This window comes from Azospirillum largimobile, assembly GCF_977007025.2.
The window spans coordinates 742,770-799,258 of sequence record NZ_CDRMUA020000003.1 but is presented as its reverse complement, the minus strand read 5'-3'; the positions used below and the strand labels follow the sequence as shown (position 1 = coordinate 799,258).

The 56,489-nt window shown below is 69.5% G+C and carries 51 protein-coding genes and 1 riboswitch (2 of these 52 cut by a window edge); of the genes, 26 read left to right on the top strand and 25 right to left on the bottom strand.

All coding sequences use genetic code 11. The annotated features are described in order from the left end of the window. On the bottom strand, window positions 1-640 hold the 5' portion of the coding sequence (locus ACWPKK_RS21180) for a hypothetical protein (protein ID WP_452007973.1). It extends 494 nt beyond the left edge of the window; only the first 640 of its 1,134 coding nucleotides appear in the window; the start codon lies at window positions 638-640; its stop codon lies beyond the left edge, outside the window. A gap of 176 nt (window positions 641-816) precedes the next feature. On the opposite strand from ACWPKK_RS21180, the gene ACWPKK_RS21175 reads away from it, so the two are divergent. Continuing rightward, on the top strand, window positions 817-1,803 hold the full coding sequence (locus ACWPKK_RS21175) for an aldo/keto reductase (protein ID WP_452007970.1): 987 nt from the start codon (window positions 817-819) through the stop codon (window positions 1,801-1,803). Window positions 1,804-1,838: 35 nt separating this feature from the next. Here the strand turns inward: ACWPKK_RS21175 and ACWPKK_RS21170 are convergent, their stop codons facing one another. Then, entirely contained in the window at window positions 1,839-2,813 is a 975-nt protein-coding gene (locus tag ACWPKK_RS21170; protein ID WP_452007968.1) for an MBL fold metallo-hydrolase, read from the bottom strand. A gap of 183 nt (window positions 2,814-2,996) precedes the next feature. Between ACWPKK_RS21170 and ACWPKK_RS21165 the strand changes: the two genes are divergently transcribed. The 7 genes from ACWPKK_RS21165 (at window position 2,997) to ACWPKK_RS21135 (ending at window position 9,341) form a co-directional block, all read left to right on the top strand. Continuing rightward, the gene (locus tag ACWPKK_RS21165; RefSeq protein ID WP_452007965.1) at window positions 2,997-4,214 is read left to right on the top strand and encodes an ATP-dependent DNA helicase; all 1,218 of its coding nucleotides are present in this window, start codon (window positions 2,997-2,999) and stop codon (window positions 4,212-4,214) included. A 116-nt stretch (window positions 4,215-4,330) separates the two neighbouring features. Further along, on the top strand, window positions 4,331-5,419 hold the full coding sequence (locus tag ACWPKK_RS21160) for a YeiH family protein (protein WP_452007962.1): 1,089 nt from the start codon (window positions 4,331-4,333) through the stop codon (window positions 5,417-5,419). 197 nt (window positions 5,420-5,616) lie between these two features. Continuing rightward, window positions 5,617-5,985, top strand: coding sequence for an HPF/RaiA family ribosome-associated protein (locus ACWPKK_RS21155; RefSeq protein ID WP_310115673.1), 369 nt, complete (start codon window positions 5,617-5,619; stop codon window positions 5,983-5,985). 256 nt (window positions 5,986-6,241) lie between these two features. Beyond that, window positions 6,242-6,850, top strand: coding sequence for a helix-turn-helix domain-containing protein (locus ACWPKK_RS21150; RefSeq protein WP_452007960.1), 609 nt, complete (start codon window positions 6,242-6,244; stop codon window positions 6,848-6,850). A gap of 17 nt (window positions 6,851-6,867) precedes the next feature. Next, window positions 6,868-7,854 (top strand): alpha/beta hydrolase, encoded by a 987-nt coding sequence (locus tag ACWPKK_RS21145; protein ID WP_452007958.1) that lies wholly within the window; start codon window positions 6,868-6,870, stop codon window positions 7,852-7,854. A gap of 76 nt (window positions 7,855-7,930) precedes the next feature. Further along, window positions 7,931-8,443 carry a CopM family metallochaperone gene (gene copM / locus ACWPKK_RS21140; protein ID WP_452007956.1) on the top strand — a complete coding sequence of 171 codons (513 nt, stop codon included), beginning with the start codon at window positions 7,931-7,933 and terminating at the stop codon, window positions 8,441-8,443. 91 nt (window positions 8,444-8,534) lie between these two features. Further along, complete coding sequence (locus ACWPKK_RS21135; protein ID WP_452007953.1) at window positions 8,535-9,341, top strand: alpha/beta fold hydrolase; 807 nt, start codon at window positions 8,535-8,537, stop codon at window positions 9,339-9,341. 19 nt (window positions 9,342-9,360) lie between these two features. Here ACWPKK_RS21135 and ACWPKK_RS21130 read toward each other — a convergent pair whose 3' ends face one another. Next, a complete protein-coding gene (locus ACWPKK_RS21130; RefSeq protein WP_452007951.1) occupies window positions 9,361-14,454 on the bottom strand; it encodes a trifunctional serine/threonine-protein kinase/ATP-binding protein/sensor histidine kinase in 5,094 nt (1,697 codons plus the stop codon). A 113-nt stretch (window positions 14,455-14,567) separates the two neighbouring features. Beyond that, window positions 14,568-15,101 carry a response regulator transcription factor gene (locus ACWPKK_RS21125; RefSeq protein ID WP_452007949.1) on the bottom strand — a complete coding sequence of 178 codons (534 nt, stop codon included), beginning with the start codon at window positions 15,099-15,101 and terminating at the stop codon, window positions 14,568-14,570. 169 nt (window positions 15,102-15,270) lie between these two features. Here ACWPKK_RS21125 and ACWPKK_RS21120 point away from each other — a divergent pair, with 169 nt between their 5' ends. Together ACWPKK_RS21120 and ACWPKK_RS21115 are read left to right on the top strand one after the other, a co-directional pair. Further along, window positions 15,271-15,927 carry a response regulator transcription factor gene (locus ACWPKK_RS21120; protein ID WP_452007947.1) on the top strand — a complete coding sequence of 219 codons (657 nt, stop codon included), beginning with the start codon at window positions 15,271-15,273 and terminating at the stop codon, window positions 15,925-15,927. 296 nt (window positions 15,928-16,223) lie between these two features. Further along, a complete protein-coding gene (locus tag ACWPKK_RS21115; RefSeq protein WP_452007944.1) occupies window positions 16,224-17,180 on the top strand; it encodes a helix-turn-helix transcriptional regulator in 957 nt (318 codons plus the stop codon). A gap of 57 nt (window positions 17,181-17,237) precedes the next feature. Here ACWPKK_RS21115 and ACWPKK_RS21110 read toward each other — a convergent pair whose 3' ends face one another. Next, window positions 17,238-18,608: an FAD-containing oxidoreductase gene (locus tag ACWPKK_RS21110; RefSeq protein WP_452007942.1), complete on the bottom strand. Its 1,371-nt coding sequence runs from the start codon at window positions 18,606-18,608 to the stop codon at window positions 17,238-17,240. 217 nt (window positions 18,609-18,825) lie between these two features. On the opposite strand from ACWPKK_RS21110, the gene ACWPKK_RS21105 reads away from it, so the two are divergent. Next, entirely contained in the window at window positions 18,826-20,499 is a 1,674-nt protein-coding gene (locus tag ACWPKK_RS21105; RefSeq protein WP_452007939.1) for an ATP-binding protein, read from the top strand. 5 nt (window positions 20,500-20,504) lie between these two features. Then, the gene (locus ACWPKK_RS21100) at window positions 20,505-21,158 is read left to right on the top strand and encodes a response regulator transcription factor (protein ID WP_452007936.1); all 654 of its coding nucleotides are present in this window, start codon (window positions 20,505-20,507) and stop codon (window positions 21,156-21,158) included. Window positions 21,159-21,174: 16 nt separating this feature from the next. On the opposite strand, the gene ACWPKK_RS21095 is transcribed toward ACWPKK_RS21100, so the two are convergent. The 13 genes from ACWPKK_RS21095 to ACWPKK_RS21035 all read right to left on the bottom strand — a co-directional run bounded on the left by ACWPKK_RS21095 (window position 21,175) and on the right by ACWPKK_RS21035 (window position 38,335). Next, window positions 21,175-23,334 carry a TonB-dependent receptor gene (locus ACWPKK_RS21095; RefSeq protein ID WP_452007934.1) on the bottom strand — a complete coding sequence of 720 codons (2,160 nt, stop codon included), beginning with the start codon at window positions 23,332-23,334 and terminating at the stop codon, window positions 21,175-21,177. Window positions 23,335-23,438: 104 nt separating this feature from the next. Next, window positions 23,439-24,467: a FecCD family ABC transporter permease gene (locus tag ACWPKK_RS21090; RefSeq protein ID WP_452007931.1), complete on the bottom strand. Its 1,029-nt coding sequence runs from the start codon at window positions 24,465-24,467 to the stop codon at window positions 23,439-23,441. Then, complete coding sequence (locus ACWPKK_RS21085; RefSeq protein WP_452007929.1) at window positions 24,464-25,450, bottom strand: ABC transporter substrate-binding protein; 987 nt, start codon at window positions 25,448-25,450, stop codon at window positions 24,464-24,466. Before ACWPKK_RS21085 ends, ACWPKK_RS21090 begins: the two co-directional genes overlap by 4 nt. Next, window positions 25,447-26,286, bottom strand: coding sequence for an ABC transporter ATP-binding protein (locus ACWPKK_RS21080; RefSeq protein WP_452007926.1), 840 nt, complete (start codon window positions 26,284-26,286; stop codon window positions 25,447-25,449). The genes ACWPKK_RS21085 and ACWPKK_RS21080 overlap by 4 nt, the downstream gene beginning before the upstream one ends. A 123-nt stretch (window positions 26,287-26,409) precedes the next feature. Beyond that, window positions 26,410-26,628, bottom strand: a riboswitch (cobalamin riboswitch). Window positions 26,629-26,963: 335 nt separating this feature from the next. Continuing rightward, window positions 26,964-28,112, bottom strand: a complete 1,149-nt coding sequence (gene argE, locus ACWPKK_RS21075; protein WP_452007924.1) for an acetylornithine deacetylase — start codon at window positions 28,110-28,112, stop codon at window positions 26,964-26,966. 30 nt (window positions 28,113-28,142) lie between these two features. Next, window positions 28,143-29,540 (bottom strand): formimidoylglutamate deiminase, encoded by a 1,398-nt coding sequence (locus tag ACWPKK_RS21070; RefSeq protein ID WP_452007922.1) that lies wholly within the window; start codon window positions 29,538-29,540, stop codon window positions 28,143-28,145. A 22-nt stretch (window positions 29,541-29,562) separates the two neighbouring features. Beyond that, window positions 29,563-30,522 (bottom strand): agmatinase, encoded by a 960-nt coding sequence (locus tag ACWPKK_RS21065; protein WP_452007920.1) that lies wholly within the window; start codon window positions 30,520-30,522, stop codon window positions 29,563-29,565. Window positions 30,523-30,576: 54 nt separating this feature from the next. Continuing rightward, entirely contained in the window at window positions 30,577-30,999 is a 423-nt protein-coding gene (locus tag ACWPKK_RS21060; protein WP_111069517.1) for a RidA family protein, read from the bottom strand. A gap of 114 nt (window positions 31,000-31,113) precedes the next feature. Beyond that, complete coding sequence (locus ACWPKK_RS21055; RefSeq protein ID WP_452007917.1) at window positions 31,114-33,243, bottom strand: dipeptide ABC transporter ATP-binding protein; 2,130 nt, start codon at window positions 33,241-33,243, stop codon at window positions 31,114-31,116. A 1-nt stretch (window position 33,244) separates the two neighbouring features. Next, entirely contained in the window at window positions 33,245-34,108 is an 864-nt protein-coding gene (locus ACWPKK_RS21050; protein WP_324870109.1) for an ABC transporter permease, read from the bottom strand. Between the two features lies 1 nt (window position 34,109). Beyond that, window positions 34,110-35,066, bottom strand: a complete 957-nt coding sequence (locus ACWPKK_RS21045; protein ID WP_324870110.1) for an ABC transporter permease — start codon at window positions 35,064-35,066, stop codon at window positions 34,110-34,112. A 67-nt stretch (window positions 35,067-35,133) separates the two neighbouring features. After that, entirely contained in the window at window positions 35,134-36,636 is a 1,503-nt protein-coding gene (locus ACWPKK_RS21040; RefSeq protein ID WP_452007914.1) for an ABC transporter substrate-binding protein, read from the bottom strand. Window positions 36,637-36,904: 268 nt separating this feature from the next. Beyond that, window positions 36,905-38,335, bottom strand: coding sequence for an MmgE/PrpD family protein (locus ACWPKK_RS21035; RefSeq protein WP_452007911.1), 1,431 nt, complete (start codon window positions 38,333-38,335; stop codon window positions 36,905-36,907). 231 nt (window positions 38,336-38,566) lie between these two features. Here ACWPKK_RS21035 and ACWPKK_RS21030 point away from each other — a divergent pair, with 231 nt between their 5' ends. From ACWPKK_RS21030 to ACWPKK_RS20965, 14 genes are all read left to right on the top strand, one after another. Further along, window positions 38,567-39,487, top strand: a complete 921-nt coding sequence (locus ACWPKK_RS21030; RefSeq protein ID WP_452007908.1) for a LysR family transcriptional regulator — start codon at window positions 38,567-38,569, stop codon at window positions 39,485-39,487. 165 nt (window positions 39,488-39,652) lie between these two features. Then, window positions 39,653-39,871, top strand: coding sequence for a hypothetical protein (locus ACWPKK_RS21025; RefSeq protein ID WP_452007906.1), 219 nt, complete (start codon window positions 39,653-39,655; stop codon window positions 39,869-39,871). Between the two features lie 15 nt (window positions 39,872-39,886). Continuing rightward, complete coding sequence (locus tag ACWPKK_RS21020) at window positions 39,887-40,222, top strand: hypothetical protein (protein WP_452007903.1); 336 nt, start codon at window positions 39,887-39,889, stop codon at window positions 40,220-40,222. A gap of 96 nt (window positions 40,223-40,318) precedes the next feature. Continuing rightward, window positions 40,319-40,879, top strand: coding sequence for a sigma-70 family RNA polymerase sigma factor (locus tag ACWPKK_RS21015; protein WP_452007900.1), 561 nt, complete (start codon window positions 40,319-40,321; stop codon window positions 40,877-40,879). Window positions 40,880-40,882: 3 nt separating this feature from the next. Continuing rightward, window positions 40,883-41,674, top strand: coding sequence for an anti-sigma factor family protein (locus ACWPKK_RS21010; protein ID WP_452007897.1), 792 nt, complete (start codon window positions 40,883-40,885; stop codon window positions 41,672-41,674). 125 nt (window positions 41,675-41,799) lie between these two features. Next, window positions 41,800-42,150, top strand: coding sequence for a hypothetical protein (locus ACWPKK_RS21005; protein WP_452007895.1), 351 nt, complete (start codon window positions 41,800-41,802; stop codon window positions 42,148-42,150). A gap of 229 nt (window positions 42,151-42,379) precedes the next feature. Continuing rightward, window positions 42,380-42,814, top strand: coding sequence for a DUF4399 domain-containing protein (locus ACWPKK_RS21000; protein WP_324870119.1), 435 nt, complete (start codon window positions 42,380-42,382; stop codon window positions 42,812-42,814). 180 nt (window positions 42,815-42,994) lie between these two features. Then, window positions 42,995-43,471: a DUF4399 domain-containing protein gene (locus tag ACWPKK_RS20995; RefSeq protein ID WP_452008257.1), complete on the top strand. Its 477-nt coding sequence runs from the start codon at window positions 42,995-42,997 to the stop codon at window positions 43,469-43,471. Window positions 43,472-43,527: 56 nt separating this feature from the next. After that, the gene (locus ACWPKK_RS20990) at window positions 43,528-45,087 is read left to right on the top strand and encodes a DUF4384 domain-containing protein (RefSeq protein ID WP_452007893.1); all 1,560 of its coding nucleotides are present in this window, start codon (window positions 43,528-43,530) and stop codon (window positions 45,085-45,087) included. A gap of 115 nt (window positions 45,088-45,202) precedes the next feature. Further along, the gene (locus ACWPKK_RS20985; RefSeq protein ID WP_452007891.1) at window positions 45,203-45,979 is read left to right on the top strand and encodes an OmpA family protein; all 777 of its coding nucleotides are present in this window, start codon (window positions 45,203-45,205) and stop codon (window positions 45,977-45,979) included. A 26-nt stretch (window positions 45,980-46,005) separates the two neighbouring features. Continuing rightward, a complete protein-coding gene (locus tag ACWPKK_RS20980) occupies window positions 46,006-46,377 on the top strand; it encodes a hypothetical protein (protein WP_324870123.1) in 372 nt (123 codons plus the stop codon). A 27-nt stretch (window positions 46,378-46,404) separates the two neighbouring features. After that, window positions 46,405-47,550: a hypothetical protein gene (locus ACWPKK_RS20975; protein WP_452007889.1), complete on the top strand. Its 1,146-nt coding sequence runs from the start codon at window positions 46,405-46,407 to the stop codon at window positions 47,548-47,550. Window positions 47,551-47,558: 8 nt separating this feature from the next. Then, window positions 47,559-49,457: a CHASE2 domain-containing protein gene (locus ACWPKK_RS20970; RefSeq protein ID WP_452007887.1), complete on the top strand. Its 1,899-nt coding sequence runs from the start codon at window positions 47,559-47,561 to the stop codon at window positions 49,455-49,457. 313 nt (window positions 49,458-49,770) lie between these two features. Then, on the top strand, window positions 49,771-52,500 hold the full coding sequence (locus tag ACWPKK_RS20965) for an SUMF1/EgtB/PvdO family nonheme iron enzyme (RefSeq protein ID WP_452007885.1): 2,730 nt from the start codon (window positions 49,771-49,773) through the stop codon (window positions 52,498-52,500). 6 nt (window positions 52,501-52,506) lie between these two features. Here ACWPKK_RS20965 and ACWPKK_RS20960 read toward each other — a convergent pair whose 3' ends face one another. The 7 genes from ACWPKK_RS20960 to ACWPKK_RS20930 form a co-directional block, all read right to left on the bottom strand. Then, entirely contained in the window at window positions 52,507-53,202 is a 696-nt protein-coding gene (locus ACWPKK_RS20960) for a hypothetical protein (protein WP_452007882.1), read from the bottom strand. A 114-nt stretch (window positions 53,203-53,316) separates the two neighbouring features. Then, window positions 53,317-54,027 (bottom strand): Crp/Fnr family transcriptional regulator, encoded by a 711-nt coding sequence (locus tag ACWPKK_RS20955; RefSeq protein ID WP_324870128.1) that lies wholly within the window; start codon window positions 54,025-54,027, stop codon window positions 53,317-53,319. 200 nt (window positions 54,028-54,227) lie between these two features. Further along, window positions 54,228-54,500, bottom strand: a complete 273-nt coding sequence (locus tag ACWPKK_RS20950; protein ID WP_452007878.1) for a hypothetical protein — start codon at window positions 54,498-54,500, stop codon at window positions 54,228-54,230. Window positions 54,501-54,525: 25 nt separating this feature from the next. Beyond that, complete coding sequence (locus ACWPKK_RS20945; RefSeq protein WP_452007876.1) at window positions 54,526-54,867, bottom strand: hypothetical protein; 342 nt, start codon at window positions 54,865-54,867, stop codon at window positions 54,526-54,528. Window positions 54,868-54,926: 59 nt separating this feature from the next. Further along, window positions 54,927-55,379, bottom strand: a complete 453-nt coding sequence (locus ACWPKK_RS20940; protein WP_452007874.1) for a hypothetical protein — start codon at window positions 55,377-55,379, stop codon at window positions 54,927-54,929. A 218-nt stretch (window positions 55,380-55,597) separates the two neighbouring features. After that, window positions 55,598-56,140 (bottom strand): hypothetical protein, encoded by a 543-nt coding sequence (locus tag ACWPKK_RS20935; RefSeq protein ID WP_149224984.1) that lies wholly within the window; start codon window positions 56,138-56,140, stop codon window positions 55,598-55,600. Window positions 56,141-56,276: 136 nt separating this feature from the next. After that, a protein-coding gene (locus ACWPKK_RS20930; protein WP_452007872.1) for an AraC family ligand binding domain-containing protein crosses the window boundary here: on the bottom strand, window positions 56,277-56,489 show its 3' portion. The gene runs 132 nt beyond the window's last position; 213 of the gene's 345 nt are visible here — the last part of the coding sequence; its start codon lies off the right edge, out of view — the gene reads right to left on this strand; it ends in the stop codon at window positions 56,277-56,279.

Here is a 56,489-nt window from a genome sequence, read left to right as displayed (position 1 = left end):
CGCGGTCGGTCCGGTTGCCGAGCGGCCGCTGTGCCGCGGCATCCGCGGCGGTGAAGCGCTCGGCGGCACCCCAGCCCTCGTAGAGTCCGGCGGTCAGCGCGTGGAGGTCGGCGATGCGGCTGCGCTGGTCGGCCAACCGCTGGGCGACGATGGCGTTGGGGGCCAAGTCGGTGCGTCCGCTCAGCCCGCAGGTGCTGCATTGCCAGCCGCCGGGATCCGACAGGAGGATGCGCGGCGCGCAACGGCGGTTGCGGCAATGCTCCTCGCTGCCCGGCTCCGGCAGGCCGCGTCCGCTGTCCAACAGGGTGCGGATCGCGTCCAACGGGCTGTCGGCGACGCCCCGCAGCCTGTCCAGCACATCCGCCGGCAGCCACACCTCCGCGCCGCCGGATTCATCGGGTTCGGCGAAGCGGCTGGTCAAACGTCTGCGGTGGGCGGGGGCAAGCAGGGAGAGCACCCGCTCCGCCGTATAGCTCTCGTCGAAGGTATCGGCGAGGGCTTCCGCCAGTTCGGCCAGCGATGCGGTCGACGCCAGGGCGCTCCGGTCATCGGCGGCGACGATGCGGCGGGCCTCGGCAAGGATCTCCGCGCTTGCCTCCGGTTTGCCCGCCCTGTGTCCGTTCTGGCCCTTAGCCGCCATGTCCGCCCTGTTCCGCCCTGGTCCGATGCCGCATTACCCTAACCAAGCTGGTCGTCGGCAAAACGGTGTTCAAGCGCAGGCGGAACGGCCTTCCAAAAAGCGGTGTTGAAGGTGGGCAACCAAAGGCATCGGCGCCCCGCCCAGCGGCAAGGGCGCCGGATATGATGAGGGTTCCCATGCCAGACAGCGCGCATTTCGCTCCGCCCGGCCCGCTCGGCTTCGGTGGCGCTCCCCTGGGCAACATGTTCGAGGAGGTGGCGGACGATATCGCCGAAGCCACGCTCGACGCCGCCTGGGACGCCGGCATCCGCTATTTCGACACCGCTCCCGAATATGGTCCCGGCATTTCGGAACACCGGTTCGGCCATGTCCTGCGCAACCGCCCGCGCGACCAGTTCGTGCTGTCCACCAAGGTCGGGCGGCTGCTCCGCGCGGACCAGAGCAAGGGCGGGCGGCACGGTCCCTTCGTGAAGGGCCTGCCCTTCCGCGTCGATTACGACTACACCGTCGATGGCGTCCGCCGGTCGATCGAGGACAGCCTGCAGCGGCTGGGCATGGCGCGGATCGACATCGCCTATATCCACGACTGCGCCGAGGACGCGCATGGCGACCGCTGGCTGGAGGTCTTCGACACCGCCATGAAGGGGGCCGCCGTGGCGCTCACCCGGCTGCGCGAGGAAGGGGTGATCCGCGCCTGGGGCCTGGGCGTCAACCGGGTGGAGCCCTGCGTCATGGCGCTGGAGCGCGCCGATCCGGACGTCTTCCTGCTGGCCGGCCGCTACAGCCTGCTGAACCAACCGGCGCTCGACGAGCTGTTCCCGCGCTGCGGGGAGCGCGGCGTGCATGTGGTGGTCGGCGGCCCATACAATTCCGGCATCATCGCCGGCGGCAAGACCTTCGAGTATCAGGAGGCGTCATCCGACAAGGTCGCCGCCCGCGACCGTCTGGCGGAGATCGCCGGCCGCCATGGCGTCGATCTGCGCGCGGCGGCCCTGCAGTTCTGCGCCGCCCATCCCGTCGTCGCCTCGGTCATTCCCGGCACCAAGACCCCGTCGCGGGTGCACGAGAACGTCCAACTGATGGCGCAGCCGATCCCCGCCGATTTCTGGCGGGAGCTGAAGGCGTCGGGCGTGCTGCCGGAACAGGCGCCGACGCCGGCTTGATGGCGGCTTGATGGGGGCGGGTGAGCGCCGGCCCGTCAGGCGCTCACCACCATTCCTGGGAAGGCCGCCTCGAACCGGCCAGACTCGATGCCATGGTCCGCCAGCGTGGCGCGCAGCCGCTCGGGCGGTTCCTCGCGCGCCTCGTCGGTCAGGGCGAAAGTGCCCCAATGAATGCCGACGGCCTTCCGCGCCCCGACATCCAACATGATCCGCACCGCTTCTTCCGGGTCGCAATGCTGGGCGGACATGAACCAACGCGGATCGTAGGCGCCGATGGGGATCAGCGCGAGGTCGCAGCCGCCCAGCCGCCGGTGGATCGCCTTGAAGGCCGCCCCGGTGCCATAGCCGGTGTCGCCTGCGAAATAGAGTGTGCCGGCCGGCATGCGCAGGAAGAAGCCGCCCCACAGCGCCATTCGCCGGTCGCGCACCGTCCGCGACGACCAGTGGTTGGCCGGAACGATGTGGACCTCCGCGCCTGCGGCAAGCTCGAACCGGCTCCACCAGTCGCCAACCGCAGTCCTTATTCCGGGAATATGCCTGTGCAGGATGGTGTCGTTGCCGAGCGGCGTGACGACCAGCGGCCGGTCGCGCTCATGCAGCCGCCGCAGGGTGTCGATGTCCATATGGTCGTAATGGTTGTGCGACAGCAGGACGGCGTCGATCCTCGGCAGGTTGTCGAACCGGATGCCCGGCGCCGTCGCCCGCTTCGGCCCGGCGAACCGCACCGGGCTCGCGCGCTCCGACCAGACCGGATCGGTCAGGATGTTCAGCCCCGGCGCCTGGATCAGCGCGGTCGCATGCCCCACCACCGTCACGCGCAACGCGTCGGCCTTCGGTTCCGGCACCGCCGGAGTGACCGGCACCTCGCCCGGCCATTCGACCTTCCGGCGGCCGAACTGCCAGCGCAGCAGCTGGCGCAGCGAGCGGTCGGTGTCCGGCTCTCCCGGATTGAAGAAGCGCACCCCATCGAAGTTCGAGGAGACGGGTCCTTGCCAGTAGGGATTGCGCATGCGGGACGGATCCTCCGTGTCGTGGCGGTGACGGCCTGGGACATCAACATTTGCGCAGCCTGGGCCATGCTTGAAAGGGGGAGTGCCGCAAATCGCTCCGAAGGCGGATCGCCACTGGACCGCTGGCGGGTGGGCAGGCTACTGTGCCGCCTTGATTCATGGTTTGATCCCGGTTTGGACCCAATGCAATCCGATACGCCGACCGACGAGCAGCACCGCGCGATCCAGGCGATCGATGCATGGTACATGGACGATCAGGCGCCGCAGGTCTTCTGGCTTGCCGGAGAGGCGGGAACGGGGAAGAGCAAGACCACCGCCTTCGTGCTGGAGCATCTGCAGGAACGCCGTCGGCTGAGGGATTATGTGGTCGGCGCGCCGACCGGCAAGGCCGCGCAGGTCCTGCGCCAGAAGGGGATCGAAGGGGCGGCGACCCTGCACTCGCTGCTCTACGCCCCGCGCAAGGACGGCGACACCGGCGAGCTGTTCTTCGCCCGCCGCAGCGACGGGCCGATGGCCGATGCCGACCTGATCGTTTGCGACGAAGGGTCGATGATCGGCGACGACGTGGCCCGCGACCTTCTGCGGACGGAAAAGAAGATCCTGGTGATCGCCGACGACTATCAGCTGCCGCCGGTCTCCGGCCAGGGGCTGTTCACCAGCGGCGAGCCGGATTTCCGCCTGACCGAGCCGCACCGCACCGCGCGGGAAAGTCCCGTGATCCGGCTCGCCCACCTGCTGCGCCGGCAGGAGATGCCCCGCCGCTTCGGTGCCGTCGGCAAGGTCCATGTCCTGCCGCTGGAACGCAGCACCCAGTCCCTGGTGATGCGTCCCTCGTCGCAGGCGATCTGCGGCACTCACCGCGTCCGCACCACCTACACCAAGCGGATGCGCTCGCTGCTCGGCCATGAATCGGTGATGCCGCAGACGGGGGAGCGCGTCATCTGCCGGCGCAACCAGAAGGACGAGGGGCTCTATAACGGGATGATCGGCTCGCTGACCCGTCCCGCGGCCGAGGCCCAGGGGCGCGACGCCGGCCTGTGGTCGCTGGGCGTGCAGATGGAGGACGAGGTGCGGTCCCGCGGCAAGCTGATGGTCCATCCCTGGATGTTCCAGGCCCATTATGCCGAGGGCATGGTCCAGCCGCGGGTGGGCAAGGACATCCAGGTCTATGATTGGGCTTGGCTGATCACCTGCCATGCTGCCCAGGGGTCGGAATTCCCGTCGGTCACGGTGGTGGACGACTCGGCCGCCTTCCGGGAGCACCGCTGGCGCTGGCTCTACACCGCCGTCACCCGGTCGCGCGACGAACTGGTGCTTCTGCTGCGCAATGCCGCGCTTGGCGGACCGTGGCAGCTGCCGGATTTCGACGACTGCCTGCCGGACCGAGCGAGCGCTCGATAAATTGAAGTGATCGAACGCATCAGGTCTTTGCGTTGGATGTGATCGATCACGGTCTCCATACTCCCTGGATCGGAGCGGCACCGCCTCCCGCCGCACCGCCTTTGGAGACCCGTTCCATGCCCCCAGACGCCGTGGCACCCGCGAGGCCGGTGCCGGGACAGCCCGTCCTCGCCAATATCCGCACCCATATCCGCGCCGTTGTGCCCGGCGTCGCCCTGTGCGCCGCGGTCACGGCGCTGGCCTTCGTTGCCGTCTGGGGGGAGGCGCGGCTTTTCGGCGAAGCGTGGATCGAGGCGCTGGTGCTGGCGATCCTGATCGGAACCGCGCTGCGCACGATGTGGACGCCGCCCGCGCTGTGGCGGCCGGGCATCGCCTTCTCGGCCAAGATCCTGCTGGAGGTGGCGGTCGTGCTGCTCGGCGCAACGGTCAGCGCCGCCACCATCCTGGCGGCGGGACCGGCGCTTCTGCTGGGCATCGCCGCCGTGGTGGCGGTGGCGGTTGCGGCGGGGTTCGGGATCGGGCGGCTGCTCGGCCTGCCTCCGCGCATGGCGCTGCTGGTCGCCTGCGGCAATGCCATCTGCGGCAATTCGGCCATCGCCGCGGTGGCGCCGGTGATCGATGCGGACAGCGAGGACGTCGCCGCCTCCATCGCCTTCACCGCAGTGCTGGGGGTGGCCGTGGTGCTTGGCCTGCCCCTGATCGGCCTGGGTCTGCAGCTGAGCGGGGTGCAGTATGGCGCGCTGGCGGGGCTGACCGTCTATGCCGTGCCGCAGGTGATCGCCGCCGCCGCCCCACTGGGCACCACGGCGGTGCAGGTCGGCACGCTGGTGAAGCTGGTGCGCGTGCTGATGCTGGGGCCTGTCTGCCTGATTCTGTCGCTGCTGGCGCCCCGGCTGAACGGCGATGTGCCCGGCGCTTCGCATCCGGCCGCACCGCCGGTCCATCATCTGGTGCCGTGGTTCATCCAGGGCTTCCTGGCGATGATCGCCCTGCGCTCCCTCGACCTCATTCCGCAGGCCGCCCTGGTGCCGATGGGGCATGCGGCGACCCTGCTGACCGTGGTGTCGATGGCGGCGCTCGGGCTGGGGGTCGATGTGCGGACGGTGGCGCGGGCGGGTGGGCGGGTGACCGCGGCGGTCGTCCTGTCCCTTCTGATGCTGGGCGCGGTCAGCCTCGGCCTGATCCATGTGATCGGCCTGGCCTGAAAACGGGCGGGATTCTACATCCGGCAATCGAAGGCCGCATTGACCCAGATTAATGCGTGAATCTGCCGGTGTGCGATCCTGACCTCATCAAGTCCCCGCCACCCCCGAGCCCCTTCTGCGGCACCGGAGGTCGCGCCGGGCCCCGCGGGAGAGCGGCCGTTCAGGTCCATTCCGCGCGCCGAACAAGGAGTTTGGTCATGCGTCAACCGTTGCAGATCGCCTTCCGCAACATCGACCCGTCTCCCGCCCTGGAGCATCTGATCCGCGAGCATGCCGAAAAGCTCGACCGTTTCTTCGGTCGCATCCTGGCCAAGCGCGTGGTCTTCGAGGTTCCCCACCGCCACCAGCATCAGGGCAAGCAGTTCACCGTCCAGATCGCCCTGACCGTCCCCGGAGAGGAACTGGTCGTCCACAGCGACAAGTCCGGCGGCCATGGCCACGAAACCGCCGATGCGGCCATCCGCGATGCCTTCGACGCCGCCCGCCGTGTCCTGGAACGCTTCGCCGAGCGGCACCGGCACGAGGTGAAGTCCCATACTCCGGCGCCCGACGCCGCCTTGTCGTAAGCGACCCGTCCGGCATTTCCGCGTCTATCCGCCCAGCGCCACGCCCGTCCGACCATCCCGGACGGGCGTGGCGTTTTTGCTGTTTAGGCTATTTTGACAAGATTATAGTGTATAATATTTGGAAAAGGCGATTAAACAACACAGCGCAAATCAAAATCCTACTTGATGAATAGCCATTCCTGGTGTTCAATCCTCCAGACCCCCGTCGGGCGCGGTCCGCATCGCCCCGGTCATCCCGTTGCAGGAGCATGGATCCATGACGATCGGCACCACCTCCGCCCCTGCCCCCGCTTCCCCCCAGGCCTCGGTCGATCAATTGGTCGGCGTGATCGGCGAGAATCTGCGCGGCTTCCGCCGACGCCAGGGCCTGTCGGTGGATGGGCTGGCGCAATTGTCCGGAACGGATCCGGCGCTGCTGGCGGCCATCGAGGAGGGGCGCCAGCGCCCGGACATCGGCACCTTGTGGACGGTCGCCAAGGCGCTGGACCTGTCCTTTTCCAGCCTGCTCAGCACCGGCGGCGATGCCGGGACCACGGTGATACGGCGGGCCGAGCAGCGCAGCCTGACCTCCCGCGACGGCCGCTTCACCTCGCGCGCGCTGTTCCCGCTCAAGGGAGAGCGGCAGGTGGAATTCTATGAGCTTCGCCTGTCGCCGGGTGCCGACGAGTCCTCCGACGGCCATTCCCCGGGCACGGTCGAGAACATCCTGGTCGGCCGCGGCCGGGTCGAGGTCACCACCGCCGATGGCGAGCATCGGCTTGAAGAGGGCGACTCGATCCTGTTCGAGGCCGACGTTCCCCATCGCTACCGCAATGCCGGCGACGGCGAGGCGGTGCTGTATCTCGTGATGTCCTACATCCTCTGAGCATGGGGAGATCTCGGATGCCGGATACCCTCCTGCCGCTTCACCGCGATCTGCTCGACCCCCAGGTTGCCGCACTGGGCGAACTGGCCGCCCGCGCCGGACTGGTGCCGGCCGATCCGCTGCGCCTGCCGCTGGCCGAGGTGCGCGACGCGGCGGAGCGCTACCACCTCTTCCTCAACGGCCCGGCACTGCCTGCCGATGTGCGGGAGGTCGAGGCAGCCGGCCCCGCCGGTCCGCTGCGCCTGCGTCTGATCCGGCCGCCGGCCGACGACGATCATACGGGCGGCCATCCCCTGCCGGTGCTGATCTACTTCCATGGCGGGGGCTTCGTCCTGAACTCCGTCGACACCCATGACCGGCTGCTGCGGCTTCTGGCCCGGCACAGCGGTGCGGCGGTCTGCGCCGTCGCCTACAGCCTTGCCCCGGAGCGGCGCTTCCCCCATCAGCGGGATGAAGCGCTGGCCGCCCTGCGCTGGGTGGTGAGGCATGGCGCCGGCCATGGGCTGGACCCGGAGCGGATCGCCGTCGGCGGCGACTCGGCGGGGGCCAACCTGGCGCTCGGTCTGGCGCTCGATGCACGGAACGAGCCCGGACCGCCGCTGTCCTTCGGCATGCTGTTCTACGGCATGTTCGCCCATGACTTCGATACGGAGTCGCACCGGCTGTTCGGCGGCGGGCGCTATGGCCTGACGACGGAGCGGATGCGCTGGTACTGGCGGCAATATCTCGGCCATGGCGGGATCACCCGCGATCCGGCCGCCGCCCCGCTGCTTGCCGAGCTGCAGGGGCTGCCGCCGCTGCATGTGGTGGCGGCCGGGCTGGACTGTCTGCGCGACGACAGCCTGCGCCTTGCCCAGCGGCTGGAGATGGCGCGGATTCCGCACCGTCTGGTGCTGCACGACACGCTTCCCCATTCCTTCGCCAGCATGACCCGCCATGTCCGGACGGCGGAAGCGGCGGTGGTCCTGGCCGCCGGGGAGGTTCGCCGCCACCTGCTGCGGTGAACCACCGATCGGGTGGGCTGTTGTCTGCTCCAGGCGCCCGCACTTAGGGGGCGTCGATGCCAAGGGAGAGCAGACCATGACGACCACCCGATGCCGCCGCATCCTCGCGCCTTGCGTTGCGGCGCTGGCCCTGATCGCCGGCACCGCCCTGGCCCAGCCCGCCAATCCGTCCGCCAACCAGCCGGGCTCCGCCGCGATGCCGGGGCATGACCGGATGCAGGGGCACGCCCAGGACCACGCCCGGGGTGATGCCATGCCCTCCGATCACCTGCCGCAGGACCAGTTGACCCGGGATCCGGCCTCGCAAGCCTACATGGACGGCATGCGCAAGATGAACCGCGACATGCGAAAGCCGATGACCGGCGATGCCGACCAGGACTTCGCGCGCATGATGCTGTCCCACCACCGGGGAGCCATCGACATGGCGAAGGTCCAGCTGCAATACGGCAAGGATCCGGAACTCCGGGCCTTGGCCCAGAAGATCGTCGACGACCAGACCAGGGAGATCGCGCAACTGCAGGATTGGCTGAAGCGGCGTCCGGCCAAGCCGGCACAGAATGAAGGGGCTGCCGCGAAGACGCCGAAATGATGTGAATCCCGCCTGACCGGATGTTCCTGCTTGCGCGTGCGATGCACATTATGGTTGCATCTGCTATTGTTTTAAGCAGGCCCCCCGGAAAATGATCGAAAGCGCCAGCATCATTCTGGAGCGGCATAACGCCACCCTCGTCGGGTCGGGGGATGAGACGCTCGTCCTCATTCCCGGCTTCGGCACCGAACAGTCGGCTTGGCGCCATGTCGTGGATGCCTTCAAGGACCGCTACCGCATCCTGTCGTTCGATCTGGCAGGGGTCGGGCCGGCCAATCAGATCCACTACGACCATGCCCGCTACGGCACGCTGGACGCCTATGCCCGCGACGTCGTCGCGGTTCTCGGCGCCCTCAAGGTGGAGCGCTGCGTCTGCGTCGGCCATTCGGTCGCGGGCATTGTGGTGGCGCTCGCCTCGGTCAAGGCCCCCCGCCTGTTCCGCAAGCTGATCCTGCTGGGAGCTTCGGCCAGCTACCGCAACATCGGCAGCTATCGCGGCGGGTTCGAGCGTGCGGACATAGACCGCCTGATCGACAGCGCCACCCGCGATTACCTGCGCTGGACCGCAAGGTTCGGACAGATGGTCGTGTCCGCCCCGGCGGAGGATCCGACCGTGCGCGAATTCGTCGCCACCTTGCAGGCGATGCGTCCGGACATGGCCCTGTCGCTGCTGCTGACCATTCTGCAGAGCGACCTCCGCAGCCGCCTGCCCGAGGTGACGGTGCCGGCGGTCGTCCTCCAGACCCGCGAGGACTCCGCGGTCCCTCGGGAAGCGGCGGAGTATCTGCGCGACCATCTGGCCGGCAGTGTCCTCGAGGTGCTCGACGCGTCGGGGCATCTGCCCCACATGTCGGCCCCCGGGACGGTGATCGACGCGCTGAACCGCCACCTGCCGTAAGGTCCGCCGGCCGGGGCCGTCACTCCATTCCAATGGGCAGGGTGAAGGTGAACCGGCTGCCGTTGCCGTCACTGTCCGCCGACAGCGTCCCGCCATGGGCGGACATGACCGAACGGCAGATGGACAGCCCCATTCCCATGCCGCTGTCCTTGGTGGTGAAGAAGGGATCGAAGATCCGCGCCAGGATGCCGGGGGAAATGCCGCTGCCGGTGTCGCCGACGCTGACCGCGAGCAGGCCGTCCGCCACCCGGCTTTGCACCAGAAGCTCGCGCTGTCCGCCATGGCCGGCCATCGAATCCAGCGCGTTGGTGACGAGGTTCAGCACCACCTGCTGCAGCTGGGTGCGGTCACCCCGGACCTGGACGCCGCCGCTGCGGAGATCGGCGGTCAGGCGGACGCCGCGCTTGCCGATCTCGTCGGCGGTCAGGGTCAGCACCTCCTCCACCAGGGGATCGACGGACAGCGGTTCCAGCACCAAGGGGGCCTGCTTCGCGAGCGACCGCAGCGCGCGCAGGATGTCGGCGACGCGCAGGCCGGCGGTGCGGATGTCCTCCAGGTTCGACAGGGCCTCCGCCACGTCGGGGGTGGGGGCTTTCAGCCAGCGCAAGCTGGCCCCGGCGCTGGCGACGATCCCGGCGAGCGGCTGGCTGATCTCGTGCGTGATGGAAGCCGCCAGTTCCCCCATGACCGTCAGATGGCTTGCCCGCGCCAGATCGGCGCGCGCGACGCGAAGGGCCGCCTCCATCTCCTGGCGGCGGCGGTTCTCCAGCATCAGGTCGGTGTAGAGCCGGGCCGCCTCCAGCGCGTTGGCCGCCTGCGGGGCCAGCACCTCCAGCATCGCCGCCTTGCGCGGGGTGAAGACGTCCAGCGCGAGGTCGTTTTCCAGATAAAGGACGCCGACCAGCCGCCCCTGCTTGATCAGCGGCTGGCAGAGGAAGGAACCCGCCTTCCCGCCTACCGCCGCCGCATCGCCGGAGGAGAGCGTCCGCCGGGTGCGCAGCACGGTGTGCAGGACGGCGGCCGGCACCTGATCCTCCGCCGGCACGTCGTCGGCCAGCCTGACCACGATGTCGCTGTCGACCACGGTCGCGGTCGCCTCCACCCATGGCTCGTCCCCGCGTATCAGCAGCAGGGCGCCGCGCCGGGCGCCGGCATGGACGATCATGGCGACCATCAGCCGTTCGACCAGCCGGTCCAACAGAATCTCTTCCGACAGGGCATGGGCCGTCTTCAGCACCAATTCCATATCCAGATCCTCGATGCCCTGGCGGGCATCGGCGGGGCCGTCGGCGGCCAGGAAGGGGAATTCCGCCTCCAGCCCCTTCACCTTGGCCAGCGCCCCCCAGCGCCGGTAGGTGGCCGCCGCCAGCCTCAACTGGTCGCGGGCGGCATAGCCAAGCTGCAGCGACCGGGCATGGCGGCCGGCCAGTTCGTGGGCCAGTGCCTGTTCGTGGGAAAAGCCGGCGGCGGCGGCGGCCGCCGCGGAGTCGTCGTAGAGCCGCATCGCCTCGACGTCGCGGCCGTCCAGCCGCGCCAACTCCGCATCGACCAGGGCCAGCTTGTTCCGGAAGGTCAGCGGATTGATGCCGGCCCACAGGGCCAGCCGCCGGCGGCAGTGCGCCACCTCGTCCCGTGCCGCCGCGGGATCCGTCCCGGAATCCTGGGTGTGCAGCACGGCGTTGTAGAAGGTCAGCTCGCCGACCGAGATATGGTGATGCACCGCCCAGGTCATGCCGAAAGCCGGCGTCAGGTTGGCCCGCGCCAGGACGAAGTCGCGGTGGTACAGGGCAGCTTGTCCGCGTAGCTGCCAAGTCCAGAAATACAGCGCCGACATCGGCGTGCGGCCCGGTGCCGTCACGGGGTCGAGGAAGGCCGCCTCCCAGGCACCCACCGTCTGGCCGGCGTCCTCCTGCAGCGACAGCACGTATTCCCGCTGGGTCGACATCAGATCGACGATGTCGTCGAACCCCGCGTCCCGCGCGATGGCGATCAGCGGGTCGGTCTCCTCCCGCACCACGGACAGCCGCTCCCCCATCGCCAGCAGGTCGGAAACGATGTGGTTGCAGCTGTAGCAGAGCATGCGCAGCTCGGCGCTCCGGTGTCCGACCCTCTTCGCCTCGCGCACATGGGCAAGGCCGTAGGACAGCGGCTGCGTCCAGGGGCTGACCTGATCCAGCGCCACCAGCACCGGGGTGCGGTAGCGCTCGAAACCGTGGCGGTCCACCATCTCCAGCGCGGCGGAGGCGCAGGCGAACCCCTCCTCATATTTGTCGAAGACGGTCGCGAGGGAGACGCCGAACCATGCGATTCCCTGGGCCGAGGCGGCGGTCACGCCATGCTTCAGCGTCAGCTCCACCATCCTGGCGAAATGAAGATGCAGCAGGTCCCCGGACTTGTAGAAGAAGGCCGCCTCCAGCGCCGTCAGCAGCGCCATGGCGGCTTCCATCCGCGGATCGTCCATCGCCGGCAGGTCGGCCAGGGCCGAGACCGGCCGGCCGTCCAGTAGGCGCCTGATCTCGTCGTAGGCGGCGGCGACCGCCCCCGGCGGCGGTTCGGCGGGCAGCTCGATCCCCAGCAGCGCCAATCCCTCCAGCGCCACCCGCACCGCGCCGCGGAAATCCGACGCCACCGTCAGCCGCGCGGCCTTCAGCCGATACGCCTCCGCGCCGTCGATGGCGCCGTCGGCATGGCGGAACAGCGCTTCGATGGCGCGGTCCGCCCCCACTGCATCGCCGCTCGCCAGCAGGCATTCGGCGGTCAGCACCGCCGCCCGCCAAGCCAGCGGGTAGGAGCGGGTCCAGCGCTCCTCCCCCAGGATGCGGTCGGATCCTGCCAGATAGGTCAGCGCCCGGCCGCGCGCCGCGGCGGCCACCGCCTGACCCGCCGCGTCGATCAGGGTGCCGGCGAAATCTTCGGCCCGTTCGGCGCACAGCGGGGCACCGAACGACAGCTCGATCTGCGCGGCGATCCTGAACAGCTCCTCCGGACCGCGGTCGGGCCACAGATCCAGCATGGCCGAGGCGATCACCGCATGCTGTGCCGGGCGGTCCGCTTCCGGCGTCAGCCCATAGGCGGCCTCCTGCACGCGGTCATGCACCAGCACCCATCCGCAGGATTCCCCGTGCAGCACCAGCCCGGCCGCTGCCGCGGGCGCGAGTGCTGCCTGCACCGCGGCGGGCGGCAGGCCGGCGACCGATGCGAGCAGCCGCTCGTCGGCGCCGTTTCCGACACAGGCCAGCAGCCGCACCGCGTTCCGGCTGGCGGCCGGCAACCGGCGCAGGCGGACGACCAGCAGGTCGGTGACCGTATCGCCGCCCGGCAGCAGGGCCGTCGTGCCCTCCGTCCATGTCCAGGCCGAGCGGCCGGCGTCGTGGCGCAGCGTCCCGTCATCCGCCAGCGTGCGGAGAAGCTGCAGGATGTGCAGCGGGTTGCCGCCGGTCTTCTCGCCGATCAGCCGCAGCAGGTCCTCCGCCCGGTCGACCGGTTCGTCCAGCACCGCGGCGACCAGGGCGGCGGTGGCCTGCGGGCCGATCGGCGGCAGGGCGATCCATGCAGGGGCCGTGGCGCCATCCCGCAAGGTCGACAGGAAGCCGCGGAAACCCGGCCGGATGTCGGCGCTGGTGTCCCGGTAGGCGGCGATCACCACCAGCCCCCGCGGCGGGCTGTCGGCGATGGCGCGGATGAAGTCCAGCGTGGCCTCGTCGGCCCATTGCAGGTCGTCCAGGAACAGCAGGACCGGCGCGCCGGGACGGGCGAAGGCCTGCAGGACACCGGTCAGTATGCGGCGGATGCGCAGCGGTTGCCGGCTCGACGGATCGTCCAGCGTATGGCCGGCCGCTCCGGTCACCGGCTCGAATTCCGGCAGCAGGTGGAGGAACAGGGCCATCTGCCCGTCCAGCCGTTCGGCCAGACCGGCGCGCAACTCCTCCAGTTCCTCCAGCGGACCGGCGACCACCCCGGCCGCCAGCCGGCGCAACGCCTGGAGCACCGGGGCGTAGGGAACGGCCGGCTGATACTGGTCGGTCTTGCCGGCGGCGATGCGGGCATCCGCCGGCAGCCGGTGCCGCATGAAGTCGGCGACCAGCGCCGACTTGCCCGATCCGGGGGCGCCGCCGATGAAGACCAGCTGCCCCCGTCCGCCCCCCGCGGCACGGGCATAGGCATCGCCCAGCCGGCCGAGCTCCTCCTCCCGTCCCAGCAGGGCGTCGGGCAGCGCCAGCCGGCGGATGCGGTCGGCCCGCGCCAGTTCGAAGGAAGGAATGTGCCGATGGGCGGACCAGTCCCGCAGGCAGCGCGTCAGGTCGTCGGCCAGCGAAGCGGCGCTATGGTATCGGTCGTCGGGCGACTTGGCGATCAGCTTCAGGATCAGGGCGTCCACCATCGGCGGAACGTCCGGACGCAGGCTGCCGGGGGAGGGGGGCCGCACCGCCATATGGGCGTGCAGCCACTGCGCGGCGGACTCGCCGGTCAGCGGCAGGCGGCCTGCCAGCAGTTCGAACAGCAAGATGCCCAGCGCATAGAGGTCGCTGCGCTCGTCGCTTGGCTGCCCCTCCGGTCCGGCGGTTTCCGGTGCGGTGTAGGCAGTGGGCCGCCGTCCGGTCTCGCCGCATGCCTGTCCCGCCTGGAATCCGGTCAGGCGGACCCTTCTACCCGGGGCGAGGATCAGGGCCTGCGGATGCAGGGCGCCATGCAGCAGATGGCGTCTGTGGGCCTCGGCCAGTGCCGCGGCGGCCTGGGCGGCGACCTCCAGGAACTGGATGAGGGGCGGCCTGTGCAGGGTGGACAAGGGCAGCCCGCCATCGTCCGGGTAGAGCAGAGCCGGTCCGTCGCGGGTCAGCCGCAAATCCACCGGGACCAGCGCCCAATCCCCGTCCAGCAGGGGTTTCAGGCTCAGCTCGTGGTCCATCTGCCGGCCGGCGGCCTCGTTGGCCCAGCCGGCCCGTGCGGCCAGCCAACTGACCCCATCGGCCCCGGTCAGCCGCAGCAGGCTGCGGTTCCCGTCGGTGGACAGCAGTTCGGGGCGGGCGTCGTCCAGCCACTCCGCAGACGGTACCGCGGGCCGGGTGGGAGCAGGTGTTTCCCTGTCCCGGAGAGGATCGATTCCGGACGCCATCGGACCTTGCTGGCTGCGTGAAAGGGCCCCGGCCCGGTGATACATCAGTCATCGGCGGCCGCATAACCGCCAAACGGCTTATGGCTTCCTCCGAAAGGGATAGGGGCTGTGCGTCAGGCCTTGTCGGAGTCCTCCAGGATCCGGTGCAGGATGGCATGGAGGTCGTCGGGGTCGACGGGCTTCTCCAGGAACATGCGGGCACCTGATGCCATCGCCCGGTCGCGGATTCTTGGGTCGGGGAACGCCGTCAGCAGAAGGACCGGCATCTCGGGCATCCGGACCTTCACGGCAACCTGCAGCTCCAATCCGCTCATCCCCGGCATGGTGATGTCCGAGATCAGGCAGCCGACGCCGTCGGACGGGGAGGCCAGGAAGTCCTCGGCGCAGGCGAACAGCGAGATGCGGTAGCCGAAGGAGCGGATCAGGCTGCCCAGGCTGTTGCGGACGATGGGGTCGTCCTCGACGATCGCGATGGTCGCGCTGGCGGGGGCCGGAACCATGGCGGCTAGCGGCCGGCGTCCCCAGCCGGAGAGGCTGCGGCCGGTGCGGAAGGGAATGGGCAGCCCGATGGGCTCATGGCGGCGGCCTTGCTGACGAAGGGAGATGCTGCCTTCAATATGGGCGACCTTGCCGGCCGGCAGAACCATACGTCCACGAGGCGGCTGCGAACCTTGGGTGGGGGCACCCCATACCAAAGGTTAGGTGCCGGGCGCGGGGGCGCGGTTCATCATGGGGCGGACCCGTCGCACGCGATCCGGATCGCCGGTTGCCCGTGCGTCGGAACCCAGCCGCCGCAACAGCGAGTGACCGAAGACCATGCACCCCGCCACGGCCGGCCGCCCGGCCGAGCAGAGCCCGTCGGACCGCAGGATCGTGCTGATCGTCGACGACGATCCGCTGCTGCGCTCGTCGCTGGACAGCCTGTTCCGCTCTGTCGGGCTGGAAACCCGCCTGTTCGCCTCGGCCCAGGACGTGATGGACGCCCAGTTCTCCGATGCGACCTGCTGCATCGTGATGGACATCCGCATGCCGCGGATGAGCGGGCTGGAATTCCAGGCCCAGCTGAACACGCGCGGCATCCGCGTGCCGATCATCTTCATCACCGGCCACGGCGACATCCCGATGTCGGTCAAGGCGATGAAGGCGGGAGCCTTCGATTTCATGACCAAGCCCTTCCGGGACCAGGAAATGCTGGACGCGGTGGAGGCGGCGCTGACGCGGGACGGCGAACGGCGCAGCCAGGACCAGGTCCTGGCCGACGGCCGCGCCCGCTACGACAGCCTGACCCCGCGGGAGAGGGAGGTGATGGCCGGGGTGACCCGCGGCCTCCTGAACAAGCAGGTGGCGGCCGAGTTGGGCATCAGCGAGATCACCGTGAAGCTCCACCGCTCCAGCCTCATGAAGAAGCTGGGGGTGCGGGCGGTCGCCGACCTCGTGCGGTTGGCCGAGGCGCTCGGCATAAACCGCGGCTGAGTTCGCAGCCGGCCGGCACGCGCGGGCGCTTGACGACGCTTGCGCGTTCTTTGCTAATTTAGTGTCGTGCCAGTGAATGGTTTACGCCAACAGGTGAGAACCTAAACCAAGGTCTAGGGGCGTTCTACCTAAACACTGCCGCGGTTTATCTGTGTCTAGTGGTGTGCGGCATGTGGCCGCGCCTACCCTGTGTGCAGGCAAGTCGGGGGGCCAAGCCGGCCGTTCCGACATGGCTCGCCCGCCGGTCTTCCGGATGACGGAAGCGGCAGCCTGCACGCAAGCCCACGGAGACACCCATGGCCACGGCCTTTCAGAGCAATCTCCACCTGCGCTACGTCCCGATCCCGGAAAAGCCCGACGTGCTGGTCCTTCGGTCGCCCCGCGGAACGGTGGGGGTCGCACGGGTCCGTTGCCAGAACGGCGGCATCGGCCGCTTCAGCAGTCCCGAGCCCGAGGATGCGTTCCTGGTGAGCCATCACCTGTCGAACTTCCAATCCGACGTCTGGGTCGACGGCGTGCTGGTGGAAAAGCCCGCCAACATCGCGGGGCTGACCACCATCCACGATTACCGCCGCACCATCGACTGCCATATGCATTCGGCCTTCGACACGCTGACCTTCCATCTTCCCCGCTCGCTTCTGGAAAGCGTCTGTCCGGATGTCCGCGGCAGCCGGCTGGAGGATCTGGCGATCGAGCCCAGCCGCCCGGTGAAGGACCCGACGGTCACCGCACTGGCGTCCGCCATGCTGCCGGCGCTGGCCTTCCCGGAGCGGATCAGCCTGCTGTTCCACGACCATCTCTGCTCGGCGCTGGCGACCCATCTGGTCACCGCCTATGGCCGGATGAACGAGGTCAGGAGCGGCGGCACGCTGGCGCCCTGGCAGGAAAAGCGGGTGAAGGAGATGATCGCCGCCAATCTGGACGGGGAAATCCGGCTGGCCGATCTCGCCGCCGAATGCCGGCTGTCGGTCGGCCATTTCGTCCGCGCCTTCCGGCGCACCGCCAACACCACCCCCTACCAGTGGCTGCTGCAGCGGCGGATCGACCATGCCAAGACGCTGATGCGCGACCGGTCCCAGACGCTGGCCGACGTGGCGCTGGCCTGCGGCTTCGCCGACCAGAGCCATTTCACCCGCACCTTCAGCCGCCTCGTCGGCGTTTCCCCCCGCGTCTGGCGGCAGCGCAATACGGCGGTCGACGCGATGCCGAAAGCCCCCGCACTCTGCCTGATGGCGGGGGCGTCGAACGCCTGAGGGGCTGCGCGGCCAGGGCAGTTCATCGAGGTGGGAACGCCGCGCGCTCCTGCGCCGTCAGTCCAGCGGCTTCAGTTCGCCCAGCAGGGTCGGCAGCAGTTCGGCGACGGTTGGGTGGATGTGGACGGCGCGCTGCAGGGTCGGGTAGGGCGCCTTGGCGTACATCATGTCCAGCACGCCGTGGATCGCCTCGTCGCCGCCGGGGCCGAGGATGGCGGCGCCCAGGATCTCCTTGCTGTCGGCATCGACGGTGATCCGCATGAAGCCCTGCGCTTCGCCCTTTTCCACCGCACGCCCGACGCGGGTCATCGGCCGCTGGCCCACCAGCGCGCGCCGGCCGGAGCGGCGGACCGCCTCGTCGGTCATGCCGACGCGGGCGAGCGGCGGGTCGGTATAGAGCGCATAGGCCTGGATGCGGTCGTCGACGCTGCGCGGATCGTCGTTCAGCAAATTGGCCGCAACGATCTCGAAATCGTTGTAGGCGGTGTGGGTGAAGGCGCCGCGCCCGTTGCAGTCGCCCATCGCCCAGATGCCTGGCACGTTGGTGCGCAGCCTGTCGTCCACCGTGACGTAGCCGCGGCTATCCGTCGCCACGCCGGCGCGGCCGAGGCCGAGATCGTCGGTGTTGGGCGTGCGCCCGACCGCCAGCAGCACATGGCTTCCCACCACCGACGGATTGCCGGACGCACAGTTCACCCCGACCTCCACGCCATCGGTATGGGGGGCGAAGCGGATGCAGTCGGCCGACAGGCGAACCGTCACGCCTTCCTTCTCCAGCAGGTCCCGGATCGCGTCGGACACGTCGGGGTCCTCGCGTGAAATCAGCCGCTTCCCCTTCTCCACCACGGTCACCTCGGCGCCGAAGCGGCGGTACATCTGCGCGAATTCCAGGCCGATGTAGCTGCCGCCGACCACCACCAGATGCCGGGGCACTTGGTCGAGGTCGAGGATCGTGCCGCTGGTGAGGATTTCCACGTCGCGCACGCCCGGCATGTCCGGCACCGCGGCGCGGGCGCCGACATTGAGGAAGATGCGCTCCGCCGTCAGCAGCTCGTCGCCGACGCGCACGCTGTTGGCGGACTCGAAACGGGCATGGCCCTGCAGGACGCGGCAGCCGGGCATGCCGCGCAGCCAGCGCTCCACATTCTGGCGCGACCGGCCGGAGACGGCGTCCTTGCGCGCCTTGACCTTTGCCATGTCGATGCGCACCGGGCCGTCCAGCATCACGCCGTATTCGGCGGCGCGCCGAGCCATCTGCGCCACGCGGGCGCTGGCGATCAGCGTCTTGGTCGGGGTGCAGCCGGTGTTGACGCAGGTGCCGCCGAACAGCTTGCGCTCCACCACCGCGACGGTCATGCCGGCGGCGGTGAGGCGCTGGGCAAGCGGCGGTCCGGCCTGGCCGGCTCCGATGATGATGGCGTCGACCATGGCGGGCTCCTGCGGCCGGATGTGTTCGTCGGGGGATCGTGGCGTGGGGGAGGATGGTAGCGCCGGTGCCGGGCGTCTTCCAAGCAAACCAAGGTATGACTGGCGGCGGCCCGTTCAGATCCGTCAACTCATCGTCAGATCCTTCAAGAAGCGGGCGCCGCCCGCCTCTAGGCTGACGGAAACGGAACAGGACAGCGCGGGGGCTGGAGGCGGAAGCATGGGAGCGAGCGGAGGGGCAGTGCCGGGCGGTTCGTACATGGCCGGGCGGCCGACCGAGCGCCGGCTCGGTGTCCTGGCGATTCCGCTGGCGCTCGCGGTTTTCGTCATCGACACCTTCACCGACATCGAGAGCGCCATCGCCGTCCTCTATGTCCTGGTCCTCCTCCTGGCGGCAACCACGCTGTCCCGGCGGGGGATCCTCCGGGTGGCGGCCGGCTGCGGGCTGCTGGCGGTGCTGTCCTTCCTGCTGTCGCACTGGCATGACATGGACCTGTCGGCGGTGCTGCGCTGCGGCGTGTCGCTGGCGGCGATCCTGATCACCGGGGCGCTGCTGGTGCGCGACCATGAGTCCCGGGCGCTGCTGGTGCGGGCCAACGGGGCGCTGGCGCGCAGCGAGAAGCGTTACCGCAGCATGTTCGAGCAGGCGCGCGTTTCCCTGTGGGAGCAGGACTTCACCGCCGTCACGGCAGCGCTCGACGCCCTGCGGGCCGATGGCGTGACGGACCTTGCCGCCCATGCGCAGGCCAATCCCGGCTGGGCGCGGGAGATGGGGGCGTTGATCGTCACCACCAACGTCAACGACGCCACCCTTGAACTGCTGGGTGCGGCCGACCGCGCGGACGTGCTGGGGCCGCTGGAACGTTTCCTTCCCGAAGACGACCCGGCCATGCCGCAGGTGCTTCTGGCGCTTTGGGACGGGCGCGACCGGTTCGAAGGGCGGGCGCAGCTGATCGCCGCCGACGGGCGCGTTCTGACCGTGCTGCTCGGCATCAGCTTCCCGGACGACGGGATCGGCTTCGATCAGGTCGTGGTCGGCATCGTCGACATCACCCAGCGCGAACGAACGCAGGAGGCGCTGCTGGCCGCCCAGGCCGAACTCGCCCGCGCCGCGCGCGCCGCCACGCTGGGGGCCCTGTCCGCCTCCATCGCCCACGAGCTGAACCAGCCGCTGGGCGCCATCGTGCTGAACGCGCAGGCCTGCCTGCGCTGGCTGCGCCGCGACCCGCCCGACATCGACACCGCCGCCAAGGCAGTGGACCGCATGATCCGCGACGGCAAGCGGGCCGCCGAGATCGTGCAGCGGACCCGCGGCATGCTGGTCAAGGATGCCCGCTGCGACGAGACCATCGACCTGCGCCGGCTGGTGGAGGAGGTGGCGCTGCTGCTGGAGCGCGAGTTGTCGGCCGCCGCCGCGGTGCTGTCCACCGACTTCGCCGCCGACGTTCCGCCGGTGCGGGGGAGCCGGGTGGGGCTGCAGCAGGTGCTGATCAACCTCGTCACCAACGGCCTGCACGCCATGGCGGAAGCCGGCAGCCCCCGGCGCGACCTGACCGTAACCGTCGACAGTCCGGAGGAAATCCAGGGCATGGCGCAGGTCAGGGTCTCCGTGCGCGACCACGGCCCGGGCATCGACGAGGGCAGCCGCGCCCGCCTGTTCGATCCCTTCTTCACCACCCGGCCGGACGGCATGGGCATGGGGCTGTCGATCTGCCGCTCCACGGTCGAATCCTGTGGCGGCACGCTGAGTGTCCACAACCATGCGGAAGGCGGTGCGGTGTTCGAGTTCACCATTCCCGCGGCGTCGCCCCAGCCATCCACCCATTTGCCGGCCACCCCATCGCCGGCCACCCTATCGCCGGGCGCGCCGCTGGCCCCGGCACGAGAGGACTGACCGCCATGCCGACGCACCCCGCAGCGCATCAGGCCCCGTCATCGGCCAAGGACGATCCGCTGGTTCTCGTCGTGGACGACGACGGCGGCATGCGGGAGGCGGTGGTCGATCTTCTGCGGTCCGTCGGCATCGAAAGCCGAGCCTTCGGCAGCACGGCCGAATTGCTGGCGGCGGCGGTTCCCGACCGGCCGGGTTGCCTGATCCTCGACGTACGGCTTCCCGGCCTGGGCGGGCTGGAGTTCCAGACGAGGCTGGAGAGCCTGGGCATCGCGCTGCCCATCGTCTTCATGACCGGCTTCGCCGACGTGCCGATGTCGGTGCGGGCGATGAAGGCCGGGGCGATGGATTTCCTGATCAAGCCCTTCCGCGACCAGGATATGCTGGACGCGGTGGAGGCCGCCATCGTCCGCGACCGGTCCCGGCGGCGCGAACGGAGCGCGGCGGAGACGGTCGAGACTCAGGCCGCGACCCTGACCCCGCGGGAGCGCGAGGTGATGGCCGCGGTGGTCAAGGGCCGGCTGAACAAGCAGATCGCCGGCGATCTCGGCATCAGCGAGGTGACGGTGAAGCTCCACCGCGGCAAGGTGATGCGGAAGATGCAGGTCCGTTCGGTCGCCGACCTCGTCCGCAAGGCGGAAATGCTGCCCACGGAGGAGTGACGGCCGGCGCCGGAGGTCAAAAGGTCATCGAGAAGGCCAGTTCGGCCGAGCGCGGGCGGCCGAGCACCCAGCTGCTGGTGCTGCCGGCCACGGCATAGACCTCGTCGAACAGGTTGAAGGCGCGCAGGCTCAGCTTGGTGTTGCCGGTCGGCCGATAGTCCAGCCCGGCATTGACGACGGTGTAGGCCGGCCGCACGCTGGTATTGGTGGCGTCGGCGTAGGTCTTGCCGACATATTGCAGGCCGGCCCGCGCCTCCCAGCCCGGCAGGAAGGTCCAGCTGGCCCAGACATTGGCGGTGCGTTCCGGCACGCCGGTCGGCACGTTGCCGGCATAGGACACCGCGCGGCCCGATACGGACTGGGTGAAGTCGTCATATTTGGCCCGCAGAAGCGCGCCGTTGACGTCCACCCGCACGCCCTCCCACAGGCCGAGCGACAGGGAGGCCTCCAGCCCCCGCGACGATTGCCGGCCGACCTGCATCGTCACGCCGGGTCGGTTGGGGTCGGTGGTGAGCAGCTTGTCCTTGACGATGCGGTAGGCGGCCAGCGTCCACTCGCCGCGTCCTTCAAGGAAGGACTGCTTGACGCCGATCTCCACCTGCCGGCCGGTGGACAGGTCGAAATCCTTCTGCGTCGGCGACAGCGAAATCAGATTCCCGACCGGATCGACCGCGGTGGCGTACTGGCCATAGACGGCCAGACCGGGCATCACCTCGTACACCGCGCCGGTCCGCCAGCTGGTGGCGCGGAAGTCCTTGGTGTAGCTGCTTCCCGTCACCAGATCCCAGCGCTCCACCGTCGGCGCGTCATGGCGGATGCCGCCGACCAGCGACAGCCGCGGCGTCACCGACAGCCTGTCCTCGGCGAACAGGGAGTATTGGCGGGTGCGCGACCGGCTGCGCGGGGTGGTGCCGGCGCTGTTGAGGAACAGGCCGGGCGCCGGATCGAACGGATCGACCGTGCTGGAGCCGCCATAGGGCGAATTGTTGGCGTGCTTGAACTCGATCCGGTTCAGGTCGAAGCCGCCGACCAGCTCGTTCCTCATGCCGAAGAGGCTGCTGCGCCACGTCGCGTCGAAGCGGTCACCGACCTGCCGCTGGTCGTGGTAGATCTCGATGTAGCTGTCGCGCACCACCTGCCGGCTGGCGGCGTTCCAGGCGTAGCTTTCCACATCCTTCCAATGGCGGTGGCTGGTCAGGTGATAGGCGGTGTTGCGCAGGGTCAGCGCGTCGGACACCGCCCATTCGGCCTTCAACTGGGTCCAGTTGTCGCCATAGCGGATCTCGCTGTCGGCCACGTTGAAATTGCGGTGCCGCAGCGCGCGGTCGAGCCGGCCGGCGATCAGCGGCGTCCCGAAATACTCCTGCGGCTGCTGGTCTCCGTAATCGTTGGACAGGGTGACGGCGAGGTCCGGCGTCGCCTGCAGCTTCACAGCACCGGAGACGGCGAGGGACTTGTTGTCGCCGCGGTCGACCCAGCCGTCGGAGCGGTTGCCGCTGACATCCAGCCGGTAGGACAGCTTTTCGCCGAGCGGACCGCCGCTGCCGGCGGCGGCGCGCCGGGTGCCGTCGGTGCCGATGGCGACCATCGCCTCGTTGCGGAACTCAGTCGTCGGCCGCTTGGGCACCACATTGACGACGCCGCCGATGGCGCCCTCGCCATAGAGGACGGAGGCGGGGCCGCGCAGCACCTCGATCCGCTCCGTCGACCATGTGTCGAAGGGGAAGGTGACGGTTCCCGACCCGACATAGAGCCGGGTCCCGTCATAAAGCTGCATCACCGAGCCATGTCCGGCGAAGCCGCGCGTCGCCAGCGAGGAGCCGCCATTGCCCGGAGCGGCGAGCGAGGTGAAGCCGGTGGCGTTCTGGGTGACCGCCTCGGTCACGTTGGTCTGGCCGCGGTCGCGGATGGTCCGGCCGGAGATCACCTCGATGCTGGCCGGGGTTTCCAGCGGGGTGAGGTCGAGCCGGCTGCCGCCGCTATTCGGCCGGTCGAGCGCCAGACCGGAGGGCGCCGCGTCCGTGGAGCGGCCGGTGACCGTGACCGGGGACAGCGTGAGCGGCGCGTCGCCGTCCTCGGCACTTGCCGCCGCCGGGGCGACGGAGGCTGCGACCAGGAACAGCGTCGCCAGCGGGGCGGGCCGGCGGCGATGGCGGCGGGAACGGGCAGGCGGCATTGATGATTCTCCGGAATGGTTTGGAAAAGGGCATGGGAAGGCGTTCCGCGAAGAGGGGCTTCGCGGCGGATGGTTCGGGACTTGCTGAAAGGTCGCTCAGGACGTTACGGGTCTGGGCGGCGGCGCATCAGCCACAGGAAGAAGGCGCCGCCGACCAGGGCCGTGGCCACGCCGACGGGGATCTCGCGCGGGGCGAACAACGTCCGTGCGGCGACATCCACCCACAGCAGGAGCAGGGCTCCGCCGAGCGCCGCTACCGGCAGCAGCGTCCGCAGATGGCCGCCCACCAGCAGGCGCGCGATGTGGGGCAGCACCAGCCCGACGAAGCCGATGCCGCCGCAGGCCGACACCAGCGCGCCAGTCATCAGCGCGGTGACGACGAACAGTTCCAGTCGCAGCCGCTGCGGATCGGTGCCGAGCGAGCGGGCCGCATCGTCGCCGAGCGCCAGCGTGTTGACCGTCTCGGCCCGCAGCCACAGCCAGCCGAGCCCGCACAGCGTCAGCAGGGCTGGCGCCGGCAGGACGCTCCAGCGCGCGGTGCCGAAGCCGCCCATCATCCAGAACAGCGCGGCATCGGCGCTGCGGTCCGCCGCCGCGACGATCAGGGTGTTGGTGACGGCGTGCAGGATGAAGGCGACCGCGACGCCGGTCAGCACCAGCCGCTCGCCGGTCACGCTGCCGTCACGTCCGCGCGCGGCGGCGAAGACGGCCAGCATGGCGGCGAGCGCGCCGAGGAAGGCCGCGGCCGGCAGGCTCAACGTTCCGGCCACCACGCCGGCGAACAGGATGACGCTCACCGCCCCGACCGACGCGCCGGCCGACACGCCGAACAGATAGGGGTCGGCCAGCGGGTTGCGCGTCACCACCTGCAGCACCGCCCCCACCGCGGCCAGCCCGGCGCCGGCCAGCGCGCCCAGCAGAACGCGCGGCAGCCGCAATTCCCAGACGATGTTGCGCTCCGCCCGGCCGAAGCCCTGCGCCGGGAAGGCCGCCGGCCAAAGCTCGTGCGAGACGACCGACCAGACCGTGGCGACTGGGATGCGGGCGGCGCCGAATCCGACCGCGGCGAACAGCGACAGGAACAGGGCGGCGGACAGCACGAGGCACAGGCGCAGCGTGCGGGGGCGGTTCATGGCGTGAACAGCTCCGGGTGCAGCGTCCGGGCCATTCGCTCCAAAGCATCGACATTGCGGGTCGACGGGGTCTGTTCGGCATAGGTCAGGACGATGAACTGCCGCTTGCGCACAGCCTCCACATCGGCCAGCTGCGGGGCGGACAGCAGGTAGCGGATGGCGGCTTCGGCCGGGATGCGGTGGTCGCTGACGATGATCCATTGCGGGTCGCGCCGCGCCATCTCCTCCCAGCTGACCCGGACATAGCTGTCGGCGATGTCGTCGAAGATGTTGCGGCCGCCGGCCAGATCCATCAGCAGGCTGGTCATGCCCTCGCGGCCGACCGACAGCGGGGCGGCGTCGGTGTGGCAATCGTCGCAATACATGACGCGCGGGCGTTGGGCCGCAGTGCCGGTCAGCCGGGTGACCGCGGCGACGCGGCGGCGGAAGTCGGCGACCATGGCCTCCGCCCGGTCGGCGATGCCGAAAATCCGGCCCAGCGCCAGCAGGTCGGCGTAGAGCGTCTCCATGCCGATCGGCTCGCGCGGGCCGATGCGGATGCAGCTTTCCCGCAGCGTGTAGGTGGCGACGCCCATCTCTGCGAGGCGGGCCGGGGTGAGGCCGCGCGCCTCGTTGAAGCCATAGCTCCAGCCGGCGAACAGGAAGTCCGGATCGGCGGCCAGCACCGCCTCCAGCGTCGGGGCGCGGTCCGGCAGCTGGGGCAGGGCGGCGACCACACCCGGCGGTGCGATCAGGTGGCGTTCCGCCCCGGCGATGCCGGAAACCGCGACCAGCCGGTCGGCCAGCCCGAGATCCAGCATGGTCTGCGTCATGTTGACGTCATGGACCATCGGCCGCTTGGGAGGTGCGTCGAACCGGGCGGTTTCGAAGCAGTTGGCGACCTCGACCGGATGGCTCTGCGCCTGCGTGGGAGCGAAAGGCAGCGCAAGCGCGGCGGCGAGCAGGGCGCTGCGCACAACGGGGCGGAACAGGACCGGGATCATGCAAGGTCCAGTCGGTTCGGCGCCAGCGGTGACAGGTCGATGCGCAGCCGGCCGTCGCATGGGCGGCGATCCACTGCGGCGGCAACCCGGTAGACGGCGGTGAGGCGTTCCGCCGTCAGCGCCTCTTCCGGCGCAGCGTCTGCCTGCAGGCGGCCGTCCTTCAGCAACAGCAGGCGGTCGCACCAGCGCGCCGCCAGTTCGATGTCGTGCAGCGTCATCACCGCGGTGATGCCCAGCGAACGCACCAGATCGAGGACGGCGAAGCGGTGCTGGATGTCCAGATGGTTGGTCGGCTCGTCCAGCAGCAGGATGCGCGGGCGTTGCGCCAGGGCGCGGGCGATCATCACCCGCTGCCGTTCGCCGCCCGACAGCTGTTCGACCGGCCGCTCGGCCAGCGCCTCCAACTCCAGCCGGGCCAGCGCATCCTCGACGATGGCGCGATCCTCCGCCCCGCTTGCCGAGAAGACCGAGCGGCGGTGAACCAGCCGGCCCATGCCGACCACGTCGCGCACGGTAAAGCCGAGTGCGGCGGCGGAGTCCTGTGCCTGGAGCGCCAGCCGGCGGGCAAGCTCTGCCGGGCGCAGGGCGCGCGGATCGGCGCCGTCGATGCGGATCCGCCCGGTCGAAGGCGCCTGCAGGCCGGCAAGGCAGCGCAGCAGCGTGGTCTTGCCGGAGCCGTTCGGTCCGAGAATGCCGAGGACAGCCCCGTGCGGAACGGAAAATCCGATGTCCGACAGGACCTTGCGGCCGGCCAGTTCGCAGCTCAGCCCGTCCACCGAGACGGCGTGGATCCGGCGGGGGTGGGGTGCCTGTGTGGGGGAAGGCGCTGGCGTCATCCGTGCATCCTGCCGTTGTGGGCGGGAGGGTCGAGGCGGACGCATTGCGGAACACGCGGGCAATCCGGCGCGGAATCCGGACGTGCGGTGGCAAGCGTTCCACCGGGACACCCCGCCCGAGGACGTTTCGTTTTGGCGCTGGCAGGTCTCCTGGCTTGCGGGTCATCACCGGTCCGTTCGGCCTTCCCAGCGCCGACAGGCGCCAGTGGCAGGAAATGACGGAACGGCTCACCGCTCACAGTTGCGGGGACAGCTCCGGTCTCGCCGCGCGGCGCGGCTCACCGGATTCCCTCTTAGCTTCCGGCGGCGGCCGCCGGAAGAACCAGTACCAGGGCCATTCATGAGCGACCCGGCTGCAGAGGTCAAGGTTCGAAACGAAATGGCCGCGGGAAATTTCTTTGCGACATGACCCTGACTTGGGTGCCGATGTCGGCCCTGTTTACGTCGGGCCGGTCATAGGGCGTGGCCTCGCGCGTCGGAGGCGGCGGGGAGGGCGTCCACAAATCGATCCGCAAAATGGGTCATCGTCATGCCGGTCCGGTCGTTGCTGGGTCGCGTTACGTGCCAAGACGTAACATTATAACATTACATATCCGGCTGGTGCGAATCCCGCAAGGAGAAGATCGGCAGGGGCGGGACCCTGCCGTGGTAAGCAAAAACTCTGTTTGCCTCCGCCGTCACGCCAGATTGACGAGCAGGGCCTCCAGCATGCGGTCGCAGGCGGCCAGTTGTTCCTCGGTGATGAACTCGTCGGGCTTGTGGGCTTCGCCGATGCTGCCGGGGCCGCACACCACGGTGGGCATGGACAGCCGGCGCTGGAACAATCCGCCTTCCGTTCCGAAAGAGATCTTGCCGGTGCTGTTGCCGCCGGTCAGCGTCTTGACGAACGCCACCACCTCCGCGTTGCCGTCGGTGTCGAGCGCCGGATAGCTGGACAACTCGCCGATCGACAGTCCGGCGGTTGGGAAATCGGACCGCAGGCGCCGGACGATGCCGTCGGCCTCCTCCCGGATGGCGTCCACGAGCGGTTCCACCGGATCCTGCGGCAGATGGCGGATTTCGAAGTCGAGACGGCAGCGGTTCGGCACGATGTTCAGCGCTTCGCCGCCCTGGATGACCCCGGCATGGATCGTGGTCCAGGGCACGTCGTAGGCGTCGTCATGCGTGCCTTCGACGCGCAGCCGGTCCTGGATGCGGCGCAATCCCGTCAACAGGTCGCTCGCCATGTGGATCGCGTTCAGACCCTGCGGCGCAAGGCTCGAATGGCATTCGACGCCGTGGCAGTCGGCGCTGAGAGCCGTCTTGCCCTTGTGGGCGGTGACCACCTGCATGCCGGTCGGTTCGCCGACGATGCAGAAGCGCGGACGGACAGGCAGGGCCGCCATCATCTCGATCAGGCGGCGGACGCCGAGACAGCCGACCTCCTCGTCATAGGACAGGGCCAGATGCAGGGGCTGGGACAGGGGCCGTCCGGCGGCGCGGTCGAACAAGGCGAGGCTTGCGGCGATGAAGCCCTTCATGTCGGCGGTGCCCCGGCCGAACAGCTTGCCGTCCCGGCGGATCAGCCGGAAGGGGTCGCCGGTCCAGGCCTGTCCTTCGACCGGCACCACATCGCTGTGCCCAGACAGCATGACGCCGGAGCGATCGGCGGGACCGAGCGTCGCGAACAGGTTGGCCTTTCGCCCATCCTCGCTCGGCACCAGCCATGTGGTTGCGCCGGCGGCCTCCAGCCGCTCCTGTACCCAACGGATCAGGTCCAGGTTGCTGTCGCGGCTGACGGTGCGGAAGGCAACCAGCCGTTCCAGAATGTCGATGGTCGCCGTCATGGGGATTTCCTCGCTTCTTAGATGCGCTTTTCAGGCGGCGTTCAACCGGTCGACGGCGCGACGCCAGCCGTTGCGGATCGCCTCTGCATCGACATGCCGGCCGTCCCGCACCACCAGCCGTCCCCCCGCCACCACGTCGCGCACCGCGTCGCGGGCGCCCGCGAAGACGTAGGAGTCCAGCAGCATGTCGTCGGTTCGGCCGTACAGCCGCGGATCGTCGGGGTTCAGCACGATAAGATCGGCGCGCTGGCCCGTGGCGAGACCGCCCGCCGGCCCCGGCAGGCCGAGCGCCTGCGCGCCCCCGGCGACGGCCGCCCGGTAAAGTGCCGCTCCGGTCGAGGCGCCGGCCGCCGGTGCCAGCAGGTTGCGCCGCCTCGCGGCCAGCCGTTGCCCGAACTCCAGCAGCCGCAATTCCTCCGCGGCGTCGATGATGACCTGGCTGTCGGACCCGATGCCGAACCGTCCGCCTTGGGTCAGGAACTCGCGGGCCGGGAACAGCCCGTCGCCCAGATCGGCCTCCGTCGTCGGGCAGAGGCCGGCGACGGCGCCCGACGCCGCGATCCCCGCCACCTCGTCCGGGGTGACGTGGGTCGCATGGACGAGGCACCAGGAGGGCCCCAGCCAGCCGCGGTCGAGCAGCCATTGCACTGGCCGCCGGCCCGACCAGGCAAGGCAGGCATCCACCTCCGCCGTCTGTTCGGCGACATGGATGTGGACCGGCGCCGCCGGGTCGAGCGCCGACAGGCCGTCCAGCGCCGCCGCCATGGCGTCGGGCGACACCGCGCGCAGGGAATGGAGGGCGAGGCCGGTGCGGTGGCCGCCGGGTGCCGCGCGGCAGGCCTCGATGATCGCCAGCAGCCTGTCGGGATCGTTCAGGAAACGGCGCTGCCCCTCGCCCGCCGGCTGTCGGCCGAAGCCGCCCTGGGCGTAGAGCACCGGCAGGTGGGTCAGACCGATCCCGGTGGCGTCCGCCGCGGCGAGGATGCGTTTCGAGGTCTCGGCCAAATCGGCATAGGGCCGGCCATCGGCATCGTGGTGGAGGTAATGGAACTCCGCCACCGAGGTATAGCCCCGCTCCAGCATCTCGGCATAGGCCATCGCCGCCACCGCCTGGAGGCTGTCGGGATCGATGCGGCCGACGAAGCCGTACATCACCTCCCGCCAGCTCCAGAAGCTGTCCTCCGCCGGCCCGGCCCGCTCGGTCAGCCCGGCCATCGCCCGCTGGAAGGCATGGCTGTGCAGGTTGGGCATGCCGGGGATGACGGGGCCGGCGGCCCGCTCGACCCCGACCGGCGGGGCGTCGAGCCCCGCCTCCAGCCCCGTGATCAGCCCTTGGGCGTCGAAACCCAGCAGCACCCCCGATGCCCAGCCGTCGGCCAGCAGCGCCCGGTCGCAGAACAGCCGGTCGAGCCGGCGCGCGGCAGTCATCGCCTTGCACTCCCCCTCATCGTCACTTGGCGTCGAAATAGCCGGCCTGGATGGTCTTGCCGATCAGGTTGCAGATGATGCGCCCTGCGGTGATGGCGGTGATGCCGTTCAGGTCCTTCTTCGGCGTGATCTCCACGATGTCCATGCCGACGACGCGGCCCTTGGCCACCAGCCCGTGGATGAGCGTGCGGATCTGTGGATAGGTGACGCCGCCGGGCGCGGGGCCGTTGACTGCCGGCATGATGGTCGGGTCCATGCCGTCGGCGTCGATGGTCAGATAATAGCGGCCGCCGTCGGGGATGCGGTCCAGAACGGCCTTCATCCCGACATCCTGCAATTCCACGTCGGGGACCAGCACCGCGCCATAGGACAGCGCAGCCTCGACCTCTTCCGGCCGGGCGCTGCCGGCCGAACGCAGGCCGATCTGGAAGATCTGGCCGATGTGGTCCATTTCCGCGGCGCGGCGGATCGGGCTGGAATAGCCGTTGCGGGCGCCGTTCACGTCGTCGCGCCAGTCCAGATGGGCGTCGATGTGGACCAGCGTGATCGGCCCCTGGTCGTCATAGGCGCGCAGGACCGGGATCGGGATGCCGTGGTCGCCGCCGATGACGATGGGCAGCATGCCCTTGGCGAGCATCCGGCGAACCACCACCTCGGCATTCTGGTAATGCAGGTCGAGGTTGCGGGGATCGGCCTTCACGTCGCCGCAATCCACCACCTTGATGTCCTTGCCGCCCAGCAGCGGACCGCCGATGTCGAAGTCCCAGCGCTCCAGCTTGCGCAGCGCGCGCTCGGTGTAGCGGCGCACCCAGGTCGGGGCGTTGGTCTGGTCGTTCGTCACCTCGTCGATCGAATAGGGATCGCCGTAGGGAATGCCGAGGATGCCGATATGGCCGTCGAGCTGGTCGATGTCGGTGCAGATCGGGAAGTCGAGGAAGCTCTGCAGCTCGCGGCGCGGCGGGTTGGTCAGGCTGGTGCTCATGGTGGCGGTTCTTCTTGTCGGTTCATGACGGATGGGCGAAGGGCGCGCCGCGCCTCAGGCGGCGTCGGGGATCACGGCGGTCGCGTCGACCTCCACCACCCATTCCGGGCGGGCGAGCGCGCTGACCACGATGCCGGTCGACACCGGATAGACCCCCTTCAGCCACTTGCCGATGGTGCGGTAGACCGGCTCGCGATAGCGCGGATCGGTGATGTAGACGGTGATCTTGCAGATGTGCTCCAGCGACGAGCCCGCCTCTTCCAGCAGCATCTTGATGTTGGCCATCGCCTGCTCGGTCTGGCCGGCGGCATCGCCGACGGCGACACTTTCGCTGGTGTCGAGGTTCTGGCCGATCTGGCCGCGGACGAAGACCATGGTGCCGCGCGCGACGACGGTCTGGCACAGGTCGTTGTCCAGCGCCTGTTCGGGATAGGTCTTCTTGGTGTTGAACTGACGGATGCGGGTGTGGACGGTCATGGCGGGTTCCCTGGTTCCGGTATGCGGGATCGGTTCTAAAGGGCAAGAAGGAAGCGTCCGGCGCCCCCCGCGGGAGCGTCGCTGACGGATATGGCTGGGCGGCAGGGCGTCAGGTCAGTGCCGGGCGTCGCCCCCGATGAGTTCCGGAAAGACCGACGCCCGTTCGGCCAGCGTCGCCAGCGGGATGTGGCAGGCGATGCGGTGGCCGTCGGCCGTCTCATGGACGGGCGGGGCCTGTTCGTCGCAGACCGCCCCCAGCTTGCGCGGGCAGCGGGCGGCGAAGGCGCAGCCCCGGCCGCCGGGTGCGGCGGCGGCATCCTCCAGAAGGATCCGCGGCGTCTCCTGCCCGTCCTCCGCCAGCCGCGGCACGGCGGACAGCAGCGCCTCGGTATAGGGATGGTAGGGCGGGCGGAGTACGCTGGCGATCGGGCCCTCCTCGCAGATGGTGCCGCCATAGACGACCAGGACACGGTCGGCGATGTGCGACACCACGGCGATGTCGTGGGTGATGAAGAGATAGGACAGCCCCATCTCGTCACGCAGTTCGGCCAGCAGGTTCAGGATGTTGGCCTGCACCGAGACGTCGAGCGCCGACACCGCCTCGTCGCAGACCACGAAATCCGGGCTGGTGGCGAGCGCGCGGGCGATGTTCACGCGCTGGCGCTCGCCGCCGCTCAGCTCATGCGGATAGCGGTCGGCATAGGCGGCCGGCAGCCCGACGCGGGTCAGCAGGCCGGCGATGGTCCGGCCCCGCTCATCCGCGTCGCCTTTGCCGGCCAGCACCAGCGGCCGGTCCATCGCCGCCCCCACGGTCTTGCGCGGGTTCAGCGAGGCGGCCGAGTTCTGGAAGACCAACTGGGCACGGCGGCGCAGATCCTGGTCGCCGCGCTTGACCCGCTCCGTCAGGTCGGCGCCGTCGAACAGCACGGTGCCGGCGCTGGGTTCGGTCAGCGCCAGCAGGGCACGGCCGATGGTGCTCTTGCCGCTGCCGCTTTCGCCGACCACCCCCACCACCTCGCCGCGGCCGATGGTGAAGGACACATCCTCCACCGCCACGGTGCCGGTGCGGCGCAGCCAGGGCAGGATGGAGCGATTCGCGCCGTAGACCTTGCGCAGATGGTCCACCTCGACCAGCGGACCGGACTGCTGCGGCAGCGCCCTGGACGGGCGGGCGGCGCCGGCATCCTCGTCCGGCCACGGCGTGCCGGCCAAGGCCTCGGCCTTCCAGCAGCGCACGCCGTCCCCGGCCTCGTCCATCCGCATCGTCTGCGGCAGGCTGCGGCAGGTCTCCTCGGCGAAGGGGCAGCGGGGGGCGAAGACGCAGGCGGTGACGGCGCCGCTCAGCTTGGCGACCGTCCCTGGGATGGATGGCAGGCGGTGGCGCCGGTCCGCGGTGATGCGCGGCAGGGCTGCGACCAGTCCCTTCGCATAGGGGTGGGCCGGACGGGACAGCACGCGGCCGGTCCGCCCCGTTTCCACCACCACCCCGCCATAGAGCACGGTGACGGTTTCGCAGATCCGGTTGACGATGCCCAGATTGTGGGAAACGAACAGCGCGCTCAGCCGGTGGCTGTCGCACAGCTTCGCCAGCAGGTCGATGATGCGGGCCTCCACCGTCACGTCCAGCGCGGTGGTCGGCTCGTCGAGGATCAGCAGCTTGGGTTCGCAGCCGAGCGCGGTGGCGATCAGCGCCCGCTGCTGCATGCCGCCCGACAGCTCGTGCGGGTAGGATGCGGCGACCCGGCGGGGATCGCGGATGCCGACCTCGGCCAGCAGTTCCTCCACCCGGACCGCGGCCTGCCGGGATGAGAAGCCCTTGTGCTGGATCAGCGGCTCGGCGATCTGGCGGCCGACGGTCAGCGCTGGGTTCAGGGAAGTGAAGGGATCCTGGAAGACGGCGGCGATCCTGTCGCCCCGCAGCGCCCGGCGCTCGGCGGCCGGCAGCCGGCGGAGATCAACGCCGTCGAACAGGATCTCGCCCGAATCAACCCGTCCCCCGCCGCCCAGCAGATCGAGGATCGCCATGGCGATCGTGCTCTTTCCCGATCCGGATTCGCCGACCAGCCCCATCACCTCGCCGGGGCGGATGGCGAAGCTGACGTCGCTGGCCGCGCGCAGCGTGCCGCGGGCATTGCCGTAGCTGATGGTCAGGCCGCGGATGTCCAGCAACGGCGCCGGCGCAGCTGTCATCGCCGGAGCGATCACCGGCGGCACGGCCGGATATGCTTGCGGAGCGGTCATCATCTCAGTGCGCTCCCGTGTTGCGGGGGTCGAGCAGGGCACGCAGCCCGTCGCCCAGCAGGTTGATGCCGATCACCGCGATGGCCAGGGCGAAGCCGGGGCACAGCGCGATCCACGGCGCCTGTTCCACGAAGGGCCGCGCCTCGCTGATCATCAGGCCCCAGTCGGAGGAGGGCGGCTGCGCCCCCATGCCGATGAAGCTGAGCGAGGCGCCGAGCAGGATGGCGAAGACGACGCGCAGGCTGGCTTCCACCGCCAGCGGCGGCCAGATGTTCGGCAGGATTTCCTTGAACAGGATGTAGGTGGCGCTCTCTCCGCGCAGGTGGGCGGCGGTGATGAACTCCTCCTGCATCAGTTCCAGCGTGATGGCGCGGGTCAGGCGCACCACCTGCGGCACATAGACGATGCCGATGGCGGCGATGGCCTTCCACTGAGCCGGCGGGGTGACGGCCAGCACCAGGATGCCCAGCAGGATCGGCGGGAAGGACATCAGCACGTCCATGGCGCGCATGATCGCCTCGCCGACGCGCCCGCCCTTGTAGCCGGCGACCAGCCCCAGCGGCACGCCGGCCAACAGGCTCAGCGCCGTGGCGGCGACGCCCATCACCAGCGAGCTGCCGGTGCCGACCAGGGTGCGGCTGAACACGTCGCGGCCGAACTCGTCGGTGCCGAACCAGAAATCGGACCCCGGCGGCTGCAGCCGGCTCATGATGTTCATTTCGTCGTACGGGTAGGGCGCGAGCCAGGAACCGGCGACGGCTGCCACCACCAGCGGGGCCAGCAGGACGATGCCGACGATCAGCGAGCCGGGCAACGCGGACATGCGCAGGCGCCGCGGGGCCGGTCGGATGGAAGTCGCGTCGGTCATGTCAGGAGGCCCTCATGCCGTGGCGGATCTTCGGGTTCACGAAGGCGTAGAGCAGGTCGGCGGTCAGGTTGGCGAGACAGTAGGCGGCGGACACGATCAGGATGGTCGCCTGGATCAGCGGCAGGTCGTGGCGCTGGATAGCGAACAGCAGCAGCCGCCCCATGCCGGGATAGGAGAAGATCGTCTCGATCACCACCACACCGCCCAGGATCAGGCCGAAATCGATGGCCAGCACCGTGATCGTCGGCAAAAGCGCGTTCTTCAGCGCGTGGCGCAGGATCACCACCGATTCCGGCATGCCCTTGGCGCGGGCGAACTTCACGTAGTTGGTCTGGAGAACGTCGATCATGCTGGAGCGGGTCAACCGGGCGATGCGGGCGAGCAGCATCAGCACCAGCGTGACGACCGGCAGCACCAGATGGGCGGCCCAGGGCAGGAAACCCTCGGAGATCGGGGTATAGCCGCCGGTGGGCAGCAGTTTCAGGTAGCTGCCGAAGATCAGGACCAGCACGATGGCCCAGAAGAAGTCGGGAACCGCGATGCCGAGATAGGAGATTCCGGAGACCATCTGGTCGGTCAGCTTGCCGCGCCGGACCGCCGCCAGCACGCCGAGCGCGATGCCGACCACCGCCACCACCACCAGCGCCACGACGGCCAGCACCAGCGACCGGGCCAGCGCCTCCATCAGGATGGGACCGATCGGCTGTTCCAGCACCAGCGAGCGGCCGAGGTCGCCCTGCAGGATGCCGGCGGCCCAGCGGCCATACTGGACGATCAGCGGCTGGTCGAGGCCCAGCTTGACCGCGATGGCGTCCACGACCTCCTTGGAGGCGAACTGGCCGGCGATCATCGAGGCGACGTCGCCCGGCATCGCCTGGGTCACTAGGAAGATCAGGACCGACATGACCACCAGGATCAGCGCCAGGGAGGCGAGCCGGGTCAGGATGTAGGCGAACATGGCGGCATCCCCGTCGGAAGGAGGAGGGGACCGGCGGCGGCGGGCGCGGCCGGTCCCCGGTTCGGCCTCAATCGACCGACACGTTGCGCAGGTCGAGGAACATCATCGGATGCGACTGGAACCCCTTGACCTTGGCGTTCAACCCGTTGATGTGGTTGATGACATAGGGAATGACGCCCGGCGAATCCTCCACCGCCAGCGCCTGGACCTGGGTGTAGAGCGACTTGGCCTCATCCTCGCTCTTGGCTTGGCGGGCGCCGTCCAGCAGCGTGTCCATCTTCGGGTTGGAATAGCTCCACAGCGCGGTGTTCCACGACCCGCGCGAATGGTACCAGGGGTAGACGGACGTATCGACGGTCGGGCGGCTGAAGAAGCCGTCGATGTAGAAGCCGGCCTTGCCCTCGATGTCCTTCAGGAAGACGTCGAACGGCACACGCTGCACATTGACGGTGATGCCGGCCGGCTTCAGCAGCTCGCGCACGGCGAGGCCGAGCCGTTCACGGGTGGCGCGGCCGGCGGGCGTGTGCAGCGTGACCTCGAACCCGTTGGGATATCCCGCCTCGGCCAGCAGCTTCTTCGCGCCCGCCGGATCGCCCTTGGCGATCTTCAGGTCCTTGTTGAAGAAGGGGTGGCTGGGCGGGATTGGCGAATGGGTGGGCGTGCCGTTGCCGAACAGCGCGATCTGGGTGATGGCCTGCTTGTCCAGCGCCATCGCCACCGCCTTGCGCACGCGCGGATCGTCGAAGGGCTTCACCGTGTTGTTCATGATGACGCCGTCCCAGGTGGATGTCGGGACGGAATCGACCTTCAGCTTCGTGTCGGCCTTGACCTTCTCGATGGCCTCCAGCGGCAGGTTCCACACCAGATCCAGTTCGCCGGTGGTCAGCGCCGCCACCTGGGCCGCCGACTCCGGCAGGATCCGCACCACCACCTCGTCCAGCTTCGGCAGCCCCGGTTCGAAGTAGTTGGCGTTGCGCTTCAGGACGACACGGTCGCCGGGGGCGAAGGACACGAACTCGAACGGGCCGGTGCCGACCGGCTTGGTGGCCAGCGTGTCGACGGCATCGCGCGGAACGATGCGCGCCTGCCGCTCGCCGAACAGTTCGGCGAAGCCTGCGTAGGGGCTCTTCAGCTGGAACTGGACGGTCGCCGGGTCCAGCGCCTTCATCGCCTCCACGATCTCGAAATTGACGCGGGCGGTGGAACCGGTCGCCTTGTCCTGGATGCGGGCGATGGTGGCGACGACGTCCTCGGCCTCCAGGTCGCGGCCGTTGTGGAACTTCACGCCCTTGCGGAGATGGAAGGTCCAGGTCTTCAGATCGTCGCTGTGTTCCCAGCGTTCGGCCAGATCGGGTTTCACCGTCATGTCATGGCCGATGATGGTCAGGCCGTTGAAGATCAGGTAGGCGGCGACATACTCCTGTCCGCCCTTCATCTTGGCGGGATCGAGCGTGTTCAGGTTGGAGTCCACCGAGACCTTGAGCGTGCCCGCGGCCTGGACCGACATCGCCGTTCCGGACAGGAGGATCGCCGAGAGCACGGCCCGTGCCACCAAACGTCGCATCATCATGAAAGCCCCTCTGTTTTCCGGTCCTTGCGGTGGACCTTGGTTTCCGCTCGATCCAAACGGTGTCACAAGGCTGCGGCAGGAGGAAAGGGCGGCGGCAGGATGGTTGATCGGGCAAGATTCTGCCCAAATGTTGCGCAAATGAAGCGTGCGCATGGTTTTTGTGCAGCGCACGCGCTGGAAAGTTGCTGAAAATCCTAAGTTTTTTGGCGATTGTTCGACATCGCAGCTTGATCGGAAAACAGGCGGTCACCGACGCGCCCGCAGCGGATCATGATCGTTTTTCATCGGGATCATGAATCCCCAGCATGGTGCAGAGCTGAAGCAGGCTCGAGAGGTCCGCTTCCAACTCCAGGCTTTGCAATTTCAGGTGGAGCTGCTCCACTCCCGCTGACCCGATCGCATGGGCAGCGCAGCTTTTGAATTTGGCGGCATGCTCCGCTGCCGACAGCGGGCGGGCCACCGTGCCGCGCGCCGACGGGCAGAAGCGGGTGATCCGCTCCCCCGCCACCGTTTCGAGGGTCACCTCCGCGCCTTCCGGCGCAAGCCGCGCACGGTCGGCGTCGGCGTTCCAGTCCGGATCGGCCGCCATGGAGACACGCCCGATCGCTGCACCCAGCGCCGGATCCGTCAGCATGGTCCGGCTCAGATGCTCCAGTGTCAGGGTGCCGTGCAGCATCACGCAGGCAACGGCGAAATGCAGGCTGAAGCGGGCCTCTCCCGCCGTCGCCGGGCGGTCATAGGTCAGGTTGGCCGCCACCACCGGCGGGACACGGCAGTGGACGGACGCGATGTCTGCGGCGCTCAGCTGCTGCTCCGACATCAGGTCGCGCAGCCCGTCCATGGCGGCATGGGCGGACAGGCAGACCGGGTAGAGCTTGGTGTCGATGCCGGGATCGAGAAGACGCCAGCGCCTTCCGAGCGACTCCAGCACTGTCGGATCGAGCCGGTCCTCCGCCACCAGCCGGGCGAAGCCGCGCGGATCCTCCACGACGCCATGCGGGACGGTGAGGCCGCGCGCGGCAAGGCGGGCGGCACGCACCCCGTTCGCCGCCGCCTGTGCGGCCAGCAGCGGCTTGGCCCCGGTGCCGAAACAGGCGCGCAGGCCGCCGGTCCCGCAGAGTGCGAAAGCGACGGCATCGGCGGCCGAGCGTCCGTCCAGTCCCAGAGCCTTGGCTGTTGCCGCCGCGGCGCCGACCATGCCGAACAAGGCGGTGGTCCACCAGCCGGCATGATAGACGCCATTGCCGACCGCCTCCGCCAGGGCATATTGCGCCTCGGCACCAGCCACCACGGCGGTGAGCAGGTCGCTCCCCGTGCCGCCGGCCATCCCGGTTGCCGCCAGCGCCGCCGGCACCACGACGGCGGAGCCATGGACGAAGCCGGCGTAGCTGTTGTCGTCGAAATCCAACGCATGGGCGGCAGCGGCATTTGCGAAAGCAGCCCCCTCCATGCACAGGCGTCCGCCCGTCAAAAGCGCCGCCGGACCAGGGGCGTAGGTGTCGCGCGCAACATCGGCGGCCAGCACCGCGGCCTCGGTACCCGCGCCGGCCAGCGCCACACCCAGTGTATCGACGATGCAGGACAGCGCGACGGCGGCTGCCGGCGCCGGGATGTCGGCCCGCCGCAGGCCCGCCACCCAATCGCCGATGCGACGGGCCGCCGGGATGGGACGGGCAGGCGCGTCAGGGGACGTCGTCATGGATGGAACTCCGGCAGGGGATCAATATCCCTGCGAGGCTGCCGCGGAAGCCCGCACACCGGTCAGCTGAAGAAATTTATTTCATGATCCGCATGAATGCCGTTCATGGCGGCTCTGTTCACGAGCCCTATACATAAGATAGTATGCAGATCGCTGTCCGAACCCGCCGGCCACCGGGAGCCTGATCGAAGCCCCATGCATCACCGAGACTTCGACCTTGGATCCCTCGAGGTGTTCGTCGCCGTGGCCGAATTGGGAAGCATGACGGGCGCCGCCCGCAGGCTTGGGCTGACCCAGTCGGCCGTTTCACATGTCGTGCGTCAACTGGAAACCGCCTTCGCCAGCCAACTGCTCGACCGCAGCATCCGGCCGATGGCCCTGACCGCCGCCGGCCAGCGGCTTTGGCATTGGAGCAACCGCATCCTGACCGATGCGCGGCAGTTGCCGGCAGCCATCGGCGGGGCCGACGCGTCCTTCATGCCGGAGCTGCGCATCGGCTGCATCGATACGCTGGCGGCCCCCTTCATCCCGCGGCTGCTGCAACGGCTGCGTGACAGCGTGCCGTCCTTCAGCATCGCATCCGGCCTTTGCGGGCAATTGCGCGAACAGTTTCTTGCCCGCCGGCTGGACGTGCTGTTCACCATCGACAGTTTCGACGACATGGACCAGGTCGACAGCCTGCGCCTGCTGGTCGAGCCGTTCGTGCTGCTGCTGCCGCGCAATTGGCCCGACGTCGCCGACGAGGCCGCACTGCGGACATTGTCGCGGACGCTGCCGCTGATCCGCAGCACGACGGACAGCGCGCTGGGCCGGCTGGTGGACCAGCATCTGCGGCGGCTGGGCATGGAGGTGCCGCGCAGCTTCGCCTTCGACGCCACGGATACGGTGATGGCCATGGTGGCGGAGGAGATGGGGTGGAGCCTGCTACCGCCCACCGCGCTGGTGAAGAGCCGTCAGCACCTCGGCCATATCCGCGTGCTGCCGCTGCCCACCTCGGGATTCCGCCGGTCCATCCATCTGGTGACCCGGAAGGGCGAGTTGGGCGGGTTGCCCGAAGGCATCCACAAGGCCGGGCGGGCGGTGATCCGGCAGGGCTATTTCACCGAGGTCTTCGCCAATTCGCCCTGGCTCAAACCGATGATCGGCCGGTAGCGGTCCCGATTCCGGCTGCCGCTCCCGACGCGCAAGATTTTCGGTGGCTTCGGCGGATTATTCCGGGCGCCCGCGCGTAATCAAGGAAACGAACGATCGAAATGGGCGTCGCCATTCAGCGGCGCGAGAAGACCGGATCGAGCCATCCGAACCGCGGAGGCCACCATGACCTATCCCCGCTGGGCCACCGGCCCTGCCATCACCGTGATCGCCGCCATCGGCGTCCTGCTGGCGCTGGACTGGATCACCGACGAGCGGCTCGGGGCCTGGGCGCCCTATTCCATCGGAGTCGCGCTGATCCTGCTGATGCTTCTGTCGTTCAGCGCCATGCCGCGGGCGGTCGCGACCCGTGCATCACGGCGCGGCAACGGCGGGGATCTTTGAAAGCGGAGGGACATCATGAGCCTGCACACCGATCCCGACGAGCGCACCGGCCTCTTCGCCGAGGGTTTCGAAACCTATGTCGCGCGCGAACATTGGGCGCCGATCCTCACCCAGGCGCTTCTCTATGGAACCACCCTGGTGTTCGTCGCGCTCATGCTGGGCCTGCCGGTCCTGAACGCGCTGGCACTGGTGCATGTGGTGGCCTCCGTGTCCGGCTTCTTCGGCGGCCTGCTGGCGATGCGGCTGGACGAGATGGAGCCCGGACCGGCCGCGGTGGTCATCGCGCGGCGGAGCCTTGCGGCGCTGCTGGTGTCGGGCACCGCGCTGCTCCTCGTGCCCTTCGCGCAGTGAGGCCGTTTCCGCATCGGCCGGGGGGTCAAAAGGCCGAGGATTAAAATGGCCTGCCGCGCGAACACATGGAAGCAGCCCCATCCATGGAGCGACGATGTGACGTTCAGCCTGCGAAGCCAGTTGTCGGATCACGTCCGCACGTTGCGCCGCTACGCGATGACCCTGGTGCGCAACCGGGACGACGCGGAGGATCTCGTGCAGGAGACACTGGTGCGGGCCATCGCCGGTGCCAGGACCTATCGGCCGGAGGCCAACCTGCGCTCCTGGCTGTTCGGTATCCTGCACAACGTCCATGTCAGCGATCGGCGCCGCGATCAGGTGCGGACCCGTGCAGCGGCGTCCATCGAACCGCTCGTCCGCAGCGACATCGCCCCCAATCAACCCGACCAGGTCGAGCTTGCCCGCACCATGGAGGCCTTCGCCCGGCTTCCCGAGGATCAGCGGCGGGCGCTGATGCTGGTCGCGGTCGACGGGTTGAGCTACCAGGAGGCCGCCGGGATTCTCGGCATTCCGCTTGGAACGCTGATGTCGCGCCTTGCGCGCGGGCGGGAAGCCCTGCGCGCCGATGTGCGCGGTGACTTGCGCGGGGATGGAGGCCGCGGGGATGGAAGCCGCAGGGACGACGGCAGGCCGGCCCCTTTGCGGGTGGTGAAATAAGCCATGATGGGGAACGGGATGAACGGTGAGCGGCAAGCCGACCTGCACGCCTACATCGACGGCGAACTCGATGCCGAGCGCCGGATGGCGTTCGAAGCGTTCCTCGCCTCCAACCCGGCGGTCGCCGCCCGGCTGCACGACTATCTCCATCAAAGGGAGATCCTGCGGCATGGCTTTGCGCGGATGGCCGGCAATCCTCCCCAACACACGGAAAGCCTGACCGGGCGCCTGTACGGCCGCTTGCGCATGGAGCGCGTCGTCCGGCGCTTCGGCCCGCTGGCGGCGGCGGTCCTGCTGCTGGTGGGCGGCGCCAACATCGCGGCCCTGGTCCATCACCAGCAGAAGACGGCCTTGTACGCCGTGCCGGACTTCGCGGAGGAAGCCGCCGAGATGCACGCGACGGCCGTCAGCCAAAGCCTTGCCTTCTCGGACCTGTCCCCGGCGGACCTGACGGCGATGGCGGAGGGGCTTCCCCACCGCCTGGGCGCGATCACCGTCAACCTGCCGGCCTTGGACCCGAACCTCCTCACGCTGTTGCGGGCGACCTTGGTGCCGTTGAGCAGCGGCGTCGGTCTGCAGTTCGTCTACCGCGAGAGGGATGGCGAGATGCTGACGCTTCTGGTCGTCGCCGAGAATCCGATCGACGACAGGGGCCTGCACGCCGTCGAACAGCGCGGGCTTCAGCTGGTCTATTGGCGCAACGGCGCCACCGCCTACACCCTCGCGGGCAGCCGGTCGGACGGCGACCTTCTCGTGGTTGCCAAGAAAATGGCAGACAGCGTGCGGCGGTCCTGATCGACATCGGGCGAGGCGACGCTTTTCACGCCGACAGTGTGGCCCGGACCACAGCGGGCGCCGGGCCGGTCACGGCAGGATGTGGGTCTTCCCCGGCCCTGGTCCTTGCGTGAAGGAAATGCCCGATGTGCAGACTTGCCGCCATCCCCCTGTTCCTGACCCCCCTGTTCCTGACCCTCGTCGCTGCATTCCCGGCCGCCGTCCGGCCGGCCTCGGCGTTCGAGGTGCAGTCCGGCGGCATCCCGCTGCCGGCCGCAGCGACCTTGATGCCGGCCCACCGCGCCGGCACCGCATCGCCGGCCGCCGGCGTTGCCTTTCCACCCTGGATGGGCAGCGGCCGGACGGGGGCTGAAGCCATGGCCGCCGGGCTGCCGGGGATGAGGAGCGCAGGAGCGCCGCCGCAGGGCAGGGCAACGGGGGCGGGTGCCCCTGACCGCGCGGCGATGAACGAACAGCTGTTCGGGATCAGGCGCTGACCGGTGCCGGCCGCGCGCATTGCGCGCCTCGCATCCCCGTAATCCCGGATTGCCGCAAGTATGGGGAAGCCGGCCGCGATTCTCGGCCAATTCGGAAGCAGGCGGCGCTGAACCGGTGCGGTTTCAACGGGATGGGGTTACCCAAGAATTCGGGGGGACCCTGCTTCCCGGACGAAGACTAAGATGCAGGTCATCAGACAAAGGGCAATGAAGAAAACAGGGGGAAATCATGCTGCGGACTGCCGTCATCGCAGTCGGCGCCCTGCTGCTTCTGCCGCTGTTTCTGGCTGGGCAGGGAATGGCCGACCGGGCGAAAGCGCCCGACGACGCGCGTGCCTACATCCTGTGGCCGTCCAACGGGACGGTCATCAATGGCGGGAAGTTCTGGGTGCGCATGGGGCTCCAGAACATGGGGGTGGCGCCGGCCGGTATCAGCCATGCCGACACCGGACACCACCACCTGCTGATCGACACCGACCTGTCGAACCCGGACGAGCCGATCCCCAACGACAAGCAGCACCTGCATTTCGGCGCCGGCCAGACCGAAGCGCGGCTGGAGCTGCCGCCAGGAACCCACACGCTGCAGATGGTGCTGGGCGACGCCGACCATATTCCGCACAACCCGCCGGTGATGTCGGAGAAGGTGACCATCACCGTCCGCTGACCGGCCCCGGCCGGCCGATATCCGCCGGTTCATGTCCGCCGGTTCATGTTCGTCAGGGAGGGCACCATGAAGACTGGATCGTCCGTGCTTGCCGCCGGCCCCGGTCCGCGCGCCGCTTTGAAACTGGCGCTGTGGGGCGTGCTGTCGGTTGCGCCGCTGTCGGTTGCGCCATTGATCGTGATGGCGAGCCCCGCCGCTGCGGCCGAGGCGTCTCCCGACCGGACGGCCGAGCCGAAGCCCGCGATCGCGGAGCAGGCGCCGCCGGCCGCGCCGCGGACCCCCGGCCGCAAGGAGGCATGGCTCTACATCGGCTGGCCCAACAACGGCCAGGTGGTGGGAACGCGGTTCAAGGTGTGGTTCGGGCTGCGGAATTTCGGCGTCGCGCCGGCCGGCGTGCGCAAGGACGGCACCGGGCACCACCATCTGCTGATCGATACCGACCTGAAGAACCCTGGCGAGCCGATCCCCAGCGACAAGCAGCACCTGCATTTCGGCAAGGGCCAGACCGAAACCATCCTGGAACTGCCGCCGGGGCGGCACACGCTGCAGCTGGTCCTGGCCGATGCCGACCATGTGCCGCACGACCCGCCGATCATGTCGAAGAAGATCACCATCACCGTCCGTGCCGACCGCGGCCAGCAAATGTCGGCGCGGTGACGGCCCAAAGCCCGAGACCCGGCCCCGGACGCACTAACCCACAGGAGACAGCGCCGATGAGCATGGTCCGGTTCCTTGGTTCGCTCGGGGTTTCCGCCGGCCTGACGCTGGCGCTGGGCGGCTGCTTCACCTCCGGCGAGATGGCCCGCGTGGTGCAGCAGCCGAAGACACCCACCGTCCGCACCATCAGCAGCTTCAGCGAGGCGTTGCGCTGCATGGACACGCTGCTGTGGACCCACGGCAAGCGCGACATCTACATCACCGCCAACGGCCTGCCCGACGCCACCGGCCGGGTGGCCGGCGGCACGAAGGAGATGCTGATCACCGCCGTCTCCCGCATGTCGGAGACGTCCAACGCCTTCCGCTTCGTGGATTTCGAACCGGCGCTGGACGACGTCAACGCGCTGTACTGGATGATCGGGGTGCAGCCGAACTTCCGCGCGCCGTCCTACTACATCCGCGGCGCCATCACCCAGCTGGACGACAATGTGGTCAGCGAGGCGGCGGGGGCGGGGCTGTCGCTGCCGAAGCTGGACCTCGGCGTGTCGGCCGACCAGGTGATGTCGATGGTGTCCGTCGACCTCAATGTCGGGGAACTGGTGACCCGCCAGATCATCCCCGGCATGTCGGCGTCCAACACGCTGGCGGTGGTGTCGTCAGGGCGCGGAGCCGATGCCGGCGGGGTGATCGGCAAGGCCGGCCTGTCCTTCAACATCTCGCTGAACCGGTCGGAGGGGCTGCACCAGGGCGTGCGCACGCTGGTCGAACTCAGCACCATCGAGGTGCTGGGCAAGCTGACCCGCGTGCCCTACTGGCAATGCCTGGGCATCGACCAGACCAACCCGGCCTTCATGGCGGAGGCGCGCGGCTGGTTCGACGGCATGGCGCCGGCGGAGCGCGTCACCTTCACCCAGCGGGCGCTGTCGGCGCAGGGCTATTACGACGGGCCAGTCAACGGGCAGCTCGACCAGCGGACCGCCGAGGCCGTCGGCCGCTTCCAGGCGGACAGCGACCTGATCGCCACCGGCCGCATCGATTTCGACCTCTACCAGCGCCTGCTCGCCAAGCCGCCCGGCCAGGGCGGGGCGCCGCCGGCCCGGCTGCAGAGCGTCAGCAATGCCGGCGGCGAGGGGCTGCCGCGTCCCCAGCCGTCGCCGGCCAAACTCGACCTGCTGCTGTCGTCGGACCGCGGGCCGGCACCGCGCTACCGCGCCGGGGAGGCGCTGGTGGTGCGGATGCAGCCGACGGCGGACGGCTTCGTCTACTGCTATTACCGCGACGCCGCCGGCACGGTTTCCCGCATCTTCCCCAACCGTTTCCAGCCCGACGCCTTCGTCGAGGCCGGCCGGCAGGTGGAAATCCCGCCCGGCGTGCAGAAGCCCTTCAACCTGCGGATGGACCGTGCGGGCGCGGAAGAGACGGTGGCCTGCATCCTGTCGCATGACGAGATCGGCGTGCGGATCCCGGAGGCGCTCAAAAGCGAGGATCTGCAGCCCATCCCCGGCACCGCGCTGGATGACGTGATCAACGCCTTCGCGACGGCGAAGGGAAGCGACGCCCGTGCCAAACGGCTGTCGGTGAAGGTGCTGCCGGGCACGCTGGCGCAGGACGGGTAGGCCCGTTCCCTCCGGAAAACCGCCGCCGACTGTTGGCCGGCTCACAGCGCGGGGGAGGGGGGTGGCGATAGAACCAGGGGCAACGCCGTTCCTTCTCCTGCCCATGGAGCCTCAGATGACGAAGTCCATCCTGTCCCCCATCCTGACCCAGGCCCTGGCCGCCACCCTGCCGATGCTGGCCGTCGTTTGCGCCGGACCGGTATCCGCCCAGACCGTGGAAGGGTCCGGCCCGTCGAAGGTGATGATGTTCGACCGGCCGCCCAGCGTGGAGGAGCTGCGCGAGGTGGTGGCGCCGGAACCGAAAATCCGCACCCGCAGCATCGAGATCATCGGCGGAGCGGCCGGTGCCGCCGCCAAGCGCCCGCGCCCCATCGACGAGATCAATTACGGCACGGCACCCATCCCGCCCGCGGCGCAGCCGGCTCCTCAGTATGATGCCCAACCTGCCGCCCAACCGGCGCCGAGCCGACCCGCCCACAAGCAGCGCCGGCAGGAGGCGCGGATGGAGGCACCGGCCGCCGAGCAACCCGCCGACAGTGCCACGCAAGCGGGTGAGGCGCCGCAAGCCTTCGGGTTCCGCATCAACTTCGCCCTCAATTCCGCTGAGATCCCGGCGGACTCCGCGTCCTACATCGACGCCGTCGGCGCGCTGATGAAGGAGGATCCGAACCTGGGACTGACGGTCGAGGGGCACACGGACGCCAGCGGCAGCCTTCCCTACAACCTGCTGCTGTCGCAGCGGCGCGCGGTGTCGGTCGGCGAGTATCTCGTCCGCGTCCACCAGATCGATCCCAAGCGCATCACCGTGGACGGCAAGGGGCCGTCCGCGCCGCTCGCCGCCAATCCCTATGACGGCCGCAACCGGCGCGTCGAATTCAAGCCGACCCATTGAGCGGCGGCCGGAACGGAGGGGATGTCATGAAGCACGCCTTGCTCCTCGCCGCCTGCCTCGGCTTGGCCGTCACCGGTGCCGCCGACGCCACGCTGGTCCGCAAGAAGAGTCCGGAGAATTCCGGCGCCGCCAGCGGCGGGGCCCAGAGTGGTGGTGTTCAAGGCGGCGTGGACGTCGCCCCGGCCGGCACGCGGGTCCGCGTCCAGTGCTGGCAGGACGGCCACAAGATCATCGACGAGGCGGACCTCGCCGTCGTCTCGCTCAGCATCGCCAGCCAGATCAACGGGCTGCGCTTCCGCCGCAACGGCGGGACGGACGGAACGGTGTCGGTGATGACGCAGTCCCGCACCGCCTGCCTGCTCGCCCCCGACGATGGGAAAGGCCGCAGCCGCGACTGACGAGCTCCAACCAATAAGGTGACCATCATGTCCAAGAGAACTCTCTCCCATCTGCTGGGTGCCGCCGCCGTCGCGGCCCTGGGCTGCGGGCTCGCCCCCGGGGTGCGGGCGGAGGCCGTGGTGGTGGCGTCCAGCGCGCCCGGCTACGTCCAGGGCCAACTCGTCGCCGACGGTCAGGCCGTCCGGCTTCCCGACGGGGCCAATGCGACGCTGCTGTTCGCTAACGGCCGCCTGCTGCGGCTGCGCGGCCCCTATGACGGTGTTCCCGGCGAGATGGCCGACAGCGCCGTTTCGGCCCGTGCCGGTCCCGTCGACGACCGCTTCATGCAGAGCGACCTGGGTGCGGCCCGCGCCTTGGGGAACCCGCTGGAGGCGGCGCTGGAGCGGGCGCTGGCGATCGACCCATCCGTTCCCGGCATCCGTTGCGTCAGGGCGGGAAGCCCACCCATGCTGCGCCGCCCGGTGGAGCCCGGACTGGATGGCATGCTGCTGCAGGAGATGGGCGGCGGAAGGCGCGTGGCGGTCGGTTGGACCGGCACCGGCTTGGCACCTTGGCCGCCGGGCCTTCCATTGACCGACGGTGCGGACATCGCGGCCCTGCGGCCGGATGGAACGCCGATCGGCACCTTGCATGTCCGCTTGGTCGATGCGACGGCCGGGGCGGCGCTGGCGGTGGGCATGGCCTCGGCCGGCTGCACCGGGCAGATCGGCGCGGCGATGGCGGCCTTGCGTGACGCGACGGTGCCGCTTGCCCTTTTTCTCACCGCGGATCCGGCTTCCGCAGCTGGTGCCGGGGCCACCTACCGGCCGGGCGAGGACATCCGGCTGCTGGTCCAGACCGATCGCGACGCACACCTTTACTGCTATCTGCGCAATGCGCGCGCCCAGTTGATCCCAATCTTCCCGGCCGGCGGCGCCATGAGCGCCCAAGTGGCCGGCAATGCGCCGGTCAGCCTGTCCGGCGACCGCATGCCCTTGCGGGCCGGCGACGGTCCCGCCGATCTGGAGGTGCGCTGCATCGCCGCCAGCCGCAATCTTGACGGCGAGATGCCCGGCCGCACCGACGCCTTCCGCCCGCTTGCCGAGGAGGCCGCCGTCCAGCTCGATCGCGCAGTCTCCCGCCTGCGCGAGACCGAGGTGGCATCCGCACAGCTTGTCCTGAAGGTTCGCTGAGGAGCCGCATGGACGGTGCACCCGCGACCCCCAGGGAGAGACCGCCGGCCTCTCCCGCCGTAAAGCCGGAGCCGCCGGAGCCCGGCCGGCGCCGTTGGCCGGGGATGCGGCTGGCCGTGGCCGTCGTGCTGGGCAGCGCCCTGCTGGCGCTTGCCGCCGCAAGGCTGGTGCCGCCGCTGCGCACCGCCGACGAAAGCCTGGGCGACCGGCTGATCGCCGCGTCGGCACCGGCCCGGCCGCAGCATCCGGCCATCGCGCTGGTGCTGTTCGGGGAGGACAGTTTCGCTGGGTTGGCCTGCCGGTCGCCGGTGGATCGCGGCATGCTGGCCGACATGATCGGCGTGCTGGAGGCGGCCCGGGTGCGGGCCATCGGCATCGACGTGCTGTTCGACCAACCGACCCTGCCGGCGCTGGACGAGCGGCTGCGCCGTGCCATGCTCGGCGCGTCGGTCCCGGTGGTCGCGATCACCGCGCTGGAACAGACTCCGCTGACCGAACGGCAGCGGCACTTCCTGAACGCGTTCACCGAAGGGCTGCCGCGCGGCCACGCCAATCTGGCGAAGGACCGGCTGGATGCCGCCGTGCGCTGGCATGTCCCTTTCGGCGGCGACGGCACGCCCAGCCTGCCGGTGCAGCTTGCCCGCGTTGGCGGCGTGTCCGGCGTGCCGGCGGAACCCTTCCGCATCGACTGGCATGGGCGGCCGGGCGGCGCCACCGCCCCCTTTCCCATCTATCCCGCGGAGGCGGTCGCCCTGCTGCCCAAGGACTGGCTGGCCGGGCGGATGGTGCTGGTGGGGACGGCGCTGGCGGGCATCGACCAGCATCGCACGCCGCTGTCGCCCGCCGGCTCCTCGACGGCGGGCGTGGAGATCGAGGCGCATGTGCTGGCCCAGCTGCTCGACGGGCGGAGCAGCCCGCGCCTGCCCGTCGCGGGGGAGGCGGCGCTGGCGCTGCTGATGGCGGCGGCCGGGGTGGCGGTGGCGCTGGCTGGGCTGCCGTTGTGGTTGCTGGCATCGGTGGGCCTGCTTGTGCCGGCGGCGGGCTGGACCGGCGCGGCGGCGCTGTTCACAGCGGGTGGACCGCTGGTGCCGCTGGTGGCGCCATCGCTGGCCTGGGTGGCCGGCATCGCCGCCATGACCGTGCAGCTGTCCTTGCGGGAGCGGGCCGACCGGCGTGTCATGATGCAGCTGTTCGCCAATCACGTCTCCCAGCCGGTGGCGGAGGAGATCTGGCGCGAGCGTGCGACCTTCATGGCCGGCAACCGCCCGCGCCCGCAGCAGCTGACCGCGACCGTGCTGTTTTCCGACATCGAAGGCTTCACCACCATCTGCGAAACGCTGGAGCCGGAGCCGCTCATTCGCTGGCTGGAGGGCTATCTCGACGCCATGGTGCGCATCGTCACCGCCCATGACGGGGTGGTGCTGCGCTTCGTCGGCGATGCGATCCTGGCGGTCTTCGGCGCGCCGGTCGCCCGCACCACCCAGGCGCAGATCGACGCCGACGCCCTCCGTGCCGTCCGCTGCGCCCTGCAGATGGGGCGGGAGCTGGTGGCGCTGAACCCGCAATGGCAGGCGGAGGGGCTGCCGCCGGTCGGCATCCGCGTCGGCCTGCACACCGGTCCCCTGGTGGCCGGCAGCCTGGGCGGGCTGCGCCACAGCGAATATTCGCTGCTGGGGGACACCGCCAACACCGCCGCCCGGCTGGAGGCCTACGGCAAGCTGGTCGACGCCCGGACGTCCCGCCACTGCCGCATCATCGTCGGCGACCCGACCTGGCAGGCGGTGCGGCAGGATGTCCAGGGCCGCTGCACCGCGCTGCCGGTGGGAGAGGTGGCGCTGAAGGGCAAGACCAGGACGGTGCGCATCTGGCTGCTGGTCGACGACGGCGATGCCGACGGTTGCGTGTGAGGACAATCAAAAAATCATGCGCGATGCGCGCAGTAATCCCTTCGGTCTGCCACCTCCTCTTTTGCCGGAGTTAGGCAGAAGGGGCGTCTTGGCATTGTTTGTTGCCGCGGGTATGCTTCTTCCATCCATGGCGGGTTGCCGGCAATATCCGGAAATATTTTGAACAGCCCATCGCTATGCGCCGTAAGCTTCGCCGGCTGACCCGTAGATGGATGTGACAGTCGGACGTGATCGATGGAGTGCGGCGCCTCTTTGCCCAGGTACGGAGGCGGGGATGGTGGAACCGGTCGGACCCTGCCGGAAGGTTTTCGCGGTGCTTGTGCTCCTGCTGGTGATCGCGGGACCGGCGGGGTTTGCGCGCGCGGCCGGACCTGCTGCTTCCGGGGCAACCTCCGGCGGTGCGGCGGCGGAAAGCCGTCTGGCGCTGGTCATCGGGGTCAGCAACTACCGCAACGCGCCCGAGCTGCTGAACCCGCGCAACGACGCGCGCGCCATCGGCGAGGCGCTGCGGGCCCTGAATTTCACGGTGGACGAGCAGTACGACCTGGACGCCCGCGGCTTCGCCACCGCCCTGCGCCAATTCGGCCTGAAGGCCTCGCAGGCCGACGTGGCGGTGATCTTCTACGCCGGGCACGGCATCCAGGTGAACGGCGTCAACTATCTGCTGCCCGCCGACGCCCAGTTGGAGCGGGAACGCGATCTGGTCTATGAGGCGATCCCGCTCAACCTGCCGATGGGGGAGCTGGCGGGCGCGCGCAAGCTCGGCATCCTCATCCTCGACGCCTGCCGCAACAATCCCTTCGTCGACCGCCTGACCCGCAGCGGGTCGAACCGCAACCAGGCGCATCCCGGCCTCGGCAGCGTGGACGACACGCCCAGCGACACGCTGGTGGCGATGGCGACCCGCGCCGACCAGCTGGCGGAGGACGGCACCGGCGACCACAGCCCCTTCAGCGCGGCGCTGCTGCAGCATCTCCAGACACCCGGCCTGGAACTGAGCCTGTTCTTCCGCAACGTGCGCGATACGGTGAAGCAGGCGACCAACGGCCGGCAGGAGCCGTTCGTCTATGGCTCGCTCGGCGCCACGCCCTTCTATTTCAACCCGCGCCCGCCCAACCGGCCGCCAGTGGTGGGAGAGTTGCGGGCGCTGACCCTGCTCGACCGCGCCAGCCCGGAACCGCTGGCGCCCGGCAAGCCGACCGACCCCGACGACGACCAGATGTACGCCCGCGTCACCGGCCTGCCGCGCGGCGGCACCGTCCGCGTCGGGGAGCGCAGCGTCCTGATCGGCGATTACCTGACGGTGGAGCAGCTGGCAGCCACCAGCTTCAAGCCCGACGGCAGTTTCCGCGGGGAGGCCGGCGCCTTCGAATTCCTGGTGGCCGACGGCCGCGGCGGCACGGTGACCGGCACCATCCCCGTCACCATCCGGCCGAGCAACCAGCCGCCGGCCGTGGTGGCGGAACGCAAGCTGCGGGCCGCCGGCAACCCGATGGGAATCGACGCTCCGGCCGATCCGGACGGCGACGCGCTTACCGTCACCGTTACCGCCGTTCCCGACCGCGGCAGCGTCCGCAACGGCGCCGCCGTGGTGAAGCCGGGCGACCGGCTGACCGTCCAGGCCCTGACGGCCCTGACCTTCGACCCGGAAGCCGCGTCGCCCGGTCCGGCCGGAACCTTGCGCTACAGCGTCGATGACGGGCGCGGCGGCATCGCCACGGCAAGCGTCGGCGTGGAGATCGCGCCGCCGGGAACCACCCCGGTGGCGGAACTGGAGGACAGCGTCTGGAAACGCATCCAGTCCAGCAGGGAGCCCGGCGACTATCAGGCCTTCCTGCAGCTGTTCGGCGGCAGCGGCTACGCCCCGATCGCCCGCCGCCAGATGGAGACGCTGAAGCTGGCCGGCAGGCCGGCGGAGACGGCGTCCCAACCGAAGGCGGAGCAGCCGAAGACGGAACAACCAAAAACAGAGCCTAGGGCCGAGGTCGCGCTGGGTCCCGGACTGGAGCCGGCCGATCCCGGGCGCTACACCGTCACCGCCGACGGCGTCCTGCGGGCGACGCCGGCCAACGGCGGCGCGCGGGTCGGCCGGGTGGCGCGCGGGGCGACGGTCCAGGTGCTGGGCCGCGTGCCGGAGGGCGGGTGGTACCGCATCGCGCTGGAGGACGGCACGCAGGGTTTCGTCGCCGCCGCCTTGCTGAAGCACGAGCCGCCGCCCGCTCCGCAGCCTGCCGCTGCTCCACAGCCCGCGCCCCAGCCGGCCGAACCCCAGGTGGCGGCTGCGGCTCCGCCGGGGCCGGCCAACGGGGCGGCGCGCAATCACGGGGCCGGCAACAGTTTCCAGGACTGCCCGACCTGTCCGGTGCTGGTGCGGGTGCCGGCCGGCAGCTTCATGATGGGGAACGACAAGGGCGACCCGTCTGAGCGGCCGGTGCACCGCGTCACCATCGCCAAGCCCTTCGCGCTCGGCATGTATGAGGTGACCGTCGGCGAATGGCGCGCCTGCATGCAGGAGGGGGGCTGCACCGACCTGCCGCGCATGGTCAAGGTCACCGACACGTCGCCCGTCCACAATCTGCATTGGCAGGATGCCCAGGCCTATGTGGCGTGGCTCAGCCGCAAGACGGGACAGCGTTACCGCCTGCCGAGCGAGGCGGAGTGGGAGTTCGCGGCGCGGGCCGGCACCGCCACACCCTATTGGTGGGGGGCGGAGTCGGGGGTTCAGGCCGACTGCGACGATTGCGGCGGCCCGCACGAACACCTGACGCCCGCCGCGGTCGGCAGCTACAAGCCGAACCCCTTCGGCCTGCACGACATGAACGGCGGGGTGGCGGAATGGGTGGCCGATTGCTGGAACCGCAACTACCAGGGCGCGCCCGCCGACGGCGGCGCCTGGACCCAGGGCAACTGCCGCAAGCGGGTGCTGCGCGGCGGGTCCTGGCGCGACAGGCTTGAGGTGATCAACGGCACCGTGCGCAACAGCTACGACGTCGACGTGCGCTATCTCACCAACGGCTTCCGCGTCGCCCGGGACGTGAACTGAGCACCTTCAACGCTGGACCGTGATGGTCGTCTGGGTCGCGCGGTTGCTCCTGCCGACTGCGGTGTTGGTCGTGGTGTTCACGTTGTTGACCTGCACCCCGCCCTGGGCCAGCGCCGAGGGCAGATGCGGCAGCGGTCCGGCCGTGCTCATCAGCAGGTCCAGCGTCGACGGACCATGCGGCTTGGCGGTCGGCGCGGGCGCTGGTTCCGGTTCGGGTGCCGGCGCGGGAGCGGCGGTTTCCACCGGCCCGGCGCCGTCGTCGCCAAGCTGCTGCTGGCTGATGTTGCCGTCGCCGAAGGCGAAGTTCAGCGCGCTGTTGAAGTTGTTCACGATGAAGGGCGCGTCGATGAAGGTGAAGCTCGGGTCGACCGGCTGCACCGGCGGCTGGCGGCTGGCGGCCAGCGGCTGCCCCTTGCTGAAGCCGGCGAGATAGCCGGCATCGCCGCGGATGCGGGTGATCGACTGCTGGTGCATGGAGGACCGGCTGACCGACGGGTTGGTCACCATCGCGCCGGGAGGAGCGCCGCGGCGGTTCGGGTCCACCGACACCGGCAGGCGCGGCACCTGGGCGAAGGCCTGCGCCATCGCCGCGCCGGGGATCGGGCCGGACGGGAAGGCGATGCCGCCGGTCACCTGTGCGGAGGCCGTCCCGGCGGTCAGCAGCAGGGCGGTGGACAGAAGGATGATGCGGGGCGACGTCATGGCGGGCTCCCTCGAAACTGTTGGCCGGGACGATGCGGGGCATGGGGAGCAGGGTAGGGCCGTCCGCGGGCGGGCGCTGTGGCGCGGCTCACAGTCTGTCGGAGGATTGGCGGCTCAGTCGCAGGATTCGGCGATCTCGTCCAGCGCCTGGGCGTCACGGATGACGATGCAGCCGGCATCCATCCCGATGACGCCCGCGCGCTGCCATTCGTTCAGCAGCTTGTTGACGCTTTCCCGCGAGACGCCGACGAGACAGCCCAACTGCTGCTGCGACAGCTTGATGTCCAGCCGCAGCCCCTCCGGCCCCGGCCGCCCGAAGGCCTCGCCCAGCCGTTTCAGCGCGCGGGCGAAGCGGGAGGGCGCTTCCAGGAACAGCGTGTCCTCCAGATGCTCGCTGGTCTGGCGCAGCCGCTTGCACAGCACGCTGATGATGCGGAATGCCAGATCGGGCCTTGCCGTCAGCACCGGCATCAGTTGCGACCGGTCGAGGACCAGCAGGTCGGTTTCCTCCAGCGCCACCGCGTCGGCGGTGCGCGGCTCGCCGTCCAGCAGGGCGATCTCGCCGAACAGGCCGCCCTTGTTGATGATGCTCAGCACCAGTTCCTTGCCGTCCATGGAATGGCAGCAGATCTTCACCCGGCCGCGGATGACCGCCATCATGCTGTCGCCGGGGTCGCCCTTCTGGAAGATCATGGCGCCGCGCGGGTGGTGCGACAGCCGTGCGGCGGTCGCCAGCCGGTGCCGTTCCTCGCGCTCCAGATGCTTGAGCAGGAAGTGCCCGGCGAGGACGAGATCCTTGTCGAAGTTGATCCGTATCGCGGTCATGGCTGCCCCCTGGCTGACGTCGCGGGCCGGTCCTCTAACCATGGCATGGTACGCCGGCAACCGACCCGTCCCGCCCCGTCAAGGGCGGTACGCCGTCGTTGACGCTTCTGCTCCGTTCGTGTGCGGACCGGACACGAAAAGGGCGGCCGGTGCCCGCCGGTCGCCCTTCGATTGCGATGATGGGGTGAGGAGCCCCACCGTCAGCGGAAGATCGCCTTGGGCGGCAGCGGCTGCGGGTTCAGGGCGCGGTCGCCGCCGTAGGTGGGGCCGGGCGTGATCCCCTGCGTGATCCCCGGCAGGAACCTCGTGCCGCAGGTCAGGCAGGGCGGCGGCTTCGGGATGCCGGGGGACGGCTGGAGGATGATCGGGCCGAGGGTGGTTGCCCGCGTGTAGGACATGGTCGGTGTCGCGGCGAAGGCCGGCGCCGCGGCGAGGGTGGCGAGCGTCAGCGACAGGGTCAGAAGGCGGGACATGGCGGTGTCTCCGGTTCGGTTGGGATCAGAGGTCGGGGTCCTCGTCGTCGAAATCCAATGAGCGGGCCTGGGGGCCGAAGGGGAAGTCGCGGCGATCAAGCAGGCCACGCAGGTCGGGAGCGACGGCGCGGGGGAGCAGTTGGATGTCCGCGTCGGGAATGATCTCCGACTGCGGGTCGGACGGCGTGGCGGAACAGCGGGTCCGGCCGTCGAGCGTCACGCAGTTCAGCGTGCCTGAACCTCGCATGCAGACGGTCTTGCCGTTGACCGTCTGGCAGGCGAGGGAGACGGCCTGCGCCGGGGCCGTCGAGGCCCCGAACAGCAGGACGGGCGCGACGAAGGCCAGGATCATCGGGAACTTCGCCATCGGTGGTCTCCCGGACAAAAGAGATGGGCAAAAGGCTGCAGGGTGGGGAAAGGCTTTGCTCAGCGGCGAAGGCCGGTCAGCGACTGGGCGGCGCTGTTGCCGAGGCCGGCGGTGACGTTTGTGCCGATCCCGACATTGGTGCTGACCAGCGGGCCGCGCCCGCTGAAGTTCAGCCCGACCTGGACGCCGTTGCCCTGGAAGCCGAGCAGCTTCTGTCCGGCCGTGTTGCCGATCCCGGCGGCGACGTTGGTGGCGGTGCCGACATTGGTGCTGACCAGCGGGCCGACGCCGCGGATGGGAGCGCCGCCGCCCTGCAGGACGGTGCCCTGCTGCTGCGCCGAATTGCCGATGCCGGCGCCGACATTGGTGGCGTTGGCGACGTTGGTGCTGACCAGTCCGGGCACCGACATCAGCGACGGCATGCCGGTGCCGGCACCGGTCTTGGGCTGCGCCAGCGCAGGTGTCGCGAGCAGGGCGGCGGCGAGGGTGGCGAAAGCAATTTTGCGGATCATGGCGGGAGTTCCTTCGGTGGGGGTGAGGCTTCGGGCTTCCGTGCCCCGGCGTTGTTGAAGGAAGCTTAGCCAAGTGTTTGAAACGGCTCTGTGAGTTGGCCCACAGATGCGGGCGTTTCCCTGAAGGAATCCGGCGGGCAGGAGCGGACAAAAGAAAGCTCCGGCCGGAAACCGGCCGGAGCGAGGTCAGGGGAGGAAGCCGGGTAGAGGAAGGGCGGTCAGCGCTGCTTGACGAGGGCGCTCTGTCCCGCCCAGTTGCCGGTTCCGGCGGACAGGTTCTGCATGGAGCTGTGGTTGAAGGGGCCGACCAGCCCGCCCGAACGCTGGAGAACGGTGCCGTGCTGCAGGGCGGTGTTGCCGATGCCGGCCGCCGTGTTGCCGACATTGGCGACCGAACCCCCGCTCAGCAGGCCGCCGCTCTTCTGCATCACCGTCGCCCTCTGGCCGGCGAGGTTGCCGATGCCGGCCGCGGTGTTGCCGACCGTCGCCATCGACCCGCCGCTGAACACGCCGCCGCTCCGCTGCTTGACGAAGGCGTCCTGGTTGGCGGTGTTGCCGATGCCGGCGGCGAGGTTGGAGACGGTGGCGACGTTCGGACCGGCGAAGGGACCCTTGGACTTCTGCATGACCAGCGCGCTCTGGTTGGCGGTGTTGCCGATCCCGGCCGCGGTGTTGGAGATGTCGGAGATGTTCTGGGCCATCGCCGGGGCGGCGAACAGGGCGAGCGAAGCGAAGCCGGTCAGCAGGGAGGTGCGGATCATGATCTGGTCTCCTGTCTCGGGGCCGCGGGATGCGGCGTGTTGCCGATGGACAGACCCTACCCAAGCCCCGGATTTTGGGATGTGAGCCGCTCCACACTCTTCCTGCTTTTGTCGATCAGCGGCGATCGGGGTCCGCTCAAGCCTCCTGCCAGTGCGGATAGGTGACGTAGGCGGTGAGGGCGCCCTCTTCGTGCGAGCGGATGGTGACGTTTGAACCCTTGGGCATGTAGACGATCTCGCCCGGCCCGGCGGTGACCGTGCCGGCATCGGAGGCGACCGAGACCCGCCCTTCCAGCACCACCATCACGTCGTCGACGGCAATCGCCTCGTCGATGCTCTGGTTGGGTTC

Coding starts and splice junctions, on each gene's coding strand:
- ACWPKK_RS21175 (WP_452007970.1), top strand. CDS start 817: ATGCCAGACAGCGCGCATTTCGCTCCGCCCGGCCCGCTCGGCTTCGGT.
- ACWPKK_RS21170 (WP_452007968.1), bottom strand. CDS start 2,813: ATGCGCAATCCCTACTGGCAAGGACCCGTCTCCTCGAACTTCGATGGG.
- ACWPKK_RS21165 (WP_452007965.1), top strand. CDS start 2,997: ATGCAATCCGATACGCCGACCGACGAGCAGCACCGCGCGATCCAGGCG.
- ACWPKK_RS21160 (WP_452007962.1), top strand. CDS start 4,331: ATGCCCCCAGACGCCGTGGCACCCGCGAGGCCGGTGCCGGGACAGCCC.
- ACWPKK_RS21155 (WP_310115673.1), top strand. CDS start 5,617: ATGCGTCAACCGTTGCAGATCGCCTTCCGCAACATCGACCCGTCTCCC.
- ACWPKK_RS21150 (WP_452007960.1), top strand. CDS start 6,242: ATGACGATCGGCACCACCTCCGCCCCTGCCCCCGCTTCCCCCCAGGCC.
- ACWPKK_RS21145 (WP_452007958.1), top strand. CDS start 6,868: ATGCCGGATACCCTCCTGCCGCTTCACCGCGATCTGCTCGACCCCCAG.
- copM (WP_452007956.1), top strand. CDS start 7,931: ATGACGACCACCCGATGCCGCCGCATCCTCGCGCCTTGCGTTGCGGCG.
- ACWPKK_RS21135 (WP_452007953.1), top strand. CDS start 8,535: ATGATCGAAAGCGCCAGCATCATTCTGGAGCGGCATAACGCCACCCTC.
- ACWPKK_RS21130 (WP_452007951.1), bottom strand. CDS start 14,454: ATGGCGTCCGGAATCGATCCTCTCCGGGACAGGGAAACACCTGCTCCC.
- ACWPKK_RS21125 (WP_452007949.1), bottom strand. CDS start 15,101: ATGGTTCTGCCGGCCGGCAAGGTCGCCCATATTGAAGGCAGCATCTCC.
- ACWPKK_RS21120 (WP_452007947.1), top strand. CDS start 15,271: ATGCACCCCGCCACGGCCGGCCGCCCGGCCGAGCAGAGCCCGTCGGAC.
- ACWPKK_RS21115 (WP_452007944.1), top strand. CDS start 16,224: ATGGCCACGGCCTTTCAGAGCAATCTCCACCTGCGCTACGTCCCGATC.
- ACWPKK_RS21110 (WP_452007942.1), bottom strand. CDS start 18,608: ATGGTCGACGCCATCATCATCGGAGCCGGCCAGGCCGGACCGCCGCTT.
- ACWPKK_RS21105 (WP_452007939.1), top strand. CDS start 18,826: ATGGGAGCGAGCGGAGGGGCAGTGCCGGGCGGTTCGTACATGGCCGGG.
- ACWPKK_RS21100 (WP_452007936.1), top strand. CDS start 20,505: ATGCCGACGCACCCCGCAGCGCATCAGGCCCCGTCATCGGCCAAGGAC.
- ACWPKK_RS21095 (WP_452007934.1), bottom strand. CDS start 23,334: ATGCCGCCTGCCCGTTCCCGCCGCCATCGCCGCCGGCCCGCCCCGCTG.
- ACWPKK_RS21090 (WP_452007931.1), bottom strand. CDS start 24,467: ATGAACCGCCCCCGCACGCTGCGCCTGTGCCTCGTGCTGTCCGCCGCC.
- ACWPKK_RS21085 (WP_452007929.1), bottom strand. CDS start 25,450: ATGATCCCGGTCCTGTTCCGCCCCGTTGTGCGCAGCGCCCTGCTCGCC.
- ACWPKK_RS21080 (WP_452007926.1), bottom strand. CDS start 26,286: ATGACGCCAGCGCCTTCCCCCACACAGGCACCCCACCCCCGCCGGATC.
- argE (WP_452007924.1), bottom strand. CDS start 28,112: ATGACGGCGACCATCGACATTCTGGAACGGCTGGTTGCCTTCCGCACC.
- ACWPKK_RS21070 (WP_452007922.1), bottom strand. CDS start 29,540: ATGACTGCCGCGCGCCGGCTCGACCGGCTGTTCTGCGACCGGGCGCTG.
- ACWPKK_RS21065 (WP_452007920.1), bottom strand. CDS start 30,522: ATGAGCACCAGCCTGACCAACCCGCCGCGCCGCGAGCTGCAGAGCTTC.
- ACWPKK_RS21060 (WP_111069517.1), bottom strand. CDS start 30,999: ATGACCGTCCACACCCGCATCCGTCAGTTCAACACCAAGAAGACCTAT.
- ACWPKK_RS21055 (WP_452007917.1), bottom strand. CDS start 33,243: ATGATGACCGCTCCGCAAGCATATCCGGCCGTGCCGCCGGTGATCGCT.
- ACWPKK_RS21050 (WP_324870109.1), bottom strand. CDS start 34,108: ATGACCGACGCGACTTCCATCCGACCGGCCCCGCGGCGCCTGCGCATG.
- ACWPKK_RS21045 (WP_324870110.1), bottom strand. CDS start 35,066: ATGTTCGCCTACATCCTGACCCGGCTCGCCTCCCTGGCGCTGATCCTG.
- ACWPKK_RS21040 (WP_452007914.1), bottom strand. CDS start 36,636: ATGATGATGCGACGTTTGGTGGCACGGGCCGTGCTCTCGGCGATCCTC.
- ACWPKK_RS21035 (WP_452007911.1), bottom strand. CDS start 38,335: ATGACGACGTCCCCTGACGCGCCTGCCCGTCCCATCCCGGCGGCCCGT.
- ACWPKK_RS21025 (WP_452007906.1), top strand. CDS start 39,653: ATGACCTATCCCCGCTGGGCCACCGGCCCTGCCATCACCGTGATCGCC.
- ACWPKK_RS21020 (WP_452007903.1), top strand. CDS start 39,887: ATGAGCCTGCACACCGATCCCGACGAGCGCACCGGCCTCTTCGCCGAG.
- ACWPKK_RS21010 (WP_452007897.1), top strand. CDS start 40,883: ATGATGGGGAACGGGATGAACGGTGAGCGGCAAGCCGACCTGCACGCC.
- ACWPKK_RS21005 (WP_452007895.1), top strand. CDS start 41,800: ATGTGCAGACTTGCCGCCATCCCCCTGTTCCTGACCCCCCTGTTCCTG.
- ACWPKK_RS21000 (WP_324870119.1), top strand. CDS start 42,380: ATGCTGCGGACTGCCGTCATCGCAGTCGGCGCCCTGCTGCTTCTGCCG.
- ACWPKK_RS20995 (WP_452008257.1), top strand. CDS start 42,995: ATGGCGAGCCCCGCCGCTGCGGCCGAGGCGTCTCCCGACCGGACGGCC.
- ACWPKK_RS20990 (WP_452007893.1), top strand. CDS start 43,528: ATGAGCATGGTCCGGTTCCTTGGTTCGCTCGGGGTTTCCGCCGGCCTG.
- ACWPKK_RS20985 (WP_452007891.1), top strand. CDS start 45,203: ATGACGAAGTCCATCCTGTCCCCCATCCTGACCCAGGCCCTGGCCGCC.
- ACWPKK_RS20980 (WP_324870123.1), top strand. CDS start 46,006: ATGAAGCACGCCTTGCTCCTCGCCGCCTGCCTCGGCTTGGCCGTCACC.
- ACWPKK_RS20975 (WP_452007889.1), top strand. CDS start 46,405: ATGTCCAAGAGAACTCTCTCCCATCTGCTGGGTGCCGCCGCCGTCGCG.
- ACWPKK_RS20970 (WP_452007887.1), top strand. CDS start 47,559: ATGGACGGTGCACCCGCGACCCCCAGGGAGAGACCGCCGGCCTCTCCC.
- ACWPKK_RS20960 (WP_452007882.1), bottom strand. CDS start 53,202: ATGACGTCGCCCCGCATCATCCTTCTGTCCACCGCCCTGCTGCTGACC.
- ACWPKK_RS20955 (WP_324870128.1), bottom strand. CDS start 54,027: ATGACCGCGATACGGATCAACTTCGACAAGGATCTCGTCCTCGCCGGG.
- ACWPKK_RS20950 (WP_452007878.1), bottom strand. CDS start 54,500: ATGTCCCGCCTTCTGACCCTGTCGCTGACGCTCGCCACCCTCGCCGCG.
- ACWPKK_RS20945 (WP_452007876.1), bottom strand. CDS start 54,867: ATGGCGAAGTTCCCGATGATCCTGGCCTTCGTCGCGCCCGTCCTGCTG.
- ACWPKK_RS20940 (WP_452007874.1), bottom strand. CDS start 55,379: ATGATCCGCAAAATTGCTTTCGCCACCCTCGCCGCCGCCCTGCTCGCG.
- ACWPKK_RS20935 (WP_149224984.1), bottom strand. CDS start 56,140: ATGATCCGCACCTCCCTGCTGACCGGCTTCGCTTCGCTCGCCCTGTTC.